Below are 42,012 nucleotides of genomic sequence, written 5' to 3' on the forward strand. Positions count from 1 at the left end.
GAGGCGCTCGGCACCGAGGTCACGGAGCCGGACCCGGCGAGGCCGCTGACGGTGGTGATGCCCCCATGACCGCGCCCCTGGAAGGAGACGGACTGGAGCCCGTGCGTGCCGGACTGCTGCGTGCCGCCCGGGCCGACGCCGAGGCTGCCGTGGCACGGGCACGTGCGGACGCGGCGGAGATCCTGCGCGCCGCGCACGCGGACGCCGAACTGATACTGGCCCAGGCGTGGAAGTTGGGCGCGGGTGACGGACGGGCGGCCGCCGCCCGGGAGCGCGGACGAGCCGCCGAGGAAGCCTGGAGCAGGGAGCTGGCGGCCCGCTCCGAGGTGTACGCCGAGCTGCGGGCCGAGGTGCGAGCCGTGGTACGGCAGGCGCTGGCGGAGGGTGCCGTGCCGCCCGGAACCCGCGCGGCGGCGCACCGCCCGGAGCGGGAGCCCGGATCGCGCACCCGGACCGGCAGCGGCGCACGCGCCGGCAGCCGTCCCGCCCCGGGGCGGCTGCCGGCGCGGGATGACGCACCGCCTGGGCGGGCCGGCACGCGCCCGGCGGGCCCGGACCCGGCGGCCCGTACCGGGGTTCGCCCTGATCCGGGAGCGGAGGACGGTGCCGGGGCACGGCGGGACTCCGGCATGGGCGCGGTTTGCCCGATTCGGCTCTCGGAGGCCGCTCACGCGCTGCTGGGCCCAGGTGCCCGGATCACCGCCGCGCCCGGGGGCGGGATCACCGCCGACGTACCGGGACGCCACCTCGACCTGTCCGCGGACACCCTCGCCGACCGCGCCCTGGAGCGCTTGGGCGGCCGCGTGGAGGCCCTGTGGAGCCTGCCATGAGCGTCATGCCACCTCGGATCCTGCGGGTCGCCGGCCCCCTGGTCGAGACCGAGTGCCCGGCGTCCGTGGCCATGCACGACCTGGTGCTGCTGGGAACAGCCCGGCTGCCGGGCGAGGTGGTCGCCGTCCAGGGGGACACGGCCACTGTCCAGGCCTACGAGTACACCGGTGGGCTGACCCCCGGGGATCCCGCCGAACCGCAGGGGCGTCCGCTGTCGGTGCGGCTGGGCCCGGGGCTGCTCGGGGGTGTCTTCGACGGCCTGCTGCGGCCGCTGTCCGCGGCCGGGGACCTGCTCCTGACCGGCGGGCCGTCAAAAACGCCGGACGGACGCGGGTGGCCGTACAGGCCACTGGTGGCGGAGGGCGGGCGGGTGGCGGCCGGTGACGTCCTCGGTGAGATCGCGGCGGCGGTGCCCCTGAGACTGCTGGTCCCGCCCGGTCTGTGCGGTGTGGTGGGGCCGGTGGCGGCCGAGGGTGAGTACACCGCCGACACCGCACTCGCCGCCGTGGACGGGCACGAGGTGGGCATGGCGCAGGTCTGGCCGGTGCGCAGACCCCGGCCGGTGGCCGGCCGGCTGCCGGCCGGGCTGCCGCTGCACACCGGGCAACGGGCGGTCGACCTGCTCTTCCCGGTGGCCCGGGGCAGCACGGTCGCCGTCCCCGGCGGATTCGGCACCGGCAAGACCATGCTGCTCCAGCAGATCGCCAAGTGGTGCGACGCCGACGTGATCGTCTACGTCGGCTGCGGGGAGCGCGGCAACGAGATGGCCGATGTCATCGAGGAGCTGGCGGAACTGTCCGACCCGCGTACCGGGGGCCGGCTGTCGCAGCGCACGGTGACGATCGCGAACACCTCCAACATGCCGATGATGGCCCGGGAGACGAGTGTGTACACCGGGGTGACGGTCGCCGAGTACTTCCGGGACATGGGTCTCGACGTCGTCGTCATCGCCGACTCGACGTCGCGATGGGCCGAGGCACTGCGGGAGTTCGCCTCCCGGATGGGCGAACTCCCCGCGGAGGAGGGCTATCCGGCGAGCCTCGCCTCACGGCTGGCGGCGTTCTACGAGCGGGCCGGGGCCGTCCGCACCCTGGGCGGCGCCACCGGGTCCGTCACTGTTCTCGGCGCCGTCTCCCCGCCGGGCGGCGACCGCACCGAGCCGGTGACCGCGCACACCGAGCGGTTCGTGCGGTGCCTGTGGAGCCTGGACCGCGATCTCGCCTATGCGCGCCACTATCCGGCCGTCTCCTGGACGGACTCCTTCTCCCGGGACGCTCCCGCTCTGGCCGACGCGCACGCGCGGGCCGGGGACCCGGACTGGGCGGCCCGACGGGGGCGGGTGGCCCGGCTGCTGGCCGAGGCGGACCGGCTGGGCGCACTGGTCGAGCTGGTCGGCATCACGGCCCTGCCGCCGCGCGAGCGGATCAGTGTGCTCGCCGGGCGGCTGCTGCGCGAGGCGGTGATCCAGCAGAGCGCTCTGTCACCGGCCGACGCCTACAGCGCGCCGGAGAAGACGACCGCGCTGGTGGAGGCCGCGCTGGCGGTGGTCGACCGGTGCCTGGGCCTGGTGGACTCCGGCGCCTCGGTGGACGCCGTCGAGGCGGTCGACTTCACCCCGTTGCTGCGGGCCCGCGAGACGGCCGGCCCGGCGGAGACGGGGCCGGTGACGGCGGCCCGCGACCAGGTGCTGGCCCGTCTCGCGGAGGCGGCGGCATGAGCGGCCCCGCGGACATCGAGTACACGGGGGTACGGGAACTGCGTGGCCCGCTGGTGGTTCTGGAGGGGGTGAGCGGGGTGGGCTGGGACGAGTTCGCCACGATCACGCTCGACTCGGGCGGACGGCGGCACGGGCTGGTGCTGGAGGTGGACCGGGACATCGCCGTGGTGCAGGTGCTGGAGGACACCGCCGGCATGGACCGGGGCGGCACCCGCGTCGCCTTCTCGGGCTCGCCCCTGCGTCTGCCCGTCGGCTCCGGGTGGCTGGGCCGGGTGTGCAACGGGCGCGGTGAACCGGTCGACGGCGGACCGCCGGTGCTGGGCGGCACCTACGCGGAGGCGGGCGGCGCTCCGATCAACCCGGTGCGCCGGGAGCCGCCGACCGAGCCCGTGCTGACCGGGGTGAGCGCCGTGGACGTCCTCACCACACTGGTCCGCGGCCAGAAGCTACCCGTGTTCTCCGCGGCCGGGCTGCCGCATCTGGAACTGGCGGTGCAGATCGCGGCCCAGGCGACGTGCGGCGGCGAGGCGTTCGCGGTGGTCTTCGCCGGCATGGGGCTCACCCACGCCGACACGGCGTTCGTCCGTGCCGGGCTGGCGGAGCGCTCGGCGGCCCGGGAACTGGTGCTGCTGCTGAACACCGCCGACGACCCGGTCGTCGAGCGACTGCTCACCCCGAGGATCGCGCTGACGGTGGCCGAGCACCTGGCGTTCGCCGAAGGCCGTCACGTGCTGGTCGTGATGACGGACATGACGGCCTACTCCGAGGCGCTGCGGGAGGTGTCCGCCGCCCGGGGCGAGATCCCCGCCCGCCGGGCCTACCCCGGCTATCTCTACAGCGACCTCGCCTCCCTCTACGAGCGTTGCGGCCGGATCCGGGACAGACCGGGGTCGGTGACCGTCCTCCCGGTGCTCACCATGCCGGCGGGCGACATCACCCACCCCGTCCCGGACCTCACCGGTTACATCACGGAAGGGCAGATCGTGCTCTCCGCCGAGGTGTACGCGGCCGGCACGTATCCGCCCGTCGACCCGCTCGCCTCGCTGTCGCGCCTGATGCGCAAGGGGGCCGGGAAGGGGCGGACCCGCGCCGACCATCCGGACGTGGCCGCGCAACTGCTCGCCGCGCTGGCCCGGTCCCGGCAGGTGCGGGAACTCGCCGACCTGATCGGCCGGCCCGCGCTCAGCCCGGCCGACCTGGTCCACCTGGACCTTGCGGACGCCTTCCGGCAGCGGTTCCTCGCCCAGGCCCCCGACGAGAACCGCACGCTGGACGACTCCCTGGACCGGGCCTGGGACGTCCTGCTGACGCTGCCGCGCAGCCAGCTCGGCATGCTTGCGGCGGAGCTGCTCGACGCCCACCCGGCCCCACCTGACGAGGCATCGTGAGCGGGCCCGGCAGCCGGATACCGGCGGGCCGTGCCGGACGGCTGCGACTGCGCCGCAGCCTCGCCACCGCGCTGCGCGGGGCGGACCTCCTCGAACGCAAACTCCGGCTGCTGCTGGACCGGGAGCGCGTGGCCCGCCGGGCGGCCGGGGAGGCCGGTGAGGTCTGGCGGCGGCACCTGGCCGAGGCGGACACCTGGCTGGTGCGCGGCGTCCTGCTCGGCGGCGAAGCCGCGCTGGCCCAGGCGGTGCCGGCGGACCGGGCCCGGGTCGGCATCGCCTGGGAGACGCTCATGGGCGTGCGGCATCCGGCCGCCGTGTCCTGGAGCGGCCCCGTGCGCTCGGTCGACGAGCCGACGCCGCCCAACACCGCGCTCGCGCACGCCGAGTCGGCGTACCGCGCCGCGGTCCGGGCCGCCGCCGAGCATGCCGCCCACCAAGCGGCGGCCGAGCTGCTCGGCGCCGAGGCGGTACGCACCCGGCAGCGGGTCCGCGCCCTGCGCCGGCACTGGATCCCCCGGCTGCGCGGCGAACTCGCGGCGACGGAACTGGCGCTGGAGGAAGCCGAGCACGAGGAGGCGGTACGACGCCGCTGGGCCGCCGAGCACGGCGCGCGGTGAACGGTCCACCCGCACGCGGCGGCGGGCCCGCCGGTTCCGCGTCCAGCCCCGCCACCGATGCATGCGCCACAGGCCAGGCGCCGTGTCGCCGGCAGCAGTACCTGGTTTCTCGCCGGCCGGGCCCGGCGCCGCTCGCCGGCTCGCCGGCTCACCGGCTCACCGGGAACCGTGTTCGGCCTGGGTTAGCGGCCTCCTGGTTGCGGCCCAGGTTCAGTGCTGTCCGGGACAGGGGCTGACCTGACGCGTGCCTGTCGTCGCTGCCGGCAACCGATGTCAGCGAAGGGACCGCGATGCCCAAGCAGACCAGCGCCGCGCCGGAGGGCTGCACCACCGTCGCGCCCTGGGTCGTCACCGACGGCACAGGGGCTGTCCTCGACTTCGTCGCCCAGGCGTTCGGGGGCATGGAACTCGGGCGGATATCGACCGAGGACGGCTTGATCGGTCACGCCGAGATCCGAGTCGGCGACACCGTAGTGCCGGCCTTCGACCGACGCTCGGACTGGCTCATCTTGCCGAGCCTGCTGCGCGTGTTCGTCGCCGATGCGGACGAGGCGTTGTCACAGGCCGTCGCAGCCGGCGGCCAGGTCGTCACTCCCCTGGCCGACGACGCCTTCGGACAGCGCGGAGGGCGTGTCAAGGATCCGTTCGGCAACATCTGGTGGGTGGTCAGCCGCGTCGAGGACGTCTCCGAGAGCGGGACGTGGAAGCGACTACAGGACCCCGTGTACGCCGAGGCCATGCGCGAGGCTCAGGAAACGCTTGACGCCGAGCTCAGCCGTCGACGCAACAGGCGCAGCGACGCACCTGTCAGGACGAACGGCTGACCCAGGTCATTCTGCTTCGGCTGCTTTCCGGTTGGCCTGCTTGTTTCCCCGTCCGGGCTGGGCGTCTACGGGAACCCCGCCGTGGCCTGGGTACCCGGTGGCGGCGCGCGAGCACGGATCGGCCGGCTCCGCTCTCGCCGCGGACCGGCCGTGCGGTGGGGAGGCCTTGACCGGCCGGGTCGTCGAGGTGCCGCGCGCCGGGGAAGAAGGAGCAGCTGTCGCCGCAGCCCACGGTGACGACTGCGTCGGACGCGGCGGGAGCAGATCCGGCCCAGCGGGCTTCGCCTGCGTCGCGGGTGAGCCCGACCAGCGCGTAGTCGGCCGGGCTCATCGACGAAGGTCAGGGCCTCCGCGCTGTCAGCCTACGCCCGCTCCGGCGGACCACGACGGCACGGCCGCTCCTGCGCGCCGTGACGCGCGGGCAGGGCCCGCCGGACCACCGGCAGAACGCCCGTGCGCTGCTCCACACGGACCTCGGGGAGCTGCCGGACTCCGCACTCCGGATCGAGGACCCCGTGCCGATCGTGCCCCCTGCGCTCCCAGGCTCCGGAGGAGCCGACCGCCCGGGTGCGGGCGGATCGAGGAGCGGCTCCTCGCCGGGCCACCCACTCCGCCTGCGCCCCGGCCCCCCGTTATGTTCTTCGCGGCTCCGCAATGGGGCCGCTGGCCTCCGGGCCCGGCATGACTGTGTCCCCCTGTCGAACGGATGACCTGGGGGGTGGTGTCACCGGGCCCGAGGGGTGCCGTTGGAGACGCTGATGAGAGGTCCGACTACCGCCTGGCCTGGCGCAACGCCCGGCCGCCTGCGGGCGGCAGGTCTGCATAACGTGGATGCGCACGTACGGCGCCGACTCCCCGGCCAGCACCGCACCGAAGCAGTTGGGAGCACGATGTTCGACATCGGCGACGTGGGCGTTTTCCTCGGCCTGGACGTCGGCAAGACCGCTCACCACGGCCATGCACTCACCCCGGCCAGCAAGAAGGTCTTCGACAAGCAGCTGCCCAACAGCGAGCCGAAACTGCGAGCCGTCTTCGACAAGCTGGCCGCGAAGTTCGGCACTGTGCTCGTCATCGTCGACCAGCCGGCCTCCATCGGCGCCCTCCCGCTCACCGTCGCACGGGACGCCGGCTGCAAGGTCGCCTACCTGCCCGGACTCGCGATGCGCCGGATCGCCGACCTCTACCCGGGGGAGGCAAAGACCGACGCGAAGGACGCCGCGGTGATCTCGGACGCCGCCCGCACCATGCCGCACACCCTGCGCTCCCTGGAACTGACCGACGAGATCACCGCCGAACTGACCGTCCTGGTCGGCTTCGACCAGGACCTGGCGGCCGAGGCCACCCGCACCAGCAACCGGATACGCGGCCTGCTCACCCAGTTCCACCCCTCGCTGGAACGCGTCCTGGGCCCGCGCCTGGACCACCCCGCCGTGACCTGGCTGCTGGAACGCTATGGCTCCCCGGCCGCCCTGCGGAAAGCCGGCCGCCGCAGACTCGTCGAAGTGATCCGGCCCAAGGCCCCGCGCATGGCCCAGCGGCTGATCGACGAGATCTTCGACGCGCTCGACGAACAGACCGTCGTCGTTCCCGGGACCGGCACCCTCGACGTTGTGGTCCCCTCCCTGGCCCGGTCCCTGGCCGCTGTCCACGAACAACGCCGTGCTCTGGAGGCCCAGATCAAGGCCCTGCTGGAGGACCACCCTCTTTCCCAGGTCCTGACCTCGATGCCCGGGGTCGCGGTCAGGACCGCCGCAGTCCTGCTGGTCACCGTCGGCGACGGCACCAGCTTCCCCACCGCCGCCCACCTCGCCTCCTACGCCGGACTCGCCCCCGCCACCAAATCGTCCGGGACCTCGATCCACGGCGAACACGCACCCAGAAGCGGAAACCGGCAGCTCAAACGGGCCATGTTCCTCTCCGCGTTCGCCGCCCTGCATGATCCCGACTCCCGCACCTACTACGACAAGTGCCGGGGGCGAGGCAAGACCCACACCCAGGCCCTCCTCCGCCTCGCCCGCCACCGCATCAGCGTGCTCTTCGCGATGCTCCGCGACGGCACCGTCTACGAACCACGCAGCCCCGAAGCCGCCACCACATGACCACTCAGCCTTGACGAAGGACATAGAGGCACCCCCCCCCAGCCGGCTCAGGAAGCCGAAGAGGGCCGGGCGTCGTCCCTCCGCCAGGCAAGCCTCGCGGCGACCGACACCACGCCGTCCACGCCCCGGCACAGCTGCTCGACGACCGGAACCAGACTCCGGTACTCCACCGTGCCGCCGAGTTCGACCCGGCCGTCCCGCACTTCCACGACCACGTCCGCCGGCTGGAGGCCCAACGTGCCCCGCAGCAGGTCACCGGAGATCTCCTGGCGGATGGCGTCGTCACTGCGCAGGAACACCCGCAGCAGATCGCCACGGCTGACGATGCCCAGCAGCCGGTCCGCCTCGTCGACCACAGGCAGCCGTTTGACGTGCTGGGTCTCCATGAGGCGGGCCGCCTCCACCACGCTCCATTCCGGACGCGCGCACACCGCGGGGGCCGACATCACCTCCTCGGCCCGGGCGCCCTCGGCCTTCGCCCGTTCCCAGGCTTCGAGGTGCGGGACGGGGGTCCTGCCCGACGGGTCGGCCTGGTCGGCGCTCTTGCGCATCAGGTCGGCCTCGGACACCACCCCCATGGGGCGGCCCAGATCGTCCACCACGGGCACGGCGGTGACGTCGTTGTCCGCCAGCAGCCTCACCAGTTCCTTGAACGGGGTGTCCGGCCGTGCCCGGACGACGTGCCGGCTCATGAGCTCCTCGACCGTTCGGTGGTGCATGATGCCTCCCGGATCCGAGCCACCCGCCTTGCGCGCGTGACAGATCGGGTACAGCACCATTCTGCGGACGGGGCACCGATCATGCGAGCTCACCCGGGCGGCCGACGGCACCGAGCCTCCGTCACGCCGGCATCCGCGGAGAGGTGCCCGCACGGCTCCGGCGCGGCAGTTCCTGGAGGCGGGCCCGCTCCTCGCGGGAACCGGGCCACGGGGCGCGCCGAGTGCCGGGCGCTGCTGCTCACCGAGGTGAAGAGCGAGAGCGTCCACGCAGCCCTCGCGGACGGCATTCAGTCGGTCGTGGTTCCGAAGGACCGGACGGCCGAGCCGCATCGCATCGCATCGCATCGCATCGGGATCGAGGGCTGAACCACCGGCCGGGTTTTCGCTCCTAGCCGAAGCCGAGGTGCGTGTCGGCGCCGCCGACCAGCTCCGTGCTGGCGGCCCACAGCCGGGCGGCGACGGCCGCGTCGGTCATGTGCGCGGGCACGCGCTCGGGCCTTGGTTCGCCGCGCAGGCCGAAGACCCTCGGCCCCCACAGCTGCCCTCCCCGCACCTCCGGATCGAGGACGGCTCGGACGACGGGCCACGCCCCGGCCTCCTTGCCCTGGAGCAGGAGCCCGGCGGGCAGGGCGCGCAGCCGCTCGCCAGGGGTTGTCGTACGGACCGGCGGGCGGGACGGGGTGAGGGAGTCCAGTGCGCCGCCGGGGTGGGCCACCACACTGAGCACCGTGCTGCCGAGGGCGCGCAGGCGGCGGTCGAGTTCGAAGCCGAAGCACATCTGCGCCAGTTTCGACCGGCCGTAGCTGCGCTTGGGCCGGTAGTCGCACCTGGACTGCAGATCGTCGAGGTCCAGACGCTCGGACCCTGCCGCGAAACTCCCCACCGTCACGACGCGGCCCGCCGGGGCCGCGCACAGCAGAGGGGCCAGCGACCGGGTGAGCGCGAAGTGGCCGAGGTGGTTGGTACCGAACATCAGCTCGTGCCCGTCCCCGGTCTCCCGGCGCGGTGGATCGTCGAGCGCGACGCCCGCGTTGTGGACCACCGCATCGAGACGGCCGAGGTCCAGCCTCTCCGCGGCGGACGACAGGGACGACGGTTCGGCCAGATCCAGCGGCAGGTGACGCACGCGCGCGTCGCGGACACGTGAGCGGATGGAGGCCATGGCGGCGGCGGCCTTCGTGGCGTCCCGGCTGCCGAGCACGACGGTGGCGCCGGTGGCGGCCAGCTGCTCCGCCACGAAGTAGCCGATTCCGGCATTGCCTCCGGTGACCAGGAACGTCATGCCCTCTGCGGAGGGCAGTCGGTGGACGTCCCACGGCCGGCTCTTGGATGCGGAGGACACGATGGGGGCTCCTTGCTCTCGGGGTTCTCGAGGTTCTCGGGGTTCTCGGGGCGTGCTCATGAGGAGCAGCACTCCTCGAAGATCGCGGCCGCCGCCGACAGACCACCGACAGACCACCGACGCCGCCGACAGGCTTCCGACAACCCGCCCGGTCCCCGTCAGGCGCAGGGGGCTCCCGTCCCCCACGGGCGTACGGCGGCCAGCGCACGGGCGACCGCGGACTCCGGCGGCCCGCCGGTGTCGACCTCCACGGCCTGGGGCCACGGCGGTTCCGCCGCCGCCATCACCGCCGCCACGGCGGGGTCGGCGTCGGACGGGCCGGGAGCGCGCGTGCTCAGGCGGGCCGCCGCCACGTCGCCGGGAACACGGCAGTGCAGGGCCACGAGGTCGGCGCTGGTGCGCTCGGCCAGGCCCAGGGCGGTCCGGCGCTGTCCCGGGTCGGACCAGGTGGCGTCCAGCACGACGGACTCACCCAGGGACAGCAGGGCCGCTGCGCGGTCGAGCAGGGTGGCGTAGGTCCTGGCAGTCCACTCCGGTGTGTACAGGCCCTCACCGTAACCGGCCGCCGCCGGCCGGTCGGCGGGGATGCCCGCCAGCTCCTTGCGGACGCGGTCGCTGCTGAGCAGGGTGCCGCCCAGCCGGTCGGCCAGGAGCCCGGCGAGAGTGGACTTGCCGCTGCCCGGCGGTCCGCCGACGAGGGTCAGGCCGACGGCTGAGACGCGCAGGTGCCCCAGCGCTGTCGAGACCAGCCGTCGCGCCGTTGTCTCCGCACCGGCCGTGCCCTGGCGGGCCTGGATCACCGAGACCTTGGCGCGGACGAAGGCGCGGTAGGCCACGTAGTGGTGCCACAGCGAAGAGGGCGCCGGGTCTGCGGAGTACTCGCGGTACCGGGCGAGGAAGAACGCCGCGGTCTTCGGGACGCCGAGTCGTTCCAGGTCCATGGCGAGGAAGGCGGCGTCGTCGAGTCCGTCGAGATGGCGGAGACGGTCGTCGAACTCCAGGCAGTCGAGGATCCGGGGACCGTCGTCCAGACAGAAGACGTCCTCGGCGAGCAGGTCTCCATGCCCGTCGACCACCCGCCCCTGGGCGATACGGGCGTCGAACAACCGCTCACGGCCGGTGAGATAACGGCGCACCAACCGCTCGACCTCCGGCACCTCGTCGAACCCGAGACCGTCGTCGGTCAAGGCGCGGACCTGCGCGAAACCGGCCTCCCAGCGTGATGACAACGCGTCGCGTGTCCCTTGTTCGTCGATGTCCGGGCCACGGGGTGCCGCCGCGTGCCACGCGGCGAGCTGCCGGGCGACGGCCCGCAGATCGTCGTCGACGGCGGCCCGCTGCCGGACCAGGTGGGAGAGGCGGCGGTCCGCCGGCATGCGGTGCATCACCACGAGTGGTTCGCAGACGGTGGCGTCGGGGCCGCGGAACTCTCCCAGGCCCAGGTAGACGTCCGGGGCGAAGCGGCGGTTCAGGTCGACTTCGCGCTCGCACGCGGCGCGGCGGTCCTCGACGCCGGAGTAGTCCAGGAACCCCAGGTCCACCGGCTTCTTGAGCTTGTAGGCGCGGTCGCCGGCGAAGAACACGATCGCGGTGTGGGTCTCGCAGACCTCCGCGCGCGACGGCGGCTCGCCGTCGTGCCGGGAACCGTCCGGTCGCGGCGCCGGACTCGCCGTTTCCCCACGGGGCACCTGCTCAGTCATGGGGAACGACCGCGACGGGGCAGCGCGCGTGATGGATGGCGGCCTGCGCCACCGGACCCAGGTGCGGTGCCGGGCCCGCACGGTGTTCGCGCCGGCCGACGACAAGCAGCGCGGCGCCCTCGGCGGCCTCTACGACAGCCTTGGCCGGGCTTTCGAGACCGATGCCGTCGGCCACCTCCACCCGCGGGTACTTCTCACGCCAGGGGCGGAGCGTCACGCTCAGCTGCTTCTGGACATCCCTTCTCATCTCCTCGGCGATGTCGTGGTCGACTCCCCAGGGCAGGCGGGCGTGGAGCGGGACACTGCGGCCGTGCAGGGCCAGCAGAGGGACTCCCCTGGCCGCGGCGGAGTGGAAGGCGAAGTCGAGGAGGTCGTCGCAGGGGCCGTGCAGCTTCAGGGCGACGACCACCCGGCCCGGGACGGCTGCGGGCGGTCCCTGGTCCCGGTTCTCGGCGCGGACCAGCACCACCGGCCGTTCGGCCCGTGCCACGACCGGCATGCTGACGTCGCCCAAAAAGTAGCTCTGGACGGGCTCCAGCCCCCGGGATCCGAGCACGGTCATCTCGGACTCGCGCGCCGCCTGGAGCAGAGCGCTCTGAGCGTCGTCGGCGACCAGGCTGCCGACGACGGACAGGCCCGGGTGGCGTTCTCGGAGCTCCGCCCGCGCGGTGTGGACGAGGCGCTTCGCCCAGTAGTTCTGGTCGGCCTCCGCGGGGACGCGGGCCGGTTCCGGTGCCAGCAGCGGCCACGCGTGCAGCAGGCGCAGGGGGAGCTTGCGCTTCTCGGCCTCGTCGGCGGCCCACCGGGCAGCGGCAAGACTCTCGGGCGAACCGTCGAGTCCCACGGTGACTACGGATCGCATGGCGACGGCCTCCGTCTCGTACGAAGCTGGAATCGGACGCCCCATTCCGAGGATCACACCGGCACCCTTCCCACCGCACGCGGAGACGGGGCGGGCCCGGTGCAGGGCCCGGTCGGACTGCGGACGGCCGGGCGCGCGCTCGCGGACACCCGCCGGAGTTGCCATGATGAGATTGCGGACTTCCCGGGAGAACAAGGACATGAGTCCCCCCCCTGCGAAGGGAGAACCGCATGCTTCGCACAGCCCAGGACGTGCCCTCGGGGGTCGACGCGATCACCGCGGTCGGCACGGTGTCGAGGGACGACTACAGGACAGTGGTCGAGCCGCTCATCGACGAGGCGCGCAGGAGAGGCCGTCGTATCCGGCTGCTGTGGGAGTGCGGTACGGAGTTCCGGTCGTTCACGCCGGCCGCCGGGTGGGAGGACCTCAAGGTCGGGCTCGGCTCCATGCGGCTCTTCGAGGGATGCGCCGTGGTCACCGACATCCGGTGGATCCGGGAGTCGACCCGGCTCGCGCGTTTCCTGATGCCCTGTCCTGTGCGCGTGTTCGCCATCCGTGACCGTGGGGAGGCGTTGAGGTGGCTGGTCTCACTGCCGGAAGGTCCCGGTATCGCCCACCGGCTCCTGTCCGAGGCCGGAGTCGTCGTGGTCGAGGTCGAAGCGCCTTTGCGTGCGCAGGACTTCGACGCGCTGGCGCAGACCGTCGACGGCTGGCTCGAAACCCACGACGCGCTGTCCGGTGTCGTGCTGCACGTACGCGGTTTCCCTGGTTGGGAGAACGTCGGCAGCCTGCTGCGGCATGTGCGTTTCGTCCGCGACCACCATCGCGAGGTCGGCAGGGTGGCACTGGCCGCCGATGCCAGGTTCGCCGAACTGGCGCCCCGCCTCGCGCGTCACGTCGTCCAGGCCGAAGTACGGCGATTCGCGTACGACGCACTCGACGACGCCGTCGCCTGGGCCGCTCGTCCACCCGCCGGATAGGTCCCGGAGGGCGCACGGCCCGCACGGGATCCGAACGGGCCTCGCACGCCTGGGCAGAGGGAGAGGGCAGGGACCAGGTCTTGCTGATCCAGCACGTCATGAACGCGCCGCCGGCCACGGTGCTCGCGACGGAGTCGCTCCTGGACGCGGCACGCCGCATGGCGGAGGCCGGCGTGGGCGCCCTGCCCGTGGTGAACGGCGACGCGGTGACCGGAATCGTGACCGACCGGGACCTGGTGGTACGGGCGATGGCCCGCGGACTGCCGACCCTCACATCGGTGGAAGCGATCATGTCTGCGGCGCCCGCCACCGTGGAGGCGGACACGACCGTCGCGGTCGCCGTCATGAAAATGCGTGCGGCACAGGTCCGTCATCTTCCGGTGGTGGCCGAGAGCCGTCTCATCGGCATGGTCTCCTTCGACGACCTGTTCTGGCGGCTGACCCAGGAACTCGCGGACCTGGCTGCCGTCGTCGATGCCGCCCGGAAGATCCCGGAGACCTTTCACGGCACGAGCAAGGCACCGCTGCTGGACGATTGAAGACGTCCCGGCGCACGGCCGTGGGCTCCCAGGTGCCGGCCCGCTCCGGCTGGTCACCGACTCGGCGTGGGTCCGTTCGCCCGGAGCCGTTCGTCGTGGGGCCGGCAGCGATACTGGCCGGACACGGCAGGCCGTCCGGGGTCCGCCGTACGGACGGGCAGAGGTACGGCGTGGATTTCGCGACGTTGACGGTGATCTCGGCGGCGGCGCTGCTGGGCCCGCTCCTTGCGTCGCCGCGGCGTTGGCGGATGCCCGTCGTCGTGGGGGAGCTGGCAGCGGGGGTGCTGCTGGGCCCCAGCGTGGTCGGCTATCTCCGGCCCGGTGACGGCACGTTCGCGTTCCTGGCGGACATCGGCTTCGCTCTGGTGATGTTCGTGGCCGGGTCGCACGTCCCGGTCCGGGATCCCGGCCTGCGTTCGGGACTGCGGGTCGGTGCCCTTCGTACCCTGCTCGTCGCCGTGCTGGCGGCGCCGGCCGGACTCGGTGTCGCCGCGCTGTTCGGTACCGGGCATGCCGCCCTGTACGCGGTGCTGCTGGCCTCCTCGTCGGCCGCGCTGATCCTGCCGGTGATCGACTCGTCACGGCTGACGGGCACGGCGGTGCTGGAACTGCTGCCACAGGTGGCCCTCTCGGACACCGCCTGCATCGTGGCGCTGCCCCTGGTCATCGACGCGCAGCGGGCCGGCCGCGCGGCGCTGGGCGCGCTGGCCGTGACCGGCTGCGCGGCCGTCTGTTTCGTGATCCTGCGTCATTTCGAGCGGACCGGAGGACGGCGGCGCCTGCACCGGCTCTCCCAGGACCGCAAGTGGGCCCTCGAACTGCGCATCAGTCTGGCGATCGCCTTCGCCCTGGCCGCGGTCGCGGTGCGCACGCATGTCTCGATCATGCTCGCGGGGTTCAGTCTGGGACTGGTGGTCGCGGCCATCGGGGAACCGCGGCGACTGGCCCGCCAGCTCTTCGCGGTGACGGAGGGGTTCTTCGGCCCGTTGTTCTTCCTGTGGCTGGGCGCCTCGCTCGAACTGAGCCAACTGGGCCGGCATCCCTCGTTCATCCTGCTCGGGCTACTGCTCGGAACCGCCGCGGTCGCGGTGCACGCCACGATGCGGCTGACCCGCCAGCCGACCTCGCTCGCGGTACTCTCCGCGGCTCAGTTGGGCGTACCCGTGGCAGCCGCGACACTCGGCTCCCAACTGCACGTGCTCAAGCCCGGCGAAGCGGCCGCCCTGATGCTCGCGGCACTGGTGACGATCGCGGCCGCCGGCGTCGCGGGAGGCATCGCCGCCAGGTCCTCGCCGACGCCCACCCCTGGCACACAGGAGTAGCCCCCAGGAGGGGCTCGCGGACCGGACGTGAGCGGGGAGTTCGGCAAACCTGGCGGCTGATGGCAACCGCTAACCGCAGCGCCTGAACCCAGCGAGCTCGGCCGGCGCGTAGGGCGGCGCGGCTGTCGGCCCTACGGCTCTGCTGCTGATGAGGTCTCTGCAGCAAGATCAAAGGGGTTCCACCGCCGGCTGCTCGTAAGCACGTCGTCCAGAGACATTCGACGGGGGTCGGCCTGCAGGTGCTGGACGGACAGCCCAGCCGCAGGCCCCGGCACGAGAACACCCCCTACCCCGGTCTGCCGTGAAGGCGACCGGACGGGGCAGGCGTCCTCGGCCGGTCCCGGGGCCAGCTCTTGGGTGTCAGGACGGTCTGACCTGTTTGCCCCGTCCGTTCCCGGACTCGGCCGGCGGCCATCCTGAGGAACTCGGCAGCACGGCCGTTCCGGGTAGGGAACAGCAGAAGACTGCCGAACCCCTCGGGTGCTGATCTCGGATGCGACGCCGATCGTCGCATCCTCCTGCCCTCATACCGGAGCATCCTGTACCAGCCGTTTCCGATGCGACCTGGCTACCGGATGAGACTGCGCAGGGCTGGGATGCTGCCGCCGGCGCTGGTGATGCCAGCAGCGGCGGCAGCGGCCGCAGGAGCGCCACTGAAGGCGGTCAGGGCTCCCAGGACGACGCCGATGACGAACGCGATCAGCAGGACGACGGCGGTGTGGAGAGACAAGAACGGCTGGTGGTTCTCCGGTGTGGTCATATCTCGAATCTGCACCACCCAAGGCTCTGACCAGGCCAGACGGAACAACCCTGGAGAACCTCGAACAGCACACCTATGACGCCGGACAGCAGCCGTCTCCCTCGGAACGCCTACTGGCGTTCTGAGATGTTCAGGAATGTTCCGTGAAGTTCAGCGGGGAGAGTCCGGCCCTCTCTAGGCTGACCTGTCACAAATACGGCACGGGGAGTAGCGATGGAGTCGCCGGACGCGACAGGCAGATACGAGGAACTCCTTCGAGAGCAGGCCAGAAAGCTCACGGAGCTAAGAGTCCGCGTGGGAAACCCCTCCTTACGCGACATCAACAAACGGGCCCGGAATCTGTTCGACAACGAGACGACTCCCCCTTCTCTTGCCGTACTCAGCGGAATTTTCAATGGCGGATATGCCAGTCTGGACAGACTGCTGTGCCTCGTACGCACCCTCATGTCCTGGGACCGCTTCGGCAAGGACTGCGCCCCTCCCGCCTACGGCGACCCTCAGCTCGACCCCTGGCACGACAGTTGGCAGACGCTCACCAACGCCCGCCCTCCACGCCAGCGCACACGCCCCGCGGCGCTTCTCGCACCGGCCTCGACGCCAGTAGCTGAGGCTGCGTCGCTCCCGCCCGCCGGCATCTCCAACCACGTCAAGACAAAGCCCACCGCGTCCGACAGCACCCTCCTCGCCGCCGGCAGCCACGACGAGACGGCGCCGCTGCACGAGCGAAACCAGTCAGAACAACCGAGGAAACCCTTGGCCATGCGGGCATTGGCTCGCCTTCTCCAAAAGAGCTGCCCCATCCCTCTACCTACCATCACAGCAGGGGCACCTGTGGATCCGGTGGTGTTCTCGCCCGACGGCGCCCTCCTCGCCTCCGGCAGTGACGACGGCAAAGTGCGGCTGTGGGATCTGACCGCCCCTCAACAGGTTGGTGAGCTTCTCACTGACCACTGGGGCCAGATTTTCGCGGTGGCGTTCTCACCCGACGGCACCCTCCTCGCCACCGGCGGCCACGATGGCACGGTCCGGCTGTGGGATCCCCGCACCCACCAACAGACCGGCGCTCTCCTCACGGGCCACCAGGTCCTTGTCTTTGCCGTGGCGTTCTCACCCGACGGCACCCTCCTCGCCACCGGCGGCCACGACGGCACCGTCCGGCTGTGGAATCTCACCACCCACCAACAGACCGGCGAACCCCTCACAGGCCACCAGGGGCAGGTCTTTGCCGTGGCGTTCTCACCCGACGGCACCCTCCTCGCCACCGGCAGCCGCGACGGAACAGCGCGGCTGTGGAATCTCACCACCCACCAACAGACCGGCGAACCCCTCACAGGCCACCAAGGCGGGACCACCGGGGTGACGTTCTCTCCAGGCGGCACTCTCCTGGCTACCGGTGGCCTTGATCGCAAGGTACGGCTATGGGATCTCACCGTTCATCCGCCCACCGGTGAAATCCTGACAGGTCATCAGGGCGCGGTCTCGAGTGTGACGTTCTCGCCAGACGGCACTCTCCTTGCCTCCGGCAGCCTCGATGGCATGGTGCGCCTGTGGAATCCCACCACGCGCCAACAGGTCGGCGAACCCCTCACAGGCCACCAAGGCGCGGTCTCCGGAGTGGCGTTCTCACCAGACGGCGCCCTCCTCGCCTCCGGCAGTGACGACGGCACAGTCCAAATGTGGGTGGCTTCCGTTGCGTCCCTCACGACCGAGTACCGTTCCAACCACTAAAAATCGCCCTGCAGGAGAGCTTTTCCTTGATTCTCGTAGAGCGATCCCGAGCCCGTCCGCCCAGGCACCGTCAATTTTGGACGGCCAACCACTGACCGAGTGCCCTCACCACGCCTGGCACCGCCCCAGGCCCACACGCATTCAAATGTGCACGCTCTCCACACAGACTCCCACCGCCCATACGACCCGGCGAACATACGCCCTCGTTCGAACACCTCAGCCGCGCGCGCATAATGGCTCCTCCACACGGAAGGAGAGCGCACAGGAAATCCGGTTCACGGCATCACGTATTCCGACCGGACGTCACTGCGGGATGCACGAAAGCGCGCCGTCATCGCATCCGAAAGCAACGAACGGAGCGAAGTGTGGGTGGTACCTCAAAGGAATCCGCAAGAGAACGGAGAGCCTCGTGGTGATCAAGACCATGCACGACATGGGCATCCGCAGCGAACACGCCTACCTCGCCGGGATCGCGTCCATCGGCCTCAGCTTCGCGTCCTGGCTCACCAGTCTCAAGGCCGAGCAGGCCGGCCTCGAGCGTGCCGACCGATGGGGCATCTTCGTCGGCGAGTGGGCACCGACCTTCATGGCCCTCGGCCTCGCACTCTCCCACTACGAACAGCAGGAAGGCACGCTCGACGGCTCCCTGCACGTGGTGAAGCAGGCCGGCTGATCTGACGGCCCCCGCGCGGCCCCCGCCTCGCATGGGACGCGGGGTGCGACAGGGCCGGACGGGGACGTGTCCCCGGGGGCTTCACCGGCGGGGGCCTGATGGGAAGGCCGGTGCGCCCAGACATCCCCGTGGGACTACGTCAGTGATCCGTGTCGCCGCCGGAGGCCGTTCGGGAGAAGCCGTCGTGCCATGCCGCCTTCGCACCGGAGTCTCCGATGCGGTAGACGTCCACGACGGCGCCGACCGCCACCGCGAGTGAGAGGACCACCGCTGCCACGCGCACCGGCACGGCAGTCCAGAAGGAGCCGCTCGCGGGCGCCGGGGCGGGATCCGTTCGAGTGGCGGGGCGGCCGGCCCACCAGATCAGGGCCGCCAGAACGAACAGGCCCGCGGCCCACGGCAGCAGGCCGTCGCCGAGTTCGGTGTGCCGCCGCACCAGGGCGTTGTCCGTGACGCGTCGCTCCAGCCACTCACCCGCCTGCGTGGTGAGCGGCACGCTGACCAGCGTGACCAGCGCCAGCAGCGGCAGCACCGCGCCCATGCGTCGGGCGGCCCGCCCGGAGACCGCCGCGGCCACGAGCGCCAGCGCCGTCAGGGGGACGAGCACCACGACGAGGTGCACCAGCAGGATGTGTGCGGGCAAGCCGTTTATCAGGGTCATCAACGGGTCCTTGGAGGAGTTGGCCGGGAAGCGGTGGGCTGCGAAGGCGCGCCAGCGTCGCACAGGAACTTCTCAGTAACCTCTCAAGGCCGTTGGACACGGGACCCACGGTCCCCCTGGGTGCCGTTCGGCCCCATCCGGCCGGTCCGGCGAAGGGGCGAGGCTGGGGTGTGCGGACACCGAAGCCTCGGACGGAGGGGCCATGAACGGACGTACGCGAGTCGAGCCACGTGGCAAGCCCGCCCGCTGCGGCGCCAGGTTGCCGCCTCGCAGGGCCGCGCACCTCAGGGTCAGGCGTCCGGCCTTTGGTTCCGTGCGTCTCTCCGCCGGGGTGACGACCGGCGAGGACCTGCTCCTGCTGCCGGACGGTACCTGGCGGCGTGTCGAGACGGTCCGGGTGCGCGCTCTGTTCGGCTGACACGGACATGAGGGCCGGGCCCTGGAAAACCTTTCGGTCGCGGCGCAGCGCCTCGGCCGCAAGGGCGTTCCGGGTCCGACGCCGGTCCGGGAGGGCCGTTCGGCCCTGTGCCCGGGGGCCGGCGCCGTCCGAGAGTGAGGAGTGAGAGAAGGGGACCGGAACGCGGCCCACCGGAGGCGGAGGCCTGACGGTCGGCTCCCCGGCCAGCCGCCCACACCCATGGGTGGCATGTGACACAGCACTGCGGTGCCGTGTCACATGCCCCGCGCGGCGCGGCGGACGGGCCGGCGCGGTCACCGCGGGCCGAGGCACCACGGTCGCGCGGAGACGAGGAGAGAACGATGGCGCACACAGAGCAGTGGAAGGTCCGTCTGCACCTCTTCGAGGACGAGGACGGGACGACGAAGGCGCAGGTGTCGCTGGACACCGGCACCACGGAACTCGTCGGCCGGGGTACCGCGCACCGCAACCCCGCCGACGCGAACGTGCCGGAGATCGGCGACGAACTGGCCGCGAGCAGGGCCATGGAGGATCTCGGCCACCAGTTGCTGGTCATCGCCCGGAACGACGTCGAGGGTGTGGCCGGCCCCCGGGCGAGCGCTCCGCAGAGCGCCGGCTGGGCCATGTAGCCGGGTTGCACCTGCGGACCGGCCCGCGCCCTGGGCAGGCCGGGCGGCAAGGCTCTGGAACAGCGGAGAGGAGCAGCGGTCATGCGAGCTCACCTCGGCGACCGGCTCGTCGTGGAAAGTCAGGCGACCGGCGTCACCAGACGCGACGGTGAGATCGTCGGACTCCACCACGAGGACGGCACACCCCCCTATGACGTGCGCTGGTCGGACACGGACGACGTGACGCTCGTGTTCCCCGGCCCCGACGCGCACGTCCAGCATTTGGGCTCGCCTCCGGCCGGTGCGGCCGGTGCGGTGCCCGCATCCGTGACAGCTCCGGCCGGCGGCGCGCAGGGCCCGGGCGACATCGGCCGGCGCGTGGCCGTCGAACGCCGCAGGCTCGGACTGAGCCGGCAGGAGACGGCCCGCCGGGCCGGGATGTCCCCCGAGTACCTGGCGTACCTGGAGGAAAGGCCCGGCACGCCGACTCCGGCGGCCCTCATCAGGCTGGGCGACGCGCTGGGCACCACCTCCGCCGCGCTGCGCGGCGGAGGGCTGGAGCTGCCGCCCGGTCAGGGCCGCGCGCTGCTGCACCCCCGGCTGCGGGACCTCGGCCCGCAGGAGTGCCGCAGGCTGCTGTCCACCCACGGCGTGGGACGACTCGCCGTCACGGCTCCTGACGGGCACCCTGCGGTGATTCCGCTGAACTACGACGTGGTCGACGACGCCATCGTCTTCCGGACCGCACCCCGGTCGATGGCCGCGACGGCCGCGGAGACGGAGGTCGCCTTCGAGGTGGACCACGTCGACGAGGCGCTGAGCCGGGGCTGGAGTGTGCTGGCCGTCGGACCCGCGACCGTGGTGACGGAGCCGGAGACGGTGCGCAGGCTCGAACGCGCCGCGCACACCACACCGTGGGCGGGCGGTCGGCGCGAGATGTGGGTGTCGATCCGGCCGACGAGACTGACCGGCCGGCGGATCACACCGGCCGACGGCTAGCGGGGCGTCACGGCGGGCGCGGTGAACGGTGTGCCGTGCCCGCCGGGGCCGCGGACCGAACGGCGGTGAGAACGATGGGCAGGAACAGAGGGCGACGCACGGCGGTGGCCGTGGCGGCAGCCGCCGTCGCGGTGGCCGCCGCGGGCACGGGCCTGTGGGCCGTGGCGCGGGACACCGGGGGCACGGGTGTTCCGGGTGGTTCCCACAGCGCCTACGGCCTCTCCGGCGGGCGTTCCTCCTGGTACGGCGGATGCGGGGGCCACGGTCCCTCGGACCGGGGCATGATGCGCGACCGCGGTGACCTCGATGGTGCCTGGACGGGCCCGGCCATGATGGGCGGCGGTCTCTGCGGGCTCGCTGGCAACGGGCACCGGGTGACCTCGCTCGCGGCGGCCCGGGTCCGGGCCCAGGACTTCGCCGATCTGCTCGGTCTGCGTGTGGGCGAGGTCATGGAGTTCTCGCGCAACTTCTACGCCGAGCTGAACACCGCCTCCGGCCGGGGCGCCACCGAGGTTCTGGTCGACCCCCACGACGGGGCCGTCCGGCTGGAGTACGGCCCGGCGATGATGTGGAACACCCAGTACGGCATGCACCGCTTCGCCGACGGCGCGAACCGTGTCTCGGCCACCGAGGCCCGTACGATCGCCCGCGACTGGCTGGACGGTCACCGCGCGGGCTGGACGCCGGGCAGGGCCGACGCGTTTCCCGGCTACTACACCCTGCACCTCCTCGACGGGGGCAGGATCACCGGGATGCTGTCGGTCAACGCGGCCACCGGCCAGGTCTGGTACCACGGCTGGCACGGGGACTTCGTCGCGATGAGCGACGGCTGAGGCCGAACAGGTCCGGTACGCCCCTCCCCGTCAGGCACAACCGCTCGGCCCCGGCTCCGGCGGCCCGGCGGCGGTACCCGGCCGACGGCGTCGGCCGGTCAGGGCGCAGTGGACGTCGACGACTCCCGGTACGGACCGGGCCAGCAGCGTGGCGAGCGGGACGAGCACCGTGTCCTCGACCCGCCCGGTGAGCGTGACGACCCCGGCCCGCACCTCGACACGCACGGGCGCCGGGTAGGTGCCGAAGAGGTGCCCGGACACGGTCCGCCGTACGTCCTCGGCGATGTCCTCGTCGTCGCGCAGGAAGATCTTCAGGAGGTCGGAGCGGCTGACGATGCCCTCGATCGCGCCGTCGTGGCCGACGACCGGCAGCCGCTTCACTCCCCGGCGCGCCATGAGCCGGGCTGCGTGGCCGAGCGTGGCGCCGGGCGGCACGGTGACGGCGGGGGCGGTCATCAGCTCGTCGGCGGTCACCGCCTCCGCCTTGCGGGCGTCGGCCGGGTGCCGTGTCCGGTCCCGCGGTTCCTCCGGGCCCTCGCGCTGTGCCTCCTTGGGCAGCAGGTCCGCCTCCGAGACGACACCGATGACGTGCCCGTGGGAGTCCAGCACGGGCAGGGCGCTGACGTGCCAGTCCCGCATGGTCCGCACGATGTCCTTGAAGGACGCGCCCCCACGCAGGGCGACGACCGTGCGGGTCATCACGTCGTTCACGGTCGGGGTGCCGTCCATGGCGCCCTCCAGCTGTTCCGATGCCGTTGCCGGACCTCTTCAGCCTGCACCGGGAAAGCCGTTCGGGGCTTGGGCCGAGTGGCCCGTGCGGGGACCGGACGGAACGGGCGGCGGGTCTTCGGCCCGGCCTCCGGACGGCTGCGCCGGGGGCAGCGGGATCCGCAGTTCCAGCGCGGTTCCGCCGCCCTCGGGACGGAACACCGTCAGCCGGCCGCCGAGCCGTCGCGCGCGCTCGGCGAGGGTGCGCGGGCCGCCGTCGCGCTCTCCGTCCGAAGGGGCCGTCCCGTCGTCCGTGACCGCGAGGACCACCTCGCGGCCGTCCGTCGTGAGCGCCACCCGCGCGCGGCCGGCGCCGGCGTGCCGGGCGACACCCGCGAGGGCGTCGGAGAGCACCGCCAGGACCTGGTCGGCGGTCTCGCGCGGCACGCCGGTGTCCAGCAGGCCCTCGATCCGCAGGCTCGGTGTGAAGCCGAGCGTGGGAACGGCCTCACCCACCGCCTCCACCGCCCGTGCCCGCAGCCCGCGCCCTCGTGCGTCCGCAGGCCGAAGATGGCCGACCTGATGATCTTTATGGTCTCGTCGAGGTCGGCGACGGCCCGGCCGACCCGGTCCGCGGCGGCCGGGTGCCCGATGGAGCGTTCCGTGCTCTGCAATGTCATCCCGGTGGCGAACAGGCGCTGGATGGCCAGGTCGTGCAGGTCGCGGGCGATCCGGTCGTGGTCGCGGAGCAGCGCGACGCGTTCGGCTTCCTGCCGGTGGTCGGCCAGTTCCATCGCCAGGGCCGCCTGCGCGGCGAATCCCTGCAGCAGCTCGGTCTCCGGTCGCGAGAACGCGGTGTCGCCGGTCTCACGGGCCAGCAGGACCACGCCCCGGGTGCCGCCTCCGGGCGTGCCGACGGGGACGGCGACGGCAGGGCCGAGTCCCCTGAAACGCGGAGGTTCCGGTGAGATGCGGGGGTCGTGGACGACGTCGTCGCTGGTGACCGGGGCGGCGGCGCTGTAGGCCAGCCCCATCAGGCTCTCGTGCAGGGGCAGCACCAGCCCGCGGTGGTCGTCGGCGTCGAGTCCGACGGCGATCTCCACGGTGAGGGCCTTGGCCTCGGGCATCGGCAGCGCGACCGCAGCCAGCGCCGAGCGGGTGATCTCGCGGCACCGTTCGGCGATGAGGCCGAGCGCCTCGGCACGCGGGCTGCCGGACATGAGGCTGTGGGTGATCTCGGCGTTCGCCCTCAGCCAGCGTTCCCGCAGTTGCGAGCGCGCGTACAGCCGGGCGTTGTCGATGGCCATGCCCGCGGCCACGGCCAGTGTCGCCACCACCGCCTCGTCCTGCTCGTCGAACGCGGCTCCGCCCCGTTTCCCAGTGAGGTAGAGGGTGCCGAAGACCTGGCCGCGGACCCGGATCGGGACTCCCAGGAAGCTGTTCATCGGCGGGTGGTGCGGAGGGAAGCCGCAGGAGGCCGGATGGTCGCCGAGTCTGGCCAGCCGCAGCGGCCGGGGGTCGCGGATCAGCTCGCCGAGGATGCCGTGGCCCTCCGGGAGGTGGCCGATCGCGGCGGTCTGCGCCTCGGTGGCGCCGAAGGTGTGGAAGGCCGAGAGCGTCCTGCCGTCGGGGCCGATGACCCCGAAGGCGGCGTACTGCGCGTCCACGAGTGCGGAAGCCGCGCGCACGACGGTGCGCAGGGCGTGCTCCGGGTCCAGCTCCCGGCCGAGCAGCAGCACCGACTCCAGCAGGCTGCGCGAGCGGTCGCGGATGCCGCGGGCGGTGTCGAGCCGGGCCTGCAACTCTTCCAGCAGTTCGTCGAGCTGCAGGTGCGGCAGGGTTACGCGGGGACTCTCGGCGCCGGTCACCACACTCCTCCTGACCCCGTCGGTGCGTCGGAGAGGAGACGTCGGATCGCCTCTTCTCCACGGTAGCCCTCGGACCCCATAGCGGACACCGAGAGCCGTCATCAGGCGCGGGGCGGGGTGAAGCGCGCGGGACCACGGGCCTCGACGAGGTGGGGTCCGGGTTCGGCGAGCGCTGCGGTGAACTCCTCGGCGGTGGCGCGGGAGGCCGACACCCCGGGCCCCGGGCGAGTGCGGTGAAGTCCGGGCCGGGCCGGGACAGGCCCGGCAGGTCACGGCAGGCCTGGCCGGCGCCCGGGGTGTACGAGCCGCAGGCGGTCACCGGGATCAGGGCCTCGCCGGCGGTCCTGAGCACATCCGCCACCTCCGCGGTCGCGGCGGGCCGGACCAGGCAGGCGGGCCGCCGCCGTACGACGGCCGGCGACTCGTCGCCCGCGTACTCCGTCGGCATCCCCGCCCCGGCCGGCACGTGCCGGGCCCCACCGCGTCGGCCGACAGCGCCTCGATGTCCGCCATCGCACTCCCTCCCGAGCCTGGTCGGGCTCCGAGCCTGGCCGCGTCCCGCCGCCCTGCGCAGGGGCCGTCCGGCCTCGGGCCGGGGCCGGACGGACCGGTGCAAGCCCCGGCCGGCTCCGCCGGGGCCGGGGCCGACAGGTCCGGTACGGGGACCAACGGCACTGGCACCCCGGGCGGAGCGGGGTTTCCATGGAATCGGCGGCCGCAGCCCGCCGCGCCGCCGCGAAGGAGGCGAGGACGATGACCGCTCCCGCACCGCACAGGGGGCCGGACCCGGCAGTCCGCCCCGAGCAGGCCTGCTGTTCTCCGCCCGCCCGGGTCTGCGGTCGTGGGGGTGCACCGTCCGGACCCCGACGGGTGACCCTCTGTTTCCCCGGCGCTGACACCTGCGTACGGCATCCCGCGAGCGGAGGCGGCCATGAGCGGCGCGGCTGAGCGCAGGCATCTCGTGGTGGGCGTGGCCCCGGACCCCGGCCTGCGGACGGCGCTCGCCTGGGCGGCCGACGAGGCCGCCCGCCGCGGGCTGCCGCTGCGCCTGGTGCACGCCGAGGGCGTGCCGACGCGCGGTTACCGCGGGCGGGAGGTCCCGCCGTCGTGGGAGGAGTGGAACGCGGCACTGCACACGGCCGGACGGCGGCTGCTCGACGAGGCCACGGAATTCGTCACGGCCCGGCACCCGGACGTCGAGGCGGACAGCCTGCTCGCCGAGGGCGACCCGGTGTGGGTGCTGCGCGAGCAGAGCCGCGGGGCCGCGGCCGTCGTGCTGGGCTCACGGCATCTGAGCCGGGCCCAGGAGGTGTTCGGCTCCGCCTCGGTGGCCGTGCCGGTCATGGCCCATGCGCGCTGTCCCGTGGTCGTCGTGCCCGAACCGGAGCACATCACCCAGGACCCCGCGTACTTCGTGGTCGGTGTCGACGGCAGCGAGCACTGCTCCGCCGCCGTCGACCTTGCCTTCGAGGAGGCGGCGCTGCACGGCGCCGGACTGCGGGCCCTGTACGTGTGGCAGACCGGGCCGATGCGGGTCTTCGACGAGTACGCACCGCAGCAGGAGGCGCGCCGGCTGCTCTCCGAGATCGTGGCCGGCCGCAAGGCCCGCTACCCGGAGGTGGACCTGCGTCACGAACTGGTGGTCGGCCATCCCGTGCAGGTGCTCACCGACGCCTCGGCCCACGCGCTGGGGCTGGTCGTCGGCACCCGTGGGCGCGGCGGGTTCACCGGCATGCTGCTGGGCTCGGTCGGCCAGGGCGTGCTGCACCACGCGCGCTGCCCCGTCCTCGCCGTTCCGTCGGCCGCGCGCTGAGCCGCCGCGGCCGTGGGTCCACCCGGCCCCTCGCCGGGTCCATGCGGCCCCTGCCCGAGCGGAGCGGTGATCGTCCAGGCTGGAGGCGGGGCCCGGCGAAGGGAGTCACCGTGACCGCTCAAGACATGGGCGCGAACATGCTCACGGCGCTGGTGGCCGACGCCACGGCGGCGCCGTCACTGCACAACGCCCAGCCCTGGAGGTTCGCTCACCTGTCCGGCGCGGGCGTGCTGCGCCTGTACGCGGACGTCTCGCGGGCGCTGCCGCACACCGATCCGGACGCCCGCGGCCTGCACATGGGCTGCGGTGCCGCCCTGTTCAACCTGCGGGTGGCCGCCGCCGCGGCCGGACGGACCCCGGTCGTACGGCTGCTGCCGGACCCGGCCGATCCGACGCTGCTGGCCGAGGTCGGCCTGGGCGCCGCCGAACCCCCCGACACCGCCCTCGCCGCCCTGCACCCGGCGATCCGGCTGCGGCACTCGAGTCGCAGGCCCTACAGCGAGCGGCCGGTACCGGCCGGGCTGAAGGACCGCCTGTACGAGGCCGCGGGCGCCGAGGGCGCGCAGCTGGTCTTCCCCGGCGCCTGGCACGTGCGGGAGGTGCTGGAGCTGGCGCAGGACGCCGAGGGCCGCGCGTCTCTCGACCCCGGCCGGCTCGCCGAGACGGCCCACTGGACGCGGACCGGGCCGCCTGGGCCCGGGCAGGCCTCGGACGGCATCCCCGCCGAGGCGTTCGGCCCCGGCAGGTACGGCCCGGCGACCCCGGTGCGCGACTTCGCCGCCGGGCGTGCGGTACCCGGACGCGGCTGGGCCGTGTTCGAGAGGAATCCGCAGATCGCCCTGTTGGGGACGGAACGCGACGGGCCCGCGGACTGGCTGTGCGCGGGGCAGGCGCTGGAGCGGGTCCTGCTGGAGGTGACGGTGGCCGGGCTGGTCGCGTCGATGGCCTCCCAGTCCCTGGAGTGGCCGGAGCTGCGGTGGGTCACCCGCGACCCGAGGTCCGGCATGGCGCACGTGCAGATGGTGATCCGGCTCGGCTACGGCCCGCAGGGGCACCCCAGCCCGCGGCGTCCGGTCTCCGAGGTGCTCGACGTCGCCTGAGCGGCGGCGCGCCCGCCACGGACCGTGCGCCGCGTTCTGCTGTTCCGTTCTTCCGTTCTTCCGTTGTGAGGAGTCACCGTATGAGGGTCTGCGAGGCGATGACCGCGCCGCCGGTGACGGTCGCCCCGGGCACACCGCTGGTGGAGGCGGCCCGGCGGATGGGCGAGGCCTCCGTGGGATCGGTCCTCGTCGTCGACGACGAGGGGATGCTGCTGGGCATCGTCACCGACCGCGACATCGTCCTGCGCGGCCTGGGCGGCGGCCTGGCCCGGGACGCGGAGGTGTCCGCGGTGATGTCGTCGGGCCGGGTGGTCACCGTCGACGCGGGTGACGACCTCCAGGCGGCCTACCGGGCGTTCCGCCGCACCGGGGTGCGCCGGCTGCCGGTCCTGGAACTGGGCCGGGTGGTGGGCGTACTGACGCTCGACGACCTGTTCCTCGACGTCTTCCGCCGGCTGGCAGACCTGCTGGGGCCGGTCGCCCGGACCGTGCTCCAGGAACCGTCCGGACCCGAGGTCACGGGCGGAGCCCCGGATGCGCTCTGATCAGGCTCCGGCGACACCCGCCGTGCGCGAGCACGACGCCTCCCGTGCGGCTCCCGGAGGACCCGCGATCGTACGGCCAAGGGCCCCGGGAAGCGGCCCCGCCCCGCTGTCCGTGCCGGCCGCGGACGTCTTCGCCGCGCTGGAGAGCACCCCACGAGGCCTCACCCCCGCCGAGGCCGCCGCGCGGCAGGTCCGGTTCGGCGCCAACGAGCTGCCCGCGGCGGCCCACGGCCGGCTCTGGAGGCGGCTGCTCGCCCAGTTCACCGACCTGTTCGCCGTCGTGCTGCTGGTCGCCTCGGCGATCACCTTCCTCGCCTATCTGCTGGGACAGCCCCGGGACACCGCCACCCTCCAGCTGGCCGTGGCGATCCTGGGCGTGGTGCTGCTCAACGCGGGCATCGGCTTCGCCCAGGAGTACTCGGCCGAGCGCACCGCCGAGTCGCTTCAGGCAATGGTGCCGCACACCTGCCGGGTGCTGCGGGACGGGGAGCCGGGGGAGGTGCCCGCGCGGGACCTGGTGCCTGGGGACGTGGTGGTCCTGGAGGCCGGGGACGCGGTGCCCGCCGACTGCCGGCTGGTCCGGGCGCAGGAGGCCGCCGTCAACAACGCGGCCCTCACCGGGGAGAGCGACGCCGTCGCCCGGGTCGCCGAACCGGTGCCGTCGGGCACGGTGCTGGAGGCGCGCAACTGCGTGTTCATGGGCACCGACCTGGTGGCGGGAACCGCGGAGGCCGTGGTGTTCGCCACCGGGGCGTCCACCGAGTTCGGGCGGATCTTCCGGCTCACGGCGGCGGCGCCCCGGCAGCGGACGCCCTTGCAGCGTCAGGTCGCCGCCATGGCACGGCGGGTGGCCGGTGCCGCGCTGGCCACGGGGGCCGTGGTGTTCGCGCTGCGGGTGCCCAGCGGGCAGCCGTTCGTGGACACGTTCGTCTTCGCGCTGGGCGTGATGGTCGCGCTGGTCCCGGAGGGACTGCCGGCCACGCTGTCGGTGTCCCTGGCGATCGGCGTGCGCCGCATGGCCCGCCGGCACGCCCTGGTCAAGCAGCTGCTGGCGGTGGAGGCGCTGGGCTCGACCAGTGTGGTGTGCACCGACAAGACGGGCACCCTCACCCAGGCCGAGATGACCGTCGTACGGCTGTGGGCGCGCGGGGTGGCGCACGCCGTGACCGGTGTCGGGTACGCGCCCGACGGAGAGGTCGCCGAGGCGCCGCCGGTGCGGGAGCTGCTGCGGGCGGCGGCGCTGTGCGGCAACGCCCGGCTGGTGGAGCCGGCCGGGCGGGACGGGTGGCGGGTGCTGGGCGACACCACGGAGGGCGCCCTGGTGGTGGCCGCCCGGAAGGCGGGCCTGGAGCCGGCGGCGGAGGAGGACCGCACGCCCCGGGTCGCGGAGTACCCCTTCGACTCCGTGCGCAAGCTGATGAGCACGGTGCACCGCGCCGTGGACGGCTCGTACGTCGCGTACGTCAAGGGCGCGCCGCTCGAACTGCTGGCGCGCTGCACCGCCGTCGACACGGGCGGGGCGCCCGTCGCGCTGACCGACGCCGGCCGCGCCGAGGTGGCGGCGGCCGCGGACGGCATGGCCGGGCAGGGGCTGCGGGTGCTGGCGGTGGCCACGCGGCGGGTGCGCGGGCCGCGCCCGCCGATCGGTGACGTGGAGTCGGAGCTGACGCTGCTCGGGCTGGCCGGGATGTACGACCCGCCGCGGCCGGAGGTACGGGACGCGGTGGAAGCGTGCCGGCGGGCCGGGATACGGATCGTCATGGTCACCGGCGACCATCCGCTGACCGCGGAGGCCGTCGCCCGCCGTGTCGGGATCGTCGGCGGGCCGGATCCGACCGTGGTCACCGGCGCGCGGCTGGACGAACTGGACGAGGACGCACTGGACTCCCTGCTGGCGGGCTCGGCCGAGCTGCTGCTGTGCCGGGTCAGCCCCGAGCACAAGATGAGGGTGGTCACGGCGTTCCAGCGGCGGGGCGAGGTGGTCGCAGTCACCGGGGACGGCGCCAACGACGCCCCCGCGCTCAAGCACGCCGACATCGGGGTGGCCATGGGCGCCTCCGGCACCGACGTGGCCCGGGAGGCCGCGGTGATGGTGCTGCTGGACGACTCCTTCGCCTCCATCACCACCGCGGTGGGGCTGGGCCGCTCGGTCTACCGCAACATCCGCAAGTTCCTGGTCTACCTGTTCAGCCACAACATCGCCGAACTCGTACCGATCCTCGCGGCCACCTTCGCCGGCTTCCCGCTGGTACCGATCACCGCCGTCCAGGTGCTCGCCATCGACCTGGGCTCGGACGTGCTGCCGGCACTGGCGCTGGGGGCCGAGCCGGCGGAACCCGACGTGATGGACAGCCCGCCCAGGCCCCGGCAGGAACGCCTGTTCTCCGCGTCCGTCGTGGGCCGCATCCTCTTCCTGGGCGGCATCCAGGCGCTCGGGGTGTGCGCCGTCTTCTTCTGGCACATCCACGCCTCGGGCATCCCCTACGCGGACTTCACCAAGGAGACCCCCGTCTACCGGGAGGCGATCACCATGGTCCAGGCGGGCATCGTGGTCAGCCAGTTCTTCAACGCACTGGCGGTGCGCACCGACCGGCAGAGCGTGTTCAGGGCCGGGTTGCTGAGCAACCCCTGGCTGCTGGCCGCGGGCGGCTTCGGTATCGCGCTGATGGCCGCCATCAGTTACGCGCCGCCGTTGCAGGCGGTCTTCGGCACCGCCCCGCTGACCGCCGCCGACTGGGCGGTGCTGACCGCCTTCGGTGTGGTGCTGCTGGCGGCGGAGGAGGCCCGCAAGCGGGTGCTCCGCCGCCGTACGGCGGCCGGGAACGGAGGAACACCATGAGAGTGGTCATCGTGGGCTGCGGCCGGATGGGCGCCACCCTGGCCGCGCAGCTCGCCACGGAGGGACACGACGTACGGCTGGTGGACAGGAGGCCGACGGCTCGACGGCTGCTGCCCGCGGGCTTCCCCGGCGCCTTCCACGTCGGCAGTGGATTCGGCCGTCCCGTGCTGGAGGCGGCCGGGGTCGACGGTGCGGACGCCTTCGTCGCGCTCACCTCCGCCGACAACACGAACCTCGTCAGCGCGCGGACGGCGAAGGAGACCTACCGGGTCCCGATCGTCCTCGCCCGCATCCACGACCCGCGCCGTGCCGGCATCTACCAGGAGCTGGGCATCCCGGCCGTCTCCAGCGTCCGCTGGGCCGTCAGCCGCGTCCACCAGATGCTGCTGCACCGCCACCTCACTCCGGAACTCGTCTTCGGCAACGGCGAGACGCTGCTGGTCCGCTCGGAGATCCCGGACTACCTCGCGGGACGCCCGCTCGGCGCGTTCGACGTCGACGGTGAGATCCGGGTCGTGGAGATCACGCGGGCCGGCCGCTCGCTGCTGCCCGCGCACGGGCTGCCGGCCGAACCCGGTGACCTGGTCACCTTCGCGGTCGCGGCGACCGCGCTCGGCAGGCTGCGCGGATTCCTCGACAAGGAGCTGGGAACATGAAGGTCCTGATCGCCGGAGCGGGCCGCCTGGGCGCCCAGATCGCCCGGGTGCTGGCCGCCGCGCACCACGACGTCACCCTCGTCGAGCGCGACGACGAGCGGCTGGCGGAACTCGACGGACTGCCGCGGGTGCGGCTGGTCGCGGGTGACGCCTCCGAGCCAGGTCTGCTGGAGCGCGCGGGCACCCGGACCTCCGACGTCCTCATCGCCGCCACCGGCCGCGACGAGGACAACCTGGTCATCGGCCTGCTCGCCAAACGGAGGTTCGGCGTGGCGCGGGTGGCGGCCCGGGTCAACGACGCGGAGAACGCCTGGCTCTTCGACCGGCGCTGGGGTGTGGACGTCGCGGTGCCCGCCGCCACCCCGCTGGTGTCGCTCATCGAGGAGGCCACCGGTGCCATCGACACCGTTGCGCTGCTGCGGCTGGGCAGGGCGGGCGTCGAGGTCATCGAGACCGCGATCACCGCGGAGTCCAGGGCGGCGGGACACACGCTGGGCGAGATCGCTCTGCCCGCGGGCACCGTGGTGGCGACCGTGGTGCGGGAGGGACGGCCCACCGTCCCGGTCCCGGAGGTACGGCTGCGGCCGGGTGACGAACTGCTGCTCGTCTCGCACGAGGCCACCGAGCAGGAGATCCACGCGGCCTTCCAGTAGCCGAAGCCTCACCCGCCTTCGGGGCGCACGATCACGACCGGGCAGGGCGCGTGCTGGGAGACGTGCCGGCTGACGGAGCCGAGCAGAGCGCGGGTGAAGCCGCCCCGCCCCCTGCTGCCGACCACCAGCACCTCGGCACCCTCCGCGGCCCGCAGCAGGACGTCGGAAGCGTTGCCGTGCACCAGGCGGGAGCGGACCGAAGCGGCCGCCTGTGCACCGAGCACGTCGGTCAGCTCCCGCCGCATGCGGTCGCGGGCCTCGTCCTCGTCGACGTCGAGGTCGACGGCGGGCGCCGACCAGCCGTAGAGGCCGGGCTGCTCCCACACGGCGACCGCCTCCACGAGCCCGCCCGTCAGGCGGGCGTACCGCAGCGCCCAGCGCAGGGCGTCGTACGAGGACGGCGAGCCGTCGACACCGACCACGACCCGTGGCCGGGAGACATCCGCGTCCATGTCTGCCACCTCTCCTCCGACTCTCTCCGGCTCCCGCGTCGTGCGCACCGGTCCCCTGGATCCACGCTGCGCGCCGCCTGGCGCCGGCGCCAGGCGAGCGGGCCGGACGACGGCCATCGGGCAGGGGCCGCCGGGGCCTCATCCAGGGCGGGCCGGCCCGTGCGGGGGCCTGTCGTCATGGCCGGGGAGCATCAGCACGCAGGTCTCCCCCGGCTCCACGCACACCGAGCGGTCCGGCAGCCGGATGTCGATCGGTGACTGCTCGGAGGACGGCACGGTGACGTTCAGCCGTCCGTGCTCCAGCCGCACGCGTACGCCCCAGTGCCCCTGGTAGCGCAGGGACATGCCGTACGACGAGAGCTCCGGCAGCGGCACCGGATCGAACCAGAGCGCGCCCTCACGGGTCTCCAGTCCGGTCAGCCCGCGCTGGACCAGGTCCAGGGTGCCCGCCATGGCGCCCAGGTGGATGCCCTCGCCCGTGGTGCCGCCCTGCAGGTCGGCGATGTCGCCGCGCAGCGCCTCCTGGACGAACGTCCAGGCGTCCGCGCGCCGGGCGCGGGCCAGGACCCAGCCGTGGACCAGTTCGCTGAGCGTCGAGCCGTGGCTGGTGCGGCACAGGTAGTGGTCGACCGTGCGGGCCCAGGTCCTGTCGTGGAGGGGGTAGCCCAACCGGTCGAACAGGTCACGGAGTTCGGCCGGCGAGAAGAGGTAGCCGAGCATCAGGACGTCGGCCTGCTTGGAGGCCCTGTAGCGGTTGACGGTGTCGCCCTCGGCCTCCAGGATCCGGTCCAGGCGGCGGATGTCGCCGTACCGCCTGCGGTAGTCGTCCCAGTCGAGTTCGGCGAGGTCGCCGTAGCCCTCGAACTGGCTGATGACTCCGTCGTGGAAGGGGACGTGGAGGGTGCGTGACACCTCCTCCCACCGTTCGGGCTCCGAATTCCCCAGACCGGTGTGCTCGGCGAGTTCGCGGCGGCGCGGCCCGGGCAGGGTGCGCAGCAGTTCCAGGGCGCGGGTGAGGACCCAGGCCGCGGTGACGTTCGTGTACGCGTTGTCGTCGAGCCCCGGTCCGGGCGCTCCGGGGTAGGCGTCGTGGTACTCGTCGGGTCCCATCACGCCGCGGATGCGGTGCCGTCCGAGGGCGTCGTCCCAGGTTGCCGAGTCCGCCCAGAACCGGGCGATCTGGAGGATGATCTCGGCGCCCTCGGTCTGCAGGAACTCCGTGTCCCCGCTGGCCTCGCAGTACCGCCACACGTTGAAGGCCACGGCCGAGCCGACGTGCCGCTGAAGGTGCGAGTGGTCCGGGAGCCAGCGTCCCGAACGCGGGTTGAGGTGCAGTGACTGCGACTCCTCGCGTCCGTCGCCGGCGCTCTGCCAGGGGTACATCGCCCCGCGCCGGCCGATCGCGCGGGCCGCGGCGCGGGCCCGGTCCAGGCGCCGGTGGCGGTAGCGGAGCAGGGACCGGGAGACCTCGGGGAAGTGCAGGTCGAGGAAGGGCAGGACGAACAGCTCGTCCCAGAAGACGTGTCCGCGGTAGGCCTCGCCGTGCAGTCCCCGGGCCGGCACGCCCACGTCCAGGCCGGCGGTGTGCGGGGAGAGCGTCTGCAGTACGTGGAAGAGGTGCAGGCGCAGGATGCGGCCCGCCTCGCCGGGGACGTGGAGGCCGGTGCGGCGCCACAGTCCGCGCCAGGCGGCGCGGTGCGTCCGCAGCAGTTCGTCGAATCCGGGAGCGCCAGCGATCCGGTCGACCGCGGCTTCCAGGGGGTCGGCGATCGCGGGGTCCCTGGAGGTGTGCAGGGCGACGGTCTTGTCCACGGTGCGGGTGGTGCCGGACGTCAGCGGCAGGAGCAGCCGCTGCACAGCTCGCAGGGGGCGGTGCGCGACCTCGACGGGGGTGTCCCCGGTGAGCCGCGCGGCCATGCCGATCCCGATGTCGGAGGTACGGGTCCGGCAGCGCAGCCACACCGTGTCCGGCGCGGCGGTCCCGGTGCGCACCCGGGTCAGATGGCGGCCGGCCAGGTCGCGGTAGCGCGGCACGCCGGCGTTGCGGACGTCCGCGTCGAGGGCGGCCTCGACCTCCAGGTCGCCGGTGCCGCCCTCGGCGGTGAACTCGGTGCGCAGGGCGGCGAGGTGCGGGTCCGCCATGTGGACGAGCCGCGTCTGGCGGACCTCCAGGGTCCGGCCGGCGCCGAGCGCGAACCGGGTCCGGCGCTCCAGCACCCCGTCCGACACCCGCAGGACCTGTTGGTGTTCCAGCACGGTGGCGGTGTCCGGGGTGAGCCAGTCACCGCCGGGCGGCCGGAACCGCAGGGGCAGCCAGTTCGGGAGGTTGACCAGGTCCTCGTTGTCGACCCGGTGTCCCGCGACGTGCGAGGTGAGCCGGTCGTAGCAGCCGGCCGCGTAGGTGCCGGGGTAGTGCACGTCGTCTGCCGCGCACTCGGGCAGCGCGCCCCGGGTGGCGAAGCAGCCGTTGCCGAGCGTGCACAGCGACTCCCTGAGCCGCTCGTCGGCGGGCGCGTAGCCCTCGTACTCCCACCTCACCGCGGGGCTCCCCGGCCGAGCAGTTCTCCCGGGTCGCTGACGACGAGGTCGGCTCCGTGCCCGCGCAGCCGCTCCCCGGCCAACGGGTCACCGGACCGGTTCACGCCGACGACGACCGCGAAGCCGCCCCGCCGCCCCGCCTCCACACCGGCGAGGGCGTCCTCCACGACGGCCGCCCGGCCGGGCACGGCACCGAGCCGTCGTACCGTTTCGAGGAACAGCGCGGGGTCCGGTTTGCCCGCGAGGCCCAGCCGGGCCGCCTCGCCGCCGTCGACGAGAACGTCGAAGAGGTCCAGCACGGCGGCCCGGGTGAGCAGTTCACGGGCGTGCCGGGACGCGGAGGCGGCGCCGACCGGAACGCCCGCCCGTCGCAGGGCGTGCACCAGCCGTACCGTCCCCGGATAGGCGGCCACGCCCTGTTCCCGCAGCCGCCGGACGAACCGGCGCTCCTTGTCCTCGGCCACCGCGCGCGCCGCGGGGCCGGCCGGGTCGATTCCGCGCGAGGCGAGGAAGGCGGCGGCGCCGTCGAGGCGGGGCCTGCCGTCGACGTGGGCCAGGTAGTCGTCGTGGACGTCGAAGGGGCGGCGCGCCCCGGGGTCGCCGGGCGGATGCGCGTCCAGGAAGGCGTCGAAGGATGCCTTCCAGGCGGCCGCGTGCAGCCGTGCCGAGTCGGTGATCACTCCGTCGGTGTCGAGCACCACCGCGTCGACGTCCCGCAGCGCGGGGCCGACGGGTTCGTGGTCGCGCGCGGTCATCGCGGGCCCCTGCTCCGTGCGCCGGCTCCGCCGCTCACACCGGTTGCGGTACGACGGCCACCGGGCAGTCCGCGTGATGCAGCAGGGTATGGCCCACCCGGCCGAGCTGGAGGCCCCGGTGGCCGTGGCGGCGGCCGGCACCGAGGATCACGAGGTCGGCCGCGGCGGAGCGGTTCACCAGGACCCGGTGGGCCGGGCCCTCGGCCGTCACGCTGCGCACCCTGACGCGCGGGTGCTCGGCGACGAGGTCGCCCAGCAGTGCGTCGAGGCGGGCCGAGGCCTGCTGCTCGTACTCGCGGGCCGGGTCCTCCGCCGTGAGGGGACGGCGCCAGGCCCGGACCACGTCCAGGGCGCACCCGCGTGCCGCCGCCTCGCGGAAGGCGAACCGCGCGGCCGCCCCGCCGGAGGCCGGTCCGCCGGCGCCCAGCAGGATCCGTTCATGGGCGCCGGACAGGGCGGCCCGGTCGCCGCGGACCACGATCACCGGGCAGTGCGCCCGGCCGGCGACCGCCAGGCCGACCGAGCCCAGGAGCAGTCCCTTCAGCTCGCTACGGCCGCGGGAGCCGGTGACCACGGCGCAGGCGTTGTTGCCCTCGTGCAGGAGGGCCTCCACCGCGTCCTCGGGCACGATGTCGGTGGTGACCTTCACGTCCGGGGCGCTTCGTGCCGCGCGTTCCGCCGCAGAGGCGGTGATGTGCTCGGCCATCACCCGCTCGGAGGGGCGGTCCGGGCCGGTTCCGGGGATGCCGCTCTCGTAGCGCTCCCACAGGGACGCGTACACCAGCCGGAGCGGTACGTCGTGGCGGGCGGCCTCGGCCGCCGCCCAGTCGACCGCCTGCAGGCTTCCGTCGGATCCGTCGATGCCCACGACCAGGGGAAGTGTCATCGTGCCCACCGCCTTTCCTCGGACCGCCGCCTCCTGCGGCAGGCGGATCCTGTCTTCACCCTCGCACCGGCCGGCCGTCGGCAGGAGGGGCCACTCGGCCCGTTCCCGTGCCCGCCCAGCCCCTGTGGATCTGCACGGGACGGGGCGGGCAGGGCCCTCGGGTTCAGTGGTGCACGGGGGTCCGACGGCCGGCCGGCACCCGCGGGCGCGGGATCAGGGACGTGGTGCGGTGCAGGCGCCGGCTGCGCAGCCGGGCGCTGAGCCTGTCGAACAGCGTGGTGAAGACCGCGGTCAGGATCGCCGTCATGGCCAGCGCCACCAGCGGCAGGACCGTGAAGCGCTCCCAGAACTCCGCCGTGAGACTCGTACCCACTGTCCGCTCCCTCCCTCGTTGGGGCCGTTCTCTTCGCTGACAGCCAACTCCACTCGCGCGGGCGGCTCTTGAGCCGAGCGGTCCGGCCTCCCGGCGCGGATGGCCCCGGGCCCGGGGCCATCCGGCCCAACCGACTCGGGACCCGCCGTCTCATCGGGATCTGTTCCCCGGAACGGGGCGCCACGGCGATCCGGCCGAAAGGCCGGTCAACACGTGATGCAGGCGGGTAGCCGACGGTTCGAGTCCGTCGATCCAGTGCGGGACCATCACCGCCGAGGACAACCAGAACCGCCGCCTGCCTCGTCGTCGCGGCTACCCGAGGGGGTTTGGTGCGCAGGGGGGCGCCGGCCGGGGTCAGCCGAGGATGTTCTTGTAGATGCGGCCGTCCTTGATGATCACGGCAAGGTTCTTCTCCGGGTCACCCAGCACGGTGAGGTCCTGGGTGGGGTCGCCTTCGACGAGGAGGACATCGGCCCAGGCGCCCTCGGTGATCTGGCCGAGGGGAGCCGCTTTGTAGGGGTCGCGCTCGCCGGCGAGCCGGAAGAGCTCGGCGTTGCCGGACGTGGCGATCCTCAGCGCCTCGACGGGCTTGATGTCGAAGTGGGTGGACAGCCGGGTGAGCATCTCGTTCTGCAGCCCGGCCTTCTCCGGTTCAAGCAGTAGGTCGGTACCGAAGGCGATGTTCGCGCCCTGCTCCCGCGCCCACATGAAGGAGTTCGCGACGCCCTCGCAGACCTGCTCGTTCTTCTCGGTGTTCTCCGGGTTGGCGTACTCGTGGTCGCTTGCGAGGAAAGGCTGGGTGCTCAGCCACACGCCCTCGTCCGTCATCAGTTTGACGGTCTCGGGGCCGGCGACGAGGTGACCGTGTTCGATCGACTTGATCCCGGCGGCGATCGCGCGGCGGATGCCCTCGTCGTTGTAGACGTGCGCGGCCACGTAGGTGCCCCAGTCCGTGGCGGCCTCGACCGCGGCCTTGAGTTCGTCCAGCGTGTACTGCAGGACGTCCAGCGGGTCGTAGGCGGAGGCCACTCCGCCGCCCGCCATGACCTTGATCTGGGAGGCGCCCTTCTTCAGTTGCTCGCGCACGGCCGCCAGCACCTGGTCGCGGCCGTCGGCGACCCGCAGGAAGCCGATCTGCTCGGCGCGGGCGTGCGCTCCGCAGGAGAAGGTGTTCGCGTCCTCGTAAATGTGGGAGAAGTCGCCGTGCCCGGAGGTCTGGGAGATCGCGGCCTGGCTGGGGTAGATGCGCGGGCCGGGGAACGTCCCGGCGTCCAGGACCTGCCGCAGCGAGGCGACGTCGCCGGCCATGTCCCGGACAGTGGTGAAGCCGCGCATGAGCATCTGCTCGGCCGAGGCGAGCGCGTTGTAGTAGCCCGCGCCGGTGGCACCGGTGGTCAGGCCCGCGAGGGAGGTCCCGGTCGCGAAGAGGTGGACGTGCGCGTCGGTCAGGCCGGGCATGAGCACCCGCCCGCCGCCCTCGATGCCGACGGTCCCCTCCGGCGGGTTCTTCGTACCGATCGCGGCGATCTTGCGGTCCTGGATGAGCACCGACGTCGGCGGGGTCGGCCCGGAGCGCACGGCGTCGAAGACGCGCACGTTGTCGATCAGGATCGGTCGGGAGGTCTGCTGCTGGGGCACGGTCTTCCTCTCGTGGCGGGACAGTGCGAGCCGACAGGATTCACCGGCTCGCGGGAACGCTTGACGCACTCATGGCGGAACAGGGAATCGGGGCATCCCACGTCGCCCCGGCCGGGACGACTCCGCCACGTCGACGCAGACGGCCGGCATGCGCCGCCCGTACCGGCACGGCCATACCCGGGAGAGTGGACGACGGGCAGGTAAGGAACACCCAGAACTCGATCAGCGGCCATAACACCCTTCCGGGAGATCGGTCGTCGGCACTGCGGCCCGCCCAGCCGCACACGCTAACCCCGAGGTAACCAATAAACGCCACAAGACAAGAAATATCTGACATAAAATCATCCGATATCGTGAACCTTTCCAGCACCGCGGCGCCTTCACGGAACCGGCTGTGCGTCTGCCGGTGAGCCGCGGAAGCCAGGTCCCGGAGGCCAGGTAGGTACGGGTACCAGCAGGGACGGACGCGGGAGTTTCAGCGGTCGACGGCGGAGGCCGCGCGGGCCGATGCCTGGACGAGCCGTGCTTGTTGAGGTGCCGGGTGGATTCGGGGACGGGCCGATCCTGCAAGTTCGGGGAGCACAGTGGTGATGGCGTCCGCCCCTGGATTACCGCCATGGGTCATGGGTCGAAGGGGCCCACGGGGAGGTCCGGGCGGCCCTAGGTTCCCGGTCCGTGCCGGGCCCAGGCTGGGAGGGGGAGATCAGAGGAGGCAACCATGCACGGCAGCCCGCACACCGTAGGCGACGTGATGACCCGCGCGGCCGTGGCCGTCGGCCGTGACGCCCTGTTCAAGGATGTCGTCGCGCTGATGGACCAGTGGAAGGTCAGTGCCCTGCCCGTGCTGGAGGGCGAGGGCAGGGTGATCGGCGTCGTGTCCGAGGCCGACCTGCTGCCCAAGGAGGAGTTCCGGGACGAGGACCCGGACCTGTTCACCCAGCGGGCGCGCTCGGCCGACCTCGCCAAGGCCGGCGGGGCTCGTGCCGAGGAGCTGATGAGCGCACCGGCCGTGACCGTGCACGCCGATGCCACCCTGGCCGAGGCCGCGCGCATCATGGCCCGGCGCGGGGTCAAGCGGCTGCCGGTGACCGACGGCGTGGGAATGCTGGAAGGCATCGTCAGCCGTGCCGACCTGCTCAAGGTGTTCCTGCGCGAGGACGGGGAACTGGCCGAGGAGGTACGCCGGGAAGTGGTGGAGCGGCTGTTCCCGATCTCCGCCGACCACATCCGCGTCGAGGTCGCCGAGGGAGTCGTCACCCTCACCGGCTGGATCGACAGCCCGGCCCTCGCGCCGGTCGCCGAGCGCCTGGCCCGGGCCGTGGAGGGCGTGGTCGGCGTCCGCTGCCGGCTGTCCCCCGTCTCCGTCCGCAGCGACGCCGTCTGATCCGCCGCCGGACCACCCGGTCCGGCGGCCGGACGGACCGGGAACGGCGGTGTGCGCGGCCGAACGCATCGGCCGCGCACACCTCGTGCGTCGGGGCGTCGCCCCTGATTCAGCCCGTCCGCACGGGGATGGTCCTGGTTCCCGTCTTCTCCTCCGGGACCGGGACCGCGATGGTCAGGACACCGTCCTTGTACTCCGCCGTCGCCTCCTCGCCCCTGGCGCCCGCGGGCAGCCGGACGGAGCGGGCGAACGTGCCGTAGCGGAATTCCGTACGGTGCTTCTCCTTGGTCTCCTCGGTGCGCTCGGCGCGCAGGGTCAGGACGCCCTCGGCGACGGTGATCTCGACGTCCCGGGCGGGGTCGATGCCCGGGAGTTCGGCCCGCAGCACATAGGTGCCGTCGTCGAAGTGCTCCTCGACGCGGATACCGTGCAGGACCGAAGTCCCGTGCGTTCCCGGGAAGCCGGTCTCCACCCAGCCGAACAGGTCGGGCAGCACGGGCCAGCCGGGCCAGCGCTCGAGTATGCCGTTCATGCTGTGCCTCCTCTCGCTCTTGCTCATCTCCAGGTTTTCGCAGGGGAGTTGGGGCGACACTGGGCCGACCTTCCCGGTCCGGGCTCCGATCGGCCCCGACCGGTGGGACAGACGGGTCAGCCCTTGCCGCCGCTGTGGTCGCACCACTGGGGGCCGACCCGCCGCCATTCGTCGTCCCATTCGGCGAGCCGGTGCCTCAGCAGCCGGCGGCGGATCAGCGCGCCGCCCCCGTAGACCGCGGTCGCGGTCAGCTGACCGACGAGGAGGCCGGTCGCGGCGGCCTCGAACACCGACTCCGCCCTGCTCGGCGGTGCGCCCACCAGGTGTCCGCCGTGGTCGGCCCAGACCTGCACGTGGCTGCCCGCGGCCGCGGTGCGGTCGGCCTCGGCCCGGCCGGTGTGCACGGTGCCGTCGGCGGCGGCCCACCGGACCGCGACCCATGTCTCGCCGGCCTGGTAACCGGCCGCGACGGGCGGGCCGAGGGCCGCGTCCTCGGTCAGGACGGCGGAGACCGAGCGGGTATCCGCTCTGCGCTCGGCGAACGCGTGGTCGACGGCGCGGGCCGCGGTCCAGCCGGAGAAGCCCGCTCCGAGCAGGGCGACGATCCAGAGGGCGAGCACGATCCAGGCCTCCGTGAGGTCGCCGCGCCGCCGCAGCGGGTTGCGCCGCCATCGCCAGAACCACGGCCGGTGCCGCCCCGGTTGGTTGTCGGGGCACGTCGGATTCCGGGGGCCGTCGCGGTTCACGGTCCGCCGCCTCCTCGTGCGGCGCCGGTCCACGGGACCGCCCCGGCGGTCGGCAGGTCCGGGTCCTGTGCGGGGCGGCGGTGGGGTCCGGTCAACGCGCAGTCCACGTCGACCACCCCTTCGACGCCGCGCACCCAGCCGGCGGCGACCGGCACCAGCGCGGTGTCGCAGACGCGGCCGGTGAGGGTCACGACGCCGTCGCGGACCCGCACCCGGACCGGTTCCGGGGCGTCGGCGAAGAGGTGCGGGAGGACGTCGCGCCGGATCTCACCGGCGATCGTCTCGTCGTCCCGCAGGAAGACCTTGAGCAGGTCGGCACGGCTGACGATGCCGACCAGCACGCCCTGGGCGTCCACGACCGGCAGCCGCTTGATCCCGTGCCGGGCCATCCTGCGCGCCGCCTCCGGGAGCGTGGCGCCGGCCCGGACGGTGACGGCGGGGGTGTTCATCACCGTCCCCGCCGTCAGTCCGGACACGGTCGCGGGATCGCCCGCACGCAGCAGGTCCGCCTCCGAGACGACACCCGTCACGTGTCCGTCGTCGTCCAGTACGGGCACGGCGCCGACCCGCCGGCGCCGCATGGTCCTGACGAGGTCCCCGAAGGGCGTGGTGCGGGACCCGGCGACGACATCGCGGGTCATCACGTCGTCCACCAGGGAGGGGGTGCCGGTCATGGCGGCCTCCAGCAGCGGGGTGCCGTACTACGGACACCTTCAGCCTCGGCCACCGGACCGTGCCGGGGCATGGGCCGAGCGGCCCCGGGCGTCGGTCCGGATGTCCTCAGGTGACGGAGGGCGCGGGCGGGTTCGCCACCGGTACCCGCCACACCAGGGTCGTACCGCCGCCCGCCGGGCAGTCCCACTCCAGGCGGCCGCCGAGCTCCGCGGCGCGTTCGGCCATGTTGCC

General features: G+C 73.1%; 38 protein-coding genes and 1 pseudogene (1 of these 39 cut by a window edge). 22 read left to right on the forward strand and 17 right to left on the reverse strand.

Annotation, left to right across the window (positions count from 1 at the left end; translation table 11 throughout):
• The 7 genes from ACZ619_RS38125 to ACZ619_RS38155 all read left to right on the forward strand — a co-directional run.
• On the forward strand, positions 1–69 hold the 3' end of the coding sequence (locus ACZ619_RS38125) for a hypothetical protein (RefSeq protein WP_469609212.1). The gene continues 159 nt to the left of window position 1, outside the view; only the last 69 of its 228 coding nucleotides appear in the window; its start codon lies off the left edge, out of view; the stop codon is at positions 67–69.
• On the forward strand, positions 66–830 hold the full coding sequence (locus tag ACZ619_RS38130; protein ID WP_469609215.1) for a hypothetical protein: 765 nt from the start codon (positions 66–68) through the stop codon (positions 828–830). The genes ACZ619_RS38125 and ACZ619_RS38130 overlap by 4 nt, the downstream gene beginning before the upstream one ends.
• Entirely contained in the window at positions 827–2,548 is a 1,722-nt protein-coding gene (locus ACZ619_RS38135) for a V-type ATP synthase subunit A (RefSeq protein ID WP_469609217.1), read from the forward strand. Before ACZ619_RS38130 ends, ACZ619_RS38135 begins: the two co-directional genes overlap by 4 nt.
• Positions 2,545–3,936 (forward strand): V-type ATP synthase subunit B, encoded by a 1,392-nt coding sequence (locus ACZ619_RS38140; protein ID WP_469609220.1) that lies wholly within the window; start codon positions 2,545–2,547, stop codon positions 3,934–3,936. Before ACZ619_RS38135 ends, ACZ619_RS38140 begins: the two co-directional genes overlap by 4 nt.
• Positions 3,933–4,553, forward strand: coding sequence for a V-type ATP synthase subunit D (locus ACZ619_RS38145; RefSeq protein WP_469609221.1), 621 nt, complete (start codon positions 3,933–3,935; stop codon positions 4,551–4,553). Before ACZ619_RS38140 ends, ACZ619_RS38145 begins: the two co-directional genes overlap by 4 nt.
• A 290-nt stretch (positions 4,554–4,843) precedes the next feature.
• A complete protein-coding gene (locus ACZ619_RS38150) occupies positions 4,844–5,377 on the forward strand; it encodes a VOC family protein (protein WP_469609224.1) in 534 nt (177 codons plus the stop codon).
• Between the two features lie 890 nt (positions 5,378–6,267).
• The gene (locus ACZ619_RS38155; protein ID WP_469609228.1) at positions 6,268–7,476 is read left to right on the forward strand and encodes an IS110 family RNA-guided transposase; all 1,209 of its coding nucleotides are present in this window, start codon (positions 6,268–6,270) and stop codon (positions 7,474–7,476) included.
• Positions 7,477–7,523: 47 nt separating this feature from the next.
• On the opposite strand, the gene ACZ619_RS38160 is transcribed toward ACZ619_RS38155, so the two are convergent.
• From ACZ619_RS38160 to ACZ619_RS38175, 4 genes are all read right to left on the reverse strand, one after another.
• The gene (locus ACZ619_RS38160; RefSeq protein ID WP_469609231.1) at positions 7,524–8,195 is read right to left on the reverse strand and encodes a CBS domain-containing protein; all 672 of its coding nucleotides are present in this window, start codon (positions 8,193–8,195) and stop codon (positions 7,524–7,526) included.
• 388 nt (positions 8,196–8,583) lie between these two features.
• Positions 8,584–9,537 carry an SDR family NAD(P)-dependent oxidoreductase gene (locus tag ACZ619_RS38165; protein WP_469609233.1) on the reverse strand — a complete coding sequence of 318 codons (954 nt, stop codon included), beginning with the start codon at positions 9,535–9,537 and terminating at the stop codon, positions 8,584–8,586.
• 158 nt (positions 9,538–9,695) lie between these two features.
• Positions 9,696–11,237 (reverse strand): bifunctional aminoglycoside phosphotransferase/ATP-binding protein, encoded by a 1,542-nt coding sequence (locus tag ACZ619_RS38170; RefSeq protein WP_469609236.1) that lies wholly within the window; start codon positions 11,235–11,237, stop codon positions 9,696–9,698.
• Complete coding sequence (locus ACZ619_RS38175; RefSeq protein WP_469609238.1) at positions 11,230–12,099, reverse strand: universal stress protein; 870 nt, start codon at positions 12,097–12,099, stop codon at positions 11,230–11,232. The genes ACZ619_RS38170 and ACZ619_RS38175 overlap by 8 nt, the downstream gene beginning before the upstream one ends.
• 230 nt (positions 12,100–12,329) lie before the next feature.
• Here ACZ619_RS38175 and ACZ619_RS38180 point away from each other — a divergent pair, with 230 nt between their 5' ends.
• The 3 genes from ACZ619_RS38180 to ACZ619_RS38190 all read left to right on the forward strand — a co-directional run bounded on the left by ACZ619_RS38180 (position 12,330) and on the right by ACZ619_RS38190 (position 14,940).
• Positions 12,330–13,079: a SpoIIAA family protein gene (locus ACZ619_RS38180; protein WP_469609240.1), complete on the forward strand. Its 750-nt coding sequence runs from the start codon at positions 12,330–12,332 to the stop codon at positions 13,077–13,079.
• A gap of 80 nt (positions 13,080–13,159) precedes the next feature.
• A complete protein-coding gene (locus tag ACZ619_RS38185; protein ID WP_469609242.1) occupies positions 13,160–13,618 on the forward strand; it encodes a CBS domain-containing protein in 459 nt (152 codons plus the stop codon).
• A 170-nt stretch (positions 13,619–13,788) separates the two neighbouring features.
• Entirely contained in the window at positions 13,789–14,940 is a 1,152-nt protein-coding gene (locus ACZ619_RS38190) for a cation:proton antiporter (RefSeq protein ID WP_469609244.1), read from the forward strand.
• 568 nt (positions 14,941–15,508) lie between these two features.
• Here ACZ619_RS38190 and ACZ619_RS38195 read toward each other — a convergent pair.
• Positions 15,509–15,700, reverse strand: coding sequence for a hypothetical protein (locus ACZ619_RS38195; RefSeq protein ID WP_469609246.1), 192 nt, complete (start codon positions 15,698–15,700; stop codon positions 15,509–15,511).
• 294 nt (positions 15,701–15,994) lie between these two features.
• On the opposite strand from ACZ619_RS38195, the gene ACZ619_RS38200 reads away from it, so the two are divergent.
• Both ACZ619_RS38200 and ACZ619_RS38205 read left to right on the forward strand, forming a co-directional pair.
• Positions 15,995–17,428, forward strand: coding sequence for a WD40 repeat domain-containing protein (locus ACZ619_RS38200; protein ID WP_469609248.1), 1,434 nt, complete (start codon positions 15,995–15,997; stop codon positions 17,426–17,428).
• A 412-nt stretch (positions 17,429–17,840) separates the two neighbouring features.
• Positions 17,841–18,101, forward strand: a complete 261-nt coding sequence (locus ACZ619_RS38205) for a hypothetical protein (protein ID WP_469609311.1) — start codon at positions 17,841–17,843, stop codon at positions 18,099–18,101.
• A 139-nt stretch (positions 18,102–18,240) separates the two neighbouring features.
• On the opposite strand, the gene ACZ619_RS38210 is transcribed toward ACZ619_RS38205, so the two are convergent.
• Complete coding sequence (locus ACZ619_RS38210; protein WP_469609250.1) at positions 18,241–18,762, reverse strand: DUF2231 domain-containing protein; 522 nt, start codon at positions 18,760–18,762, stop codon at positions 18,241–18,243.
• A gap of 759 nt (positions 18,763–19,521) precedes the next feature.
• Here ACZ619_RS38210 and ACZ619_RS38215 point away from each other — a divergent pair.
• From ACZ619_RS38215 to ACZ619_RS38225, 3 genes are all read left to right on the forward strand, one after another.
• A complete protein-coding gene (locus ACZ619_RS38215; RefSeq protein WP_469609252.1) occupies positions 19,522–19,809 on the forward strand; it encodes a DUF1876 domain-containing protein in 288 nt (95 codons plus the stop codon).
• A gap of 81 nt (positions 19,810–19,890) precedes the next feature.
• Positions 19,891–20,787 carry a pyridoxamine 5'-phosphate oxidase family protein gene (locus ACZ619_RS38220; RefSeq protein WP_469609254.1) on the forward strand — a complete coding sequence of 299 codons (897 nt, stop codon included), beginning with the start codon at positions 19,891–19,893 and terminating at the stop codon, positions 20,785–20,787.
• A gap of 74 nt (positions 20,788–20,861) precedes the next feature.
• Complete coding sequence (locus tag ACZ619_RS38225) at positions 20,862–21,620, forward strand: hypothetical protein (protein WP_469609257.1); 759 nt, start codon at positions 20,862–20,864, stop codon at positions 21,618–21,620.
• Between the two features lie 30 nt (positions 21,621–21,650).
• Here the strand turns inward: ACZ619_RS38225 and ACZ619_RS38230 are convergent, their stop codons facing one another.
• Both ACZ619_RS38230 and ACZ619_RS38235 read right to left on the reverse strand, forming a co-directional pair.
• Positions 21,651–22,349, reverse strand: coding sequence for a CBS domain-containing protein (locus ACZ619_RS38230; RefSeq protein WP_469609259.1), 699 nt, complete (start codon positions 22,347–22,349; stop codon positions 21,651–21,653).
• Between the two features lie 39 nt (positions 22,350–22,388).
• Positions 22,389–24,196 (reverse strand): annotated as a pseudogene (locus tag ACZ619_RS38235) (sensor histidine kinase).
• Between the two features lie 931 nt (positions 24,197–25,127).
• Here ACZ619_RS38235 and ACZ619_RS38240 point away from each other — a divergent pair.
• From ACZ619_RS38240 to ACZ619_RS38265, 6 genes are all read left to right on the forward strand, one after another.
• Positions 25,128–26,009 (forward strand): universal stress protein, encoded by an 882-nt coding sequence (locus ACZ619_RS38240; protein WP_469609262.1) that lies wholly within the window; start codon positions 25,128–25,130, stop codon positions 26,007–26,009.
• A gap of 110 nt (positions 26,010–26,119) precedes the next feature.
• The gene (locus tag ACZ619_RS38245; protein ID WP_469609265.1) at positions 26,120–27,109 is read left to right on the forward strand and encodes an Acg family FMN-binding oxidoreductase; all 990 of its coding nucleotides are present in this window, start codon (positions 26,120–26,122) and stop codon (positions 27,107–27,109) included.
• 80 nt (positions 27,110–27,189) lie between these two features.
• On the forward strand, positions 27,190–27,654 hold the full coding sequence (locus ACZ619_RS38250; RefSeq protein WP_469609267.1) for a CBS domain-containing protein: 465 nt from the start codon (positions 27,190–27,192) through the stop codon (positions 27,652–27,654).
• On the forward strand, positions 27,644–30,493 hold the full coding sequence (locus tag ACZ619_RS38255; protein WP_469609270.1) for a cation-translocating P-type ATPase: 2,850 nt from the start codon (positions 27,644–27,646) through the stop codon (positions 30,491–30,493). Before ACZ619_RS38250 ends, ACZ619_RS38255 begins: the two co-directional genes overlap by 11 nt.
• The gene (locus ACZ619_RS38260) at positions 30,490–31,149 is read left to right on the forward strand and encodes a potassium channel family protein (protein ID WP_469609272.1); all 660 of its coding nucleotides are present in this window, start codon (positions 30,490–30,492) and stop codon (positions 31,147–31,149) included. Before ACZ619_RS38255 ends, ACZ619_RS38260 begins: the two co-directional genes overlap by 4 nt.
• On the forward strand, positions 31,146–31,802 hold the full coding sequence (locus ACZ619_RS38265) for a potassium channel family protein (RefSeq protein ID WP_469609274.1): 657 nt from the start codon (positions 31,146–31,148) through the stop codon (positions 31,800–31,802). The genes ACZ619_RS38260 and ACZ619_RS38265 overlap by 4 nt, the downstream gene beginning before the upstream one ends.
• 8 nt (positions 31,803–31,810) lie before the next feature.
• On the opposite strand, the gene ACZ619_RS38270 is transcribed toward ACZ619_RS38265, so the two are convergent.
• From ACZ619_RS38270 to ACZ619_RS38295, 6 genes are all read right to left on the reverse strand, one after another.
• Positions 31,811–32,254 (reverse strand): universal stress protein, encoded by a 444-nt coding sequence (locus ACZ619_RS38270; protein ID WP_469609276.1) that lies wholly within the window; start codon positions 32,252–32,254, stop codon positions 31,811–31,813.
• 138 nt (positions 32,255–32,392) lie between these two features.
• Positions 32,393–34,792 carry a glycoside hydrolase family 65 protein gene (locus ACZ619_RS38275; RefSeq protein ID WP_469609279.1) on the reverse strand — a complete coding sequence of 800 codons (2,400 nt, stop codon included), beginning with the start codon at positions 34,790–34,792 and terminating at the stop codon, positions 32,393–32,395.
• The gene (locus ACZ619_RS38280) at positions 34,789–35,547 is read right to left on the reverse strand and encodes an HAD family hydrolase (protein ID WP_469609282.1); all 759 of its coding nucleotides are present in this window, start codon (positions 35,545–35,547) and stop codon (positions 34,789–34,791) included. The genes ACZ619_RS38275 and ACZ619_RS38280 overlap by 4 nt, the downstream gene beginning before the upstream one ends.
• Before the next feature lie 34 nt (positions 35,548–35,581).
• Positions 35,582–36,433 carry a universal stress protein gene (locus tag ACZ619_RS38285; protein WP_469609284.1) on the reverse strand — a complete coding sequence of 284 codons (852 nt, stop codon included), beginning with the start codon at positions 36,431–36,433 and terminating at the stop codon, positions 35,582–35,584.
• Positions 36,434–36,596: 163 nt separating this feature from the next.
• Positions 36,597–36,806, reverse strand: coding sequence for a hypothetical protein (locus ACZ619_RS38290; RefSeq protein ID WP_469609286.1), 210 nt, complete (start codon positions 36,804–36,806; stop codon positions 36,597–36,599).
• A 354-nt stretch (positions 36,807–37,160) separates the two neighbouring features.
• On the reverse strand, positions 37,161–38,444 hold the full coding sequence (locus ACZ619_RS38295; protein ID WP_469609288.1) for a metal-dependent hydrolase family protein: 1,284 nt from the start codon (positions 38,442–38,444) through the stop codon (positions 37,161–37,163).
• 718 nt (positions 38,445–39,162) lie between these two features.
• Here ACZ619_RS38295 and ACZ619_RS38300 point away from each other — a divergent pair.
• Positions 39,163–39,828: a CBS domain-containing protein gene (locus ACZ619_RS38300; protein ID WP_469609290.1), complete on the forward strand. Its 666-nt coding sequence runs from the start codon at positions 39,163–39,165 to the stop codon at positions 39,826–39,828.
• A gap of 109 nt (positions 39,829–39,937) precedes the next feature.
• Here the strand turns inward: ACZ619_RS38300 and ACZ619_RS38305 are convergent, their stop codons facing one another.
• The 3 genes from ACZ619_RS38305 to ACZ619_RS38315 form a co-directional block, all read right to left on the reverse strand.
• Positions 39,938–40,360: an Hsp20/alpha crystallin family protein gene (locus ACZ619_RS38305; protein ID WP_469609293.1), complete on the reverse strand. Its 423-nt coding sequence runs from the start codon at positions 40,358–40,360 to the stop codon at positions 39,938–39,940.
• Positions 40,361–40,476: 116 nt separating this feature from the next.
• The gene (locus ACZ619_RS38310; protein ID WP_469609296.1) at positions 40,477–41,106 is read right to left on the reverse strand and encodes an Rv1733c family protein; all 630 of its coding nucleotides are present in this window, start codon (positions 41,104–41,106) and stop codon (positions 40,477–40,479) included.
• Entirely contained in the window at positions 41,103–41,780 is a 678-nt protein-coding gene (locus ACZ619_RS38315) for a CBS domain-containing protein (protein WP_469609298.1), read from the reverse strand. The genes ACZ619_RS38310 and ACZ619_RS38315 overlap by 4 nt, the downstream gene beginning before the upstream one ends.
• Positions 41,781–42,012 lie beyond the last annotated feature (232 nt).

It is taken from the genome of Streptomyces sp. NPDC104367, assembly GCF_055583825.1.

What these genes read in the sequence shown, in the direction of transcription:
- ACZ619_RS38130 (WP_469609215.1), top strand. Translation starts at nt 66, where the DNA reads ATGACCGCGCCCCTGGAAGGAGACGGACTGGAGCCCGTGCGTGCCGGA.
- ACZ619_RS38135 (WP_469609217.1), top strand. Translation starts at nt 827, where the DNA reads ATGAGCGTCATGCCACCTCGGATCCTGCGGGTCGCCGGCCCCCTGGTC.
- ACZ619_RS38140 (WP_469609220.1), top strand. Translation starts at nt 2,545, where the DNA reads ATGAGCGGCCCCGCGGACATCGAGTACACGGGGGTACGGGAACTGCGT.
- ACZ619_RS38150 (WP_469609224.1), top strand. Translation starts at nt 4,844, where the DNA reads ATGCCCAAGCAGACCAGCGCCGCGCCGGAGGGCTGCACCACCGTCGCG.
- ACZ619_RS38155 (WP_469609228.1), top strand. Translation starts at nt 6,268, where the DNA reads ATGTTCGACATCGGCGACGTGGGCGTTTTCCTCGGCCTGGACGTCGGC.
- ACZ619_RS38160 (WP_469609231.1), bottom strand. Translation starts at nt 8,195, where the DNA reads ATGCACCACCGAACGGTCGAGGAGCTCATGAGCCGGCACGTCGTCCGG.
- ACZ619_RS38170 (WP_469609236.1), bottom strand. Translation starts at nt 11,237, where the DNA reads ATGACTGAGCAGGTGCCCCGTGGGGAAACGGCGAGTCCGGCGCCGCGA.
- ACZ619_RS38175 (WP_469609238.1), bottom strand. Translation starts at nt 12,099, where the DNA reads ATGCGATCCGTAGTCACCGTGGGACTCGACGGTTCGCCCGAGAGTCTT.
- ACZ619_RS38180 (WP_469609240.1), top strand. Translation starts at nt 12,330, where the DNA reads ATGCTTCGCACAGCCCAGGACGTGCCCTCGGGGGTCGACGCGATCACC.
- ACZ619_RS38195 (WP_469609246.1), bottom strand. Translation starts at nt 15,700, where the DNA reads ATGACCACACCGGAGAACCACCAGCCGTTCTTGTCTCTCCACACCGCC.
- ACZ619_RS38210 (WP_469609250.1), bottom strand. Translation starts at nt 18,762, where the DNA reads ATGACCCTGATAAACGGCTTGCCCGCACACATCCTGCTGGTGCACCTC.
- ACZ619_RS38215 (WP_469609252.1), top strand. Translation starts at nt 19,522, where the DNA reads ATGGCGCACACAGAGCAGTGGAAGGTCCGTCTGCACCTCTTCGAGGAC.
- ACZ619_RS38220 (WP_469609254.1), top strand. Translation starts at nt 19,891, where the DNA reads ATGCGAGCTCACCTCGGCGACCGGCTCGTCGTGGAAAGTCAGGCGACC.
- ACZ619_RS38225 (WP_469609257.1), top strand. Translation starts at nt 20,862, where the DNA reads ATGGGCAGGAACAGAGGGCGACGCACGGCGGTGGCCGTGGCGGCAGCC.
- ACZ619_RS38230 (WP_469609259.1), bottom strand. Translation starts at nt 22,349, where the DNA reads ATGGACGGCACCCCGACCGTGAACGACGTGATGACCCGCACGGTCGTC.
- ACZ619_RS38240 (WP_469609262.1), top strand. Translation starts at nt 25,128, where the DNA reads ATGAGCGGCGCGGCTGAGCGCAGGCATCTCGTGGTGGGCGTGGCCCCG.
- ACZ619_RS38250 (WP_469609267.1), top strand. Translation starts at nt 27,190, where the DNA reads ATGAGGGTCTGCGAGGCGATGACCGCGCCGCCGGTGACGGTCGCCCCG.
- ACZ619_RS38255 (WP_469609270.1), top strand. Translation starts at nt 27,644, where the DNA reads ATGCGCTCTGATCAGGCTCCGGCGACACCCGCCGTGCGCGAGCACGAC.
- ACZ619_RS38260 (WP_469609272.1), top strand. Translation starts at nt 30,490, where the DNA reads ATGAGAGTGGTCATCGTGGGCTGCGGCCGGATGGGCGCCACCCTGGCC.
- ACZ619_RS38265 (WP_469609274.1), top strand. Translation starts at nt 31,146, where the DNA reads ATGAAGGTCCTGATCGCCGGAGCGGGCCGCCTGGGCGCCCAGATCGCC.
- ACZ619_RS38270 (WP_469609276.1), bottom strand. Translation starts at nt 32,254, where the DNA reads ATGGACGCGGATGTCTCCCGGCCACGGGTCGTGGTCGGTGTCGACGGC.
- ACZ619_RS38280 (WP_469609282.1), bottom strand. Translation starts at nt 35,547, where the DNA reads ATGACCGCGCGCGACCACGAACCCGTCGGCCCCGCGCTGCGGGACGTC.
- ACZ619_RS38285 (WP_469609284.1), bottom strand. Translation starts at nt 36,433, where the DNA reads ATGACACTTCCCCTGGTCGTGGGCATCGACGGATCCGACGGAAGCCTG.
- ACZ619_RS38300 (WP_469609290.1), top strand. Translation starts at nt 39,163, where the DNA reads ATGCACGGCAGCCCGCACACCGTAGGCGACGTGATGACCCGCGCGGCC.
- ACZ619_RS38305 (WP_469609293.1), bottom strand. Translation starts at nt 40,360, where the DNA reads ATGAACGGCATACTCGAGCGCTGGCCCGGCTGGCCCGTGCTGCCCGAC.
- ACZ619_RS38315 (WP_469609298.1), bottom strand. Translation starts at nt 41,780, where the DNA reads ATGACCGGCACCCCCTCCCTGGTGGACGACGTGATGACCCGCGATGTC.